This window comes from Rhodoferax sediminis, from assembly GCF_006970865.1.
In the GTDB taxonomy this organism is placed as follows: domain Bacteria; phylum Pseudomonadota; class Gammaproteobacteria; order Burkholderiales; family Burkholderiaceae_C; genus Rhodoferax_A; species Rhodoferax_A sediminis.
In genome coordinates this window covers 2,869,978-2,924,163 of the sequence record NZ_CP035503.1, presented here as the reverse complement: position 1 = coordinate 2,924,163, position 54,186 = coordinate 2,869,978, and the positions used below count along the sequence as shown (strand labels likewise).

At 64.3% G+C, this 54,186-nt stretch carries 58 protein-coding genes, 1 tRNA gene and 1 pseudogene (2 of these 60 cut by a window edge); 28 read left to right on the top strand and 32 right to left on the bottom strand.

The window, feature by feature from the left end; translation table 11 throughout:
* The 9 genes in view from nuoI to EUB48_RS14085 are tightly spaced (at most 28 nt apart) and all read left to right on the top strand, a layout consistent with a single transcriptional unit that may run on beyond the window.
* Positions 1-503: the 3' portion of an NADH-quinone oxidoreductase subunit NuoI gene (nuoI, locus tag EUB48_RS14125; RefSeq protein ID WP_077561380.1), read on the top strand. 19 nt of this gene lie to the left of the window's left edge; the window shows 503 of its 522 coding nt (coding positions 20-522); the start codon falls outside the window, past its left edge; its stop codon occupies positions 501-503.
* 25 nt (positions 504-528) lie between these two features.
* Positions 529-1,200, top strand: a complete 672-nt coding sequence (locus tag EUB48_RS14120) for an NADH-quinone oxidoreductase subunit J (RefSeq protein ID WP_142819711.1) — start codon at positions 529-531, stop codon at positions 1,198-1,200.
* The gene (gene nuoK, locus EUB48_RS14115) at positions 1,197-1,505 is read left to right on the top strand and encodes an NADH-quinone oxidoreductase subunit NuoK (protein WP_142819710.1); all 309 of its coding nucleotides are present in this window, start codon (positions 1,197-1,199) and stop codon (positions 1,503-1,505) included. Before EUB48_RS14120 ends, nuoK begins: the two co-directional genes overlap by 4 nt.
* Positions 1,506-1,533: 28 nt before the next feature.
* Complete coding sequence (nuoL, locus tag EUB48_RS14110) at positions 1,534-3,549, top strand: NADH-quinone oxidoreductase subunit L (RefSeq protein WP_142819709.1); 2,016 nt, start codon at positions 1,534-1,536, stop codon at positions 3,547-3,549.
* A 13-nt stretch (positions 3,550-3,562) separates the two neighbouring features.
* A complete protein-coding gene (locus EUB48_RS14105; protein WP_142819708.1) occupies positions 3,563-5,038 on the top strand; it encodes an NADH-quinone oxidoreductase subunit M in 1,476 nt (491 codons plus the stop codon).
* 24 nt (positions 5,039-5,062) lie between these two features.
* Positions 5,063-6,550, top strand: coding sequence for an NADH-quinone oxidoreductase subunit NuoN (gene nuoN, locus EUB48_RS14100; protein ID WP_142819707.1), 1,488 nt, complete (start codon positions 5,063-5,065; stop codon positions 6,548-6,550).
* Positions 6,551-6,576: 26 nt separating this feature from the next.
* Positions 6,577-6,879, top strand: a complete 303-nt coding sequence (locus tag EUB48_RS14095; protein WP_142819706.1) for a DUF2818 family protein — start codon at positions 6,577-6,579, stop codon at positions 6,877-6,879.
* Between the two features lie 20 nt (positions 6,880-6,899).
* Positions 6,900-7,505: an NUDIX domain-containing protein gene (locus EUB48_RS14090; protein ID WP_142819704.1), complete on the top strand. Its 606-nt coding sequence runs from the start codon at positions 6,900-6,902 to the stop codon at positions 7,503-7,505.
* A 7-nt stretch (positions 7,506-7,512) separates the two neighbouring features.
* The gene (locus EUB48_RS14085; RefSeq protein ID WP_077561535.1) at positions 7,513-7,989 is read left to right on the top strand and encodes a DUF1178 family protein; all 477 of its coding nucleotides are present in this window, start codon (positions 7,513-7,515) and stop codon (positions 7,987-7,989) included.
* 36 nt (positions 7,990-8,025) lie between these two features.
* Here EUB48_RS14085 and EUB48_RS14080 read toward each other — a convergent pair whose 3' ends face one another.
* Positions 8,026-9,342 carry a Glu/Leu/Phe/Val family dehydrogenase gene (locus EUB48_RS14080; protein ID WP_210411636.1) on the bottom strand — a complete coding sequence of 439 codons (1,317 nt, stop codon included), beginning with the start codon at positions 9,340-9,342 and terminating at the stop codon, positions 8,026-8,028.
* Positions 9,343-9,756: 414 nt separating this feature from the next.
* Between EUB48_RS14080 and egtB the strand changes: the two genes are divergently transcribed.
* The 5 genes from egtB (at position 9,757) to EUB48_RS14055 (ending at position 13,603) form a co-directional block, all read left to right on the top strand.
* Positions 9,757-11,019, top strand: coding sequence for an ergothioneine biosynthesis protein EgtB (gene egtB / locus EUB48_RS14075; protein ID WP_142819703.1), 1,263 nt, complete (start codon positions 9,757-9,759; stop codon positions 11,017-11,019).
* A complete protein-coding gene (egtD, locus tag EUB48_RS14070) occupies positions 11,019-11,996 on the top strand; it encodes an L-histidine N(alpha)-methyltransferase (RefSeq protein WP_142819702.1) in 978 nt (325 codons plus the stop codon). Before egtB ends, egtD begins: the two co-directional genes overlap by 1 nt.
* A gap of 14 nt (positions 11,997-12,010) precedes the next feature.
* Positions 12,011-12,292, top strand: a complete 282-nt coding sequence (locus EUB48_RS14065) for a DUF427 domain-containing protein (protein ID WP_142819701.1) — start codon at positions 12,011-12,013, stop codon at positions 12,290-12,292.
* Between the two features lie 26 nt (positions 12,293-12,318).
* Positions 12,319-13,089, top strand: a complete 771-nt coding sequence (locus EUB48_RS14060) for a 2OG-Fe dioxygenase family protein (protein WP_142819700.1) — start codon at positions 12,319-12,321, stop codon at positions 13,087-13,089.
* Between the two features lie 76 nt (positions 13,090-13,165).
* Complete coding sequence (locus EUB48_RS14055) at positions 13,166-13,603, top strand: universal stress protein (RefSeq protein ID WP_142819699.1); 438 nt, start codon at positions 13,166-13,168, stop codon at positions 13,601-13,603.
* 20 nt (positions 13,604-13,623) lie between these two features.
* Here EUB48_RS14055 and EUB48_RS14050 read toward each other — a convergent pair whose 3' ends face one another.
* The 11 genes from EUB48_RS14050 to EUB48_RS14005 form a co-directional block, all read right to left on the bottom strand.
* The gene (locus EUB48_RS14050) at positions 13,624-14,379 is read right to left on the bottom strand and encodes an SDR family NAD(P)-dependent oxidoreductase (RefSeq protein WP_142819698.1); all 756 of its coding nucleotides are present in this window, start codon (positions 14,377-14,379) and stop codon (positions 13,624-13,626) included.
* Between the two features lie 16 nt (positions 14,380-14,395).
* Positions 14,396-15,004, bottom strand: a complete 609-nt coding sequence (locus EUB48_RS14045) for an RluA family pseudouridine synthase (RefSeq protein WP_142821292.1) — start codon at positions 15,002-15,004, stop codon at positions 14,396-14,398.
* Between the two features lie 62 nt (positions 15,005-15,066).
* Entirely contained in the window at positions 15,067-15,303 is a 237-nt protein-coding gene (locus tag EUB48_RS14040; protein WP_142819697.1) for a VF530 family protein, read from the bottom strand.
* Between the two features lie 9 nt (positions 15,304-15,312).
* Positions 15,313-15,453, bottom strand: a complete 141-nt coding sequence (locus tag EUB48_RS21395; protein ID WP_168175012.1) for a hypothetical protein — start codon at positions 15,451-15,453, stop codon at positions 15,313-15,315.
* Positions 15,454-15,540: 87 nt separating this feature from the next.
* Positions 15,541-16,851, bottom strand: coding sequence for an NAD(P)/FAD-dependent oxidoreductase (locus tag EUB48_RS14035; protein WP_142819696.1), 1,311 nt, complete (start codon positions 16,849-16,851; stop codon positions 15,541-15,543).
* Positions 16,852-16,887: 36 nt separating this feature from the next.
* Positions 16,888-17,649, bottom strand: coding sequence for a VOC family protein (locus tag EUB48_RS14030; RefSeq protein WP_142819695.1), 762 nt, complete (start codon positions 17,647-17,649; stop codon positions 16,888-16,890).
* A gap of 15 nt (positions 17,650-17,664) precedes the next feature.
* Complete coding sequence (locus tag EUB48_RS14025) at positions 17,665-18,966, bottom strand: c-type cytochrome (RefSeq protein ID WP_142819694.1); 1,302 nt, start codon at positions 18,964-18,966, stop codon at positions 17,665-17,667.
* Positions 18,963-19,727, bottom strand: coding sequence for a c-type cytochrome (locus EUB48_RS14020; protein ID WP_420821416.1), 765 nt, complete (start codon positions 19,725-19,727; stop codon positions 18,963-18,965). Before EUB48_RS14020 ends, EUB48_RS14025 begins: the two co-directional genes overlap by 4 nt.
* A 138-nt stretch (positions 19,728-19,865) precedes the next feature.
* Complete coding sequence (locus EUB48_RS14015; RefSeq protein ID WP_142819693.1) at positions 19,866-20,165, bottom strand: 2Fe-2S iron-sulfur cluster-binding protein; 300 nt, start codon at positions 20,163-20,165, stop codon at positions 19,866-19,868.
* A gap of 37 nt (positions 20,166-20,202) precedes the next feature.
* The gene (locus tag EUB48_RS14010; RefSeq protein ID WP_142819692.1) at positions 20,203-20,856 is read right to left on the bottom strand and encodes a DUF938 domain-containing protein; all 654 of its coding nucleotides are present in this window, start codon (positions 20,854-20,856) and stop codon (positions 20,203-20,205) included.
* Positions 20,853-21,593 (bottom strand): type 1 glutamine amidotransferase domain-containing protein, encoded by a 741-nt coding sequence (locus EUB48_RS14005; protein ID WP_168226749.1) that lies wholly within the window; start codon positions 21,591-21,593, stop codon positions 20,853-20,855. Before EUB48_RS14005 ends, EUB48_RS14010 begins: the two co-directional genes overlap by 4 nt.
* A gap of 175 nt (positions 21,594-21,768) precedes the next feature.
* On the opposite strand from EUB48_RS14005, the gene EUB48_RS14000 reads away from it, so the two are divergent.
* Positions 21,769-22,296: a GNAT family N-acetyltransferase gene (locus EUB48_RS14000; protein WP_142819691.1), complete on the top strand. Its 528-nt coding sequence runs from the start codon at positions 21,769-21,771 to the stop codon at positions 22,294-22,296.
* A gap of 40 nt (positions 22,297-22,336) precedes the next feature.
* Here the strand turns inward: EUB48_RS14000 and EUB48_RS13995 are convergent, their stop codons facing one another.
* The 4 genes from EUB48_RS13995 to EUB48_RS13980 form a co-directional block, all read right to left on the bottom strand.
* Positions 22,337-23,197, bottom strand: coding sequence for a PA4780 family RIO1-like protein kinase (locus tag EUB48_RS13995; protein WP_142819690.1), 861 nt, complete (start codon positions 23,195-23,197; stop codon positions 22,337-22,339).
* A gap of 23 nt (positions 23,198-23,220) precedes the next feature.
* Positions 23,221-23,781 (bottom strand): VTT domain-containing protein, encoded by a 561-nt coding sequence (locus tag EUB48_RS13990; protein WP_142819689.1) that lies wholly within the window; start codon positions 23,779-23,781, stop codon positions 23,221-23,223.
* A 70-nt stretch (positions 23,782-23,851) separates the two neighbouring features.
* The gene (locus EUB48_RS13985; RefSeq protein WP_142819688.1) at positions 23,852-25,411 is read right to left on the bottom strand and encodes an acyl-CoA synthetase; all 1,560 of its coding nucleotides are present in this window, start codon (positions 25,409-25,411) and stop codon (positions 23,852-23,854) included.
* A gap of 45 nt (positions 25,412-25,456) precedes the next feature.
* Positions 25,457-25,762 (bottom strand): hypothetical protein, encoded by a 306-nt coding sequence (locus EUB48_RS13980; protein ID WP_142819687.1) that lies wholly within the window; start codon positions 25,760-25,762, stop codon positions 25,457-25,459.
* A gap of 234 nt (positions 25,763-25,996) precedes the next feature.
* Here EUB48_RS13980 and EUB48_RS13975 point away from each other — a divergent pair, with 234 nt between their 5' ends.
* The gene (locus tag EUB48_RS13975) at positions 25,997-26,203 is read left to right on the top strand and encodes a dodecin (protein ID WP_142819686.1); all 207 of its coding nucleotides are present in this window, start codon (positions 25,997-25,999) and stop codon (positions 26,201-26,203) included.
* A gap of 22 nt (positions 26,204-26,225) precedes the next feature.
* On the opposite strand, the gene EUB48_RS13970 is transcribed toward EUB48_RS13975, so the two are convergent.
* From EUB48_RS13970 to EUB48_RS13940, 7 genes and pseudogenes are all read right to left on the bottom strand, one after another.
* Positions 26,226-26,313, bottom strand: a tRNA-Ser gene (locus tag EUB48_RS13970).
* Positions 26,314-26,326: 13 nt separating this feature from the next.
* A complete protein-coding gene (gene ureG, locus EUB48_RS13965; protein ID WP_142819685.1) occupies positions 26,327-26,983 on the bottom strand; it encodes an urease accessory protein UreG in 657 nt (218 codons plus the stop codon).
* Positions 26,980-27,684: an urease accessory protein UreF gene (locus EUB48_RS13960; protein ID WP_142819684.1), complete on the bottom strand. Its 705-nt coding sequence runs from the start codon at positions 27,682-27,684 to the stop codon at positions 26,980-26,982. The genes ureG and EUB48_RS13960 overlap by 4 nt, the downstream gene beginning before the upstream one ends.
* Positions 27,685-27,686: 2 nt before the next feature.
* Positions 27,687-28,193, bottom strand: a pseudogene (gene ureE / locus EUB48_RS13955) (urease accessory protein UreE); the annotation flags it as partial.
* Positions 28,193-29,935: an urease subunit alpha gene (gene ureC, locus EUB48_RS13950; RefSeq protein ID WP_142819683.1), complete on the bottom strand. Its 1,743-nt coding sequence runs from the start codon at positions 29,933-29,935 to the stop codon at positions 28,193-28,195. The pseudogene ureE and the gene ureC, both read right to left, overlap by 1 nt.
* Positions 29,935-30,264, bottom strand: a complete 330-nt coding sequence (locus EUB48_RS13945; RefSeq protein WP_142819682.1) for an urease subunit beta — start codon at positions 30,262-30,264, stop codon at positions 29,935-29,937. The genes ureC and EUB48_RS13945 overlap by 1 nt, the downstream gene beginning before the upstream one ends.
* A gap of 12 nt (positions 30,265-30,276) precedes the next feature.
* Positions 30,277-30,579 carry an urease subunit gamma gene (locus EUB48_RS13940; RefSeq protein ID WP_142819681.1) on the bottom strand — a complete coding sequence of 101 codons (303 nt, stop codon included), beginning with the start codon at positions 30,577-30,579 and terminating at the stop codon, positions 30,277-30,279.
* Positions 30,580-30,842: 263 nt separating this feature from the next.
* On the opposite strand from EUB48_RS13940, the gene urtA reads away from it, so the two are divergent.
* The 5 genes from urtA (at position 30,843) to urtE (ending at position 36,552) form a co-directional block, all read left to right on the top strand.
* On the top strand, positions 30,843-32,120 hold the full coding sequence (urtA, locus tag EUB48_RS13935; RefSeq protein WP_142819680.1) for an urea ABC transporter substrate-binding protein: 1,278 nt from the start codon (positions 30,843-30,845) through the stop codon (positions 32,118-32,120).
* Between the two features lie 38 nt (positions 32,121-32,158).
* Positions 32,159-33,739 (top strand): urea ABC transporter permease subunit UrtB, encoded by a 1,581-nt coding sequence (urtB, locus tag EUB48_RS13930; protein WP_142819679.1) that lies wholly within the window; start codon positions 32,159-32,161, stop codon positions 33,737-33,739.
* A 130-nt stretch (positions 33,740-33,869) separates the two neighbouring features.
* Positions 33,870-34,973 carry an urea ABC transporter permease subunit UrtC gene (gene urtC / locus EUB48_RS13925; RefSeq protein ID WP_142819678.1) on the top strand — a complete coding sequence of 368 codons (1,104 nt, stop codon included), beginning with the start codon at positions 33,870-33,872 and terminating at the stop codon, positions 34,971-34,973.
* Positions 34,970-35,845: an urea ABC transporter ATP-binding protein UrtD gene (gene urtD, locus EUB48_RS13920; RefSeq protein WP_142819677.1), complete on the top strand. Its 876-nt coding sequence runs from the start codon at positions 34,970-34,972 to the stop codon at positions 35,843-35,845. Before urtC ends, urtD begins: the two co-directional genes overlap by 4 nt.
* A gap of 2 nt (positions 35,846-35,847) precedes the next feature.
* Positions 35,848-36,552, top strand: a complete 705-nt coding sequence (gene urtE / locus EUB48_RS13915) for an urea ABC transporter ATP-binding subunit UrtE (protein WP_142819676.1) — start codon at positions 35,848-35,850, stop codon at positions 36,550-36,552.
* 69 nt (positions 36,553-36,621) lie between these two features.
* Here urtE and EUB48_RS13910 read toward each other — a convergent pair whose 3' ends face one another.
* Complete coding sequence (locus EUB48_RS13910) at positions 36,622-37,419, bottom strand: glycosyltransferase family 2 protein (protein ID WP_168226748.1); 798 nt, start codon at positions 37,417-37,419, stop codon at positions 36,622-36,624.
* 388 nt (positions 37,420-37,807) lie between these two features.
* Here EUB48_RS13910 and EUB48_RS13905 point away from each other — a divergent pair, with 388 nt between their 5' ends.
* A complete protein-coding gene (locus EUB48_RS13905; RefSeq protein ID WP_168226747.1) occupies positions 37,808-38,515 on the top strand; it encodes a PEP-CTERM sorting domain-containing protein in 708 nt (235 codons plus the stop codon).
* 40 nt (positions 38,516-38,555) lie between these two features.
* Here EUB48_RS13905 and EUB48_RS13900 read toward each other — a convergent pair whose 3' ends face one another.
* Both EUB48_RS13900 and EUB48_RS13895 read right to left on the bottom strand, forming a co-directional pair.
* Positions 38,556-39,386, bottom strand: coding sequence for an urease accessory protein UreD (locus tag EUB48_RS13900; protein ID WP_142819673.1), 831 nt, complete (start codon positions 39,384-39,386; stop codon positions 38,556-38,558).
* Positions 39,387-39,446: 60 nt separating this feature from the next.
* On the bottom strand, positions 39,447-41,228 hold the full coding sequence (locus EUB48_RS13895) for an ABC transporter transmembrane domain-containing protein (RefSeq protein ID WP_142819672.1): 1,782 nt from the start codon (positions 41,226-41,228) through the stop codon (positions 39,447-39,449).
* Between the two features lie 77 nt (positions 41,229-41,305).
* On the opposite strand from EUB48_RS13895, the gene EUB48_RS13890 reads away from it, so the two are divergent.
* From EUB48_RS13890 to EUB48_RS13875, 4 genes are all read left to right on the top strand, one after another.
* On the top strand, positions 41,306-41,833 hold the full coding sequence (locus tag EUB48_RS13890; RefSeq protein WP_142819671.1) for a MarR family winged helix-turn-helix transcriptional regulator: 528 nt from the start codon (positions 41,306-41,308) through the stop codon (positions 41,831-41,833).
* Positions 41,823-43,349, top strand: coding sequence for an efflux transporter outer membrane subunit (locus EUB48_RS13885; RefSeq protein WP_142819670.1), 1,527 nt, complete (start codon positions 41,823-41,825; stop codon positions 43,347-43,349). The genes EUB48_RS13890 and EUB48_RS13885 overlap by 11 nt, the downstream gene beginning before the upstream one ends.
* 36 nt (positions 43,350-43,385) lie before the next feature.
* Positions 43,386-44,711: an HlyD/EmrA/EmrK family protein gene (locus tag EUB48_RS13880; RefSeq protein ID WP_142819669.1), complete on the top strand. Its 1,326-nt coding sequence runs from the start codon at positions 43,386-43,388 to the stop codon at positions 44,709-44,711.
* A 98-nt stretch (positions 44,712-44,809) separates the two neighbouring features.
* On the top strand, positions 44,810-46,369 hold the full coding sequence (locus tag EUB48_RS13875; RefSeq protein ID WP_142819668.1) for a DHA2 family efflux MFS transporter permease subunit: 1,560 nt from the start codon (positions 44,810-44,812) through the stop codon (positions 46,367-46,369).
* 22 nt (positions 46,370-46,391) lie between these two features.
* Here the strand turns inward: EUB48_RS13875 and EUB48_RS13870 are convergent, their stop codons facing one another.
* From EUB48_RS13870 to EUB48_RS13845, 6 genes are all read right to left on the bottom strand, one after another.
* Complete coding sequence (locus EUB48_RS13870; RefSeq protein WP_142821286.1) at positions 46,392-47,378, bottom strand: branched-chain amino acid ABC transporter permease; 987 nt, start codon at positions 47,376-47,378, stop codon at positions 46,392-46,394.
* 18 nt (positions 47,379-47,396) lie between these two features.
* A complete protein-coding gene (locus EUB48_RS13865) occupies positions 47,397-48,281 on the bottom strand; it encodes a branched-chain amino acid ABC transporter permease (protein ID WP_077561428.1) in 885 nt (294 codons plus the stop codon).
* 83 nt (positions 48,282-48,364) lie between these two features.
* A complete protein-coding gene (locus tag EUB48_RS13860; protein ID WP_077561429.1) occupies positions 48,365-49,561 on the bottom strand; it encodes an ABC transporter substrate-binding protein in 1,197 nt (398 codons plus the stop codon).
* A gap of 59 nt (positions 49,562-49,620) precedes the next feature.
* Positions 49,621-50,325, bottom strand: coding sequence for an ABC transporter ATP-binding protein (locus tag EUB48_RS13855; protein WP_142819667.1), 705 nt, complete (start codon positions 50,323-50,325; stop codon positions 49,621-49,623).
* Positions 50,326-50,386: 61 nt separating this feature from the next.
* Complete coding sequence (locus tag EUB48_RS13850; protein WP_077561431.1) at positions 50,387-51,163, bottom strand: ABC transporter ATP-binding protein; 777 nt, start codon at positions 51,161-51,163, stop codon at positions 50,387-50,389.
* A gap of 128 nt (positions 51,164-51,291) precedes the next feature.
* Positions 51,292-52,413 carry a lipocalin-like domain-containing protein gene (locus EUB48_RS13845; protein ID WP_142819666.1) on the bottom strand — a complete coding sequence of 374 codons (1,122 nt, stop codon included), beginning with the start codon at positions 52,411-52,413 and terminating at the stop codon, positions 51,292-51,294.
* 83 nt (positions 52,414-52,496) lie between these two features.
* Between EUB48_RS13845 and EUB48_RS13840 the strand changes: the two genes are divergently transcribed.
* Together EUB48_RS13840 and EUB48_RS13835 are read left to right on the top strand one after the other, a co-directional pair.
* The gene (locus EUB48_RS13840) at positions 52,497-53,288 is read left to right on the top strand and encodes a hydroxyacylglutathione hydrolase (RefSeq protein WP_142819665.1); all 792 of its coding nucleotides are present in this window, start codon (positions 52,497-52,499) and stop codon (positions 53,286-53,288) included.
* Between the two features lie 56 nt (positions 53,289-53,344).
* Positions 53,345-54,186, top strand: partial view of a cytochrome P450 gene (locus EUB48_RS13835; RefSeq protein WP_142819664.1) — the 5' portion only. The gene runs 619 nt beyond the window's last position; only the first 842 of its 1,461 coding nucleotides appear in the window; it begins with the start codon at positions 53,345-53,347; its stop codon lies beyond the right edge, outside the window.

Genomic DNA, 54,186 nt, shown 5'->3' with positions numbered 1-54,186 from the left:
CCCCTTCTGAATCGACTTTTTCGCTGCGCGACTTCCTGTCGAGCTTCATGCTGATTGAACTGTTCAAGGGCCTGGCGGTGACCGGCAAATACATGTTCAAGCGCAAGATCACGGTGCAGTTCCCCGAGGAGAAGACCCCGGCCAGTCCGCGCTTTCGGGGGCTGCACGCGCTGCGCCGCTATGAAAACGGGGAAGAGCGCTGCATTGCCTGCAAACTGTGCGAAGCCGTGTGCCCCGCCGTGGCCATCACCATCGAGTCGGAGTTGCGCGACGATGGTTCGCGGCGCACGACCCGTTATGACATCGATCTGACCAAGTGCATTTTTTGCGGGTTTTGCGAGGAAAGCTGTCCTGTGGACTCGATCGTCGAAACCCATATTTTTGAATACCACGGCGAGAAGCGCGGAGACCTGTACTTCACCAAGGACATGCTGCTGGCTGTGGGCGACCGCTATGAAGCCGAAATTGCGGCCAACCGCGCGGCAGACGCCAAGTACCGCTGACCGATTGCCTGAAAGAAGCTTCGATATGGATGTGAAAGCCGGCCTGTTTTATATTTTTTCGGCGGTGTTGCTGTTCGCCGCGTTCCGGGTGATCACGGCCCGCAATCCGGTCCATGCGGCGCTGTTCCTGGTGCTGGCCTTTTTCCAGGCCGCCATGGTCTGGATGCTGCTCAAGGCAGAGTTCCTCGCCATCGTGCTGGTGCTGGTGTATGTCGGCGCGGTGATGGTGCTGTTCCTGTTTGTCGTGATGATGCTGGACATCAACCTGGACAGCATTCGCCAGGGATTCTGGCGCCACTTTCCTCTGGCGGCGACGGTCGGCGCGCTGATTGCGCTGGAGATGGCGGCCGTCCTGATGGGCGGATTCGGCGGCGGTGAGCCGCCCCGGGTCACCGTGGTGCTGGGGCAAGCCCCCGGCCAGTTTTCCAATACACGGGAACTGGGCACGCTGCTGTACACGCAGTACCTGTACCCGCTGGAGATTGCCTCCGTCCTTTTGCTGGTGGCCATCATCGCGGCGATTGCGCTGACGCTGCGCGAGCGCAAGGACAGCAAGGCCATCAGTTCATCCGAGCAGATACGCGTGCAGGCGCGTGACCGGGTGCAGGTGCTCAAGATGACGGCGACCCAACCGGCCATTGCGGTCGAACAAGGCGCGGATGCCGCCGCGCCTGCCGATACGGAGAAAAAAGCATGACCTTGACCCTTGGGCATTTTCTATCGCTGGGCGCGATGCTGTTTGCGCTCTCCATCATCGGGATCTTTTTGAACCGGAAGAACCTGATCATTCTGCTGATGGCGATCGAGTTGATGCTGCTCGCGGTCAACATGAACTTCGTGGCCTTCTCCTACTACCTGGGCGATATGGCGGGGCAGGTTTTCGTGTTCTTCATTCTCACGGTGGCCGCCGCCGAATCGGCCATCGGCCTGGCGATTCTGGTGCTGGTGTTCCGCAACAAGTCCAGCATCCGGGTGGACGAACTCAATCTGCTCAAGGGCTGAGCCCCAAGGTTCATCAAATTCAAAGAATATGAGTCAAACCCTCTCGGCTTCAACTCTGCTGGCGGTACCGCTGGCACCTCTGGCCGGCGCCTTGCTGGCCGGCATTTTCGGCACCAAGTTTGGCGGCAATCTGATCGGCCGCCGGCTCAGCCACAGCTTCACCATTCTGGGTGTGCTGGTGGCCTTCATCATTTCGGCGATGACGCTCTACAGCGTGGTTGCCGATGGTGCGCGTTTCAACGAAACCATTTACACATGGATGGTGGTCGGCGGTCTCAAGATGGAAATCGGCTTCCTGGTCGATGGCTTGAGCGCGATGATGATGTGCGTGGTGACCTTCGTGTCGCTGATGGTGCACATCTACACCATCGGCTACATGGACGATGACGAAGGCTACGACCGCTTCTTCTCCTACATCGCGCTGTTCACCTTCTCGATGTTGATGCTGGCAATGAGCAACAACATGCTGCAGCTGTTTTTTGGCTGGGAGGCGGTGGGTCTGGTGTCCTATCTGCTGATCGGTTTCTGGTATACCCGGCCGACCGCCATTTTTGCGAGCCTGAAAGCCTTCATGGTGAACAGGGTCGGCGACTTCGGTTTCATCCTCGGGATCGGCCTGGTTGCGGCCTACGCCGGCACACTGGACTATGCCGAGATATTTGCCAAGGCCCCTGCGCTGGCTCAGCTTTCCTTTCCGGGCACCGGATGGATGCTGATCACGGTGATCTGCATTTGCCTGTTCATTGGCGCCATGGGCAAGAGCGCGCAGTTTCCGCTGCATGTCTGGCTGCCTGATTCGATGGAGGGTCCCACCCCCATCTCCGCGCTGATCCACGCGGCAACCATGGTGACGGCCGGCATCTTCATGGTGGCGCGCATGTCGCCGCTGTTCGAGCTCAGCGACGCGGCCCTGAGCTTCGTCATGGTCATCGGCGCCATCACGGCCCTGTTCATGGGTATTTTGGGCATCATCCAGAACGACATCAAACGGGTGATCGCCTATTCCACGCTGTCCCAGCTCGGCTACATGACGGTCGCGCTCGGCGCCTCGGCCTATTCGGTAGGTGTATTTCACTTGATGACGCACGCGTTCTTCAAGGCGCTGTTGTTCCTCGGTGCCGGTTCGGTCATTCTCGCGGTGCATCACAACCAGGACATCCGCTGGATGGGCGGTTTGCGCAAGTACATGCCCATCACCTGTATCACTTTTCTGGTGGGTTCGCTGGCGCTGATTGCTACGCCATTCTTCTCGGGGTTCTATTCGAAGGACAGCATCATTGAAGTTGTGCACGCGAGCCACCTGGCGGGCGCCGGCTTCGCTTCGTTTGCGTTGCTGGCGGGCGTGTTCATCACGGCCTTCTACTCATTTCGCCTGTACTTCCTGGTGTTCCACGGCAAGGAGCGGTTTGATCAGAATCCCGATGCGCACCATGACGCCCACCACGACAATCACCATGGTCATCAGACACCCCATGAGTCTCCCTGGGTGATCACCGTCCCGCTGATCCTGCTGGCGATTCCGTCGGTGGTGATTGGTTTCATGACCATCGAGCCCATGCTGTATGGACCGTTTTTCAAGGATTCCATCTTTGTGGACCTTGCCAGACACCCAGCCATGAAGGAGCTGGCCCAAGAATTCCATGGCCCGCTACAAATGGGTCTGCATGCCTTTATGTCGGCGCCATTCTGGCTGGCGCTGGCAGGGGTCGTCTTGTCCTACTACATGTACCTGGTCAACCCGGCGCTGCCGGCCGCCATCCAGCGCAAATTCCAGCCTCTATACACCTTGCTCGACAACAAGTACTACCTGGACTGGTTCAACGAAAACGTGCTCACGCGCGGCGTGCGCATCATCGGCACCGGTTTGTGGAAAGGGGGCGACCTTGGCCTGATCGATGGCCTGGTGGTCAACGGCTCCTGGAAAGTGGTGCGCAGGGTTTCGGGCGTGGTGCGCTGGATGCAGTCCGGCTACCTCTACCACTACGCGCTGGCCATGATCGTGGGCGTGTTCGTGTTGATGACCTATTTCGTCTGGCTCAAATAAGGAAATAATAAAAATGGGATTGTTGAGCCTTGCCATCTGGATACCGATTTTTTTCGGCGTCGTTTTGCTGGCGTTTGGTCGGGATGAGCACGCCCGGGTGGTGCGCTGGGTGGCGCTGATCGGCGCCACCATCAGTTTCCTGGTCACGTTGCCGTTGTACAGCGGCTTCAAGCTGGGCACCTCGGCCATGCAGTTTGTCGAGAAGAGCAACTGGATGCCGCGCTTCAATATCAATTACCACCTGGGGGTGGATGGCATCTCGCTGTGGTTCGTCCTGCTCACCGCCTTCATCACGCTGGTGGTGATCATCGCCAGCTGGGAGTCCATTACCGAGCGGGTGAACCAGTACATGGCCGCCTTTCTGGTTCTCAGTGGCTTGATGATCGGTGTGTTCTGCGCACTCGACGGCATGCTGTTCTACGTGTTCTTCGAGGCCACACTGATCCCGATGTACCTGATCATCGGTGTCTGGGGCGGGCCCAACAAGATCTACGCGGCCTTCAAGTTCTTCCTCTACACGCTGCTCGGCTCGCTGTTGATGCTGATCGCCATGATCTACCTGTACACCAAGTCGGGGGGCAGCTTCGACCTGGCGGTCTGGTATACCTTGCCGCTGGGCAGTACCGCGCAGACGTTCCTGTTTTTCGCCTTCTTCGCGGCCTTCGCCGTCAAGATCCCGATGTGGCCGGTGCACACCTGGCTGCCCGATGTGCACGTCGAAGCGCCGACGGGAGGCTCCGCCATCCTGGCGGCCATCATGCTCAAGCTCGGGGCTTACGGCTTCGTGCGCTTCGCCATGCCGATCGCGCCCGACGCCGCGCATGAGTGGGCCTGGCTGATGATCACGCTGTCGCTGGTTGCCGTCATCTATGTGGGTGTCGTGGCGCTGGTACAGCCCGACATGAAAAGGCTCGTGGCTTATTCGTCCGTGGCCCATATGGGATTTGTGACGCTGGGCTTCTTCATCTTCAACGAGCTCGGTGCCGCGGGCGGCATCGTGCAGATGCTTTCCCACGGCCTTGTGTCGGCGGCCATGTTCCTGTGCATTGGCGTGCTCTACGACCGGGTGCATTCGCGCCAGATCGCCAGCTATGGCGGGGTCATCAATGTGATGCCCAAATTTGCCGCCTTTGCCCTGGTCTTTGCCATGGCCAACTGCGGCCTGCCGGGCACCTCGGGTTTTGTGGGTGAATGGATGGTGATTCTGGGCGGCGTCAAATTCAACTTCTGGGTCGGTCTGGCGGCGGCGTCGGCGCTGATCTGGGGCGCGGCCTACACCTTGTGGATGTACAAGCGGGTCTACCTGGGGCCTGTCGCCAATGACCACGTCAAGGCCATGCTGGACATCAACAGCCGCGAGTTCTTGATGCTGGCGCTACTGGCCATCGCCGTGCTCTACATGGGTATTTATCCGAAACCCATGACCGATGTCATGAATGCCTCCGTGGTGGACTTGCTCAAGCACCTGGCGACGTCCAAGCTGAATTGATCCCGTTGAATTGAGAACTAGAAGATGATTGACAAACTCAGTTGGATCTCGGTTTACCCCGAAATCGTGCTCCTGATCATGGCCTGCGTGATTGCGCTGGTGGATCTGGCCGTGACCAGCGCGCGCCGCACCGCCACCTACGTGCTGACCCTGCTGGCGCTGGGCGTGGTGGCCTTGCTGGAGGGCCTGTATGCCAGCGGCGGCAACACCCTTTATGGCTTTGGCAACATGGTGGTCAGCGACCCGATGGGGAACTGGCTCGCCTGTTTCGTCAGCGTCGCGATGATGGCCACGCTGGTGTACGGCCGCCCCTACGGCGCCGATCGCGGCATGATGCGCGGCGGGGAGTTGTTCACGCTGAGCATGTTCTCTGTGCTCGGCATGTCGATCATGATTTCGGGCAACAACTTCCTGGTGATCTACCTGGGCCTGGAGCTGCTCACGCTGACCAGCTATGCGCTGGTGGCGTTGCGGCGCGACCACGTGGTGGCCACCGAAGCGGCGATCAAGTATTTCGTTCTCGGCGCGCTGGCCAGCGGCTTTTTGCTGTACGGCCTGTCGATGATTTATGGCGCCACCGGCTCGCTGGACATCAGCGAAGTGTTCAAGGCGGTCAATTCGGGCCATCTCAAGCACCAGGTCCTGGTGTTTGGCGTGGTCTTCATCGTGACCGGTCTCGGCTTCAAGCTCGGCGCCGTGCCGTTCCACATGTGGGTGCCGGACATCTATGAAGGCGCGCCCACCGTGGTGAGCCTGATCATTGCCGGCGCGCCCAAGCTGTCGGCGTTTGCCATCTGCATTCGCCTGCTGGTGGAAGGCCTGCTGCCGCTGGCGGTCGACTGGCAGCAGATGCTGGCGATCCTGGCGATCGGCTCGTTGCTGATCGGCAATGTGGTGGCGATCTCGCAAACCAATTTCAAGCGCATGCTCGGCTACTCCACCATCTCGCAAATGGGTTTTGTGCTGCTCGGCCTGATGTCGGGAGTGGTCAACGGCAACACGCTGTCCGCCGCCAATGCGTACAGCTCGGCGATGTTTTACGCGCTGACCTATGTGCTGACCACGCTGTCGGCTTTCGGCATCATCCTGCTGCTCGCGCGTGAGGGGTTCGAGAGCGAAGAGATTTCCGACCTGGCCGGCCTGAACCAGGTGAGCCCGCTGTATGCAGGGGTCATGGCGGTGTCGATGTTCTCGTTTGCCGGCATCCCGCCGCTCATGGGCTTTTACGCCAAACTGTCGGTGTTGCAGGCGCTGATCTCGTCAGGGCTGCCGTCGTATATTGCACTGGCGGTGTTTGCCGTGATCATGTCGCTGATTGGTGCGTTCTTTTACCTGCGCGTGATCAAGGTCATGTATTTTGATCCCCCCATCACAGCCGCCACGATCTCGGCGCCGGTCGATGTGCGCGTTGTGCTGTCGCTCAACGGTGCGCTGGTGCTGATTCTCGGTGTATTGCCGGGTGGCTTGATGACGCTGTGCGCGCAGGCCATCGTGGCGACCCTGGGAACCTGATCACCCGTCAGACGAGCTTCATCCAAGTGTCCCAATCCCTCTCCGTCTGGCTCGTGATTCTGGTGGCGTTTTGCGCCGCCAACCTGCCCTTTGTCAACCAGCGCCTGCTGGCGGTCATTCCGCTGTCCAGCCCGAAGATTCTTGCCGTGCGGCTGGCCGAACTGGTGGTTTTTTACTTCATTGCGGGCGGTATCGGGCTGGCCCTGGAAAATCGCGCCGGACAGATTGCGCCCCAGGGCTGGGAGTTTTATGCGATTACCGGTGCGCTGTTCGTGACCTTTGCGTTTCCGGGTTTCATTTACCGCTACCTGCTCAAGCATCGGAACTGATCCGATGAGGTGTCGCCGCCATGGATGACCGCCATCTGGTCGAAGAAAAGATGGCCAGCATGGAATTGTTCGAGGGCCGGCTTCTCCATGCCTTTCGCGACACGGTACGTCTGCCCGACGGCAGCACGACGTCGCGCGAGTATGTGGTGCATCCCGGCGCGGTCATGATTATTCCGCTGCTGGAAGACGAGACCGGCTCTTTGAGGGTGGTACTGGAGCGCCAGTACCGTTACCCGGTGCAGCGGGTCATGATTGAATTCCCCGCGGGCAAACTCGACCCCGGAGAAGACGTGCTGGCGTGCGCGAAGCGCGAACTGCTGGAGGAAACCGGCTATTCGGCCCGGCAATGGGCGCGCGCGGGCATGCTGCACCCGGTCATTTCGTACTCGACGGAGTTCATTGAGATCTGGTTTGCCAGGAATTTGAGCCTGGGCCAGCGCCGGCTCGATGCGGGGGAGTTTCTGGACGTTTTCACGGCGACCCCGACCGAGCTGCTCCAATGGTGCCGCGACGGGAGCGTGACCGACGCCAAAACGCTGACGGGTGCGCTCTGGTTGCAAAACGTGTTGTCGGGCGTGTGGCCGCTGCACTGGCAGGATGCCGCAGCGCCGCGCGCTGGCCGATAATCCTGTCATGAAAGTCCTTAACCTCCAGTGCGTACGCCAGCAGCATTCGTTTGAAGGCTGGTTCGCCTCTGAAGATGATTTTCAGGACCAGTTGGCGCGCGGCGTGCTCGAATGTCCGCTGTGCGGCGCCCAGGAAATACAGAAACTGCCCAGTGCGCCCCGGCTCAATCTGGGCGCCGCGCGTGAGCGCGAGGCGACGCCGCCCGATGCCATGCCGGCGCATCCGCCCGCGTCCATGACGGACATGTTCGCACCCGCCGACCCGGCGTATCAGGCCACGGTGCTGCGTGCCCTGCGCGAGCTGGTGGCCCGCACCGAAGACGTGGGCGAGCGTTTTGCCCAGGAAGCCCGGCGCATCCACTACGGTGAAACCGCACACCGCAACATCCGTGGCCGGGCCAGCGCCCGCGAGGCGATGGAGCTGCTGGAAGAGGGCATCGAGGTGATGCCGCTGCCCGCCGCCGCGGGCGACACCCTGCAGTAAGGCCAGGTTCCCCGGCAGCCGCTATTCCGGCTCCGATCAGGGGTACAGTCCGCGCAATTCGCGGGTGTGCAAGATCCGTTTGCAGGCCACGATAAACGTGGCGGTGCGCAGGCTCACCTTGTTGTCCTGCGCGACTTGCCAGATGCCGGCGAACGCCTCCCTCATGATGCGCACCAGCCGGGCATTGATCTCGGCCTCGTCCCAGAAAAAGCTGGAAAAGTCCTGCACCCATTCAAAATAACTGACCGTCACGCCGCCCGCATTGGCGATCACGTCGGGCAGCACCAGCACATTGCGGTCGTGCAGGATGTCATCGGCCTCGGGGGTGGTCGGGCCGTTGGCGCCTTCGATGACCATGCGCGCCTTGATGCGGCCGGCATTCGAGCCGTTGATTTGCTGCTCCAGCGCCGCGGGAATCAGGATGTCGCAGTCGACCTCCCAGAACAGGTCGTTGGCAATCGCCTCGGCCTGCGCAAAGCCGGCCACGCTGCCGGTATGCGCGACGTGCCTGAGCAGGGACGGGACGTCCAGCCCGGCTTCGCGAAAGATCGTGCCAGCATGGTCCTGCACGGCGACGACCCGCGCACCCGCTTCGGCAAACAGCTTGCCCGCAATGCCGCCCACGTTGCCAAAACCCTGTACCGCCACACGCGCGGTGGAAATGTCCATGCCGATGTGCTTGGCGGCTTCGGCGCCGACGGTAAACACGCCGCGGCCGGTGGCTTCGCGCCGCCCCAGCGAGCCGCCCAGATCCACCGGCTTGCCGGTCACGACGCCGGTCGCGGTGGAGCCCTGGTTCATGGAATAGGTGTCCATCATCCAGGCCATGATCTGCTCGTCGGTGTTCACGTCGGGCGCGGGGATGTCCTTGTTCGGGCCGATGATGATGCCGATCTCGCTGGTGTAGCGGCGCGTCATGCGCTCGAGTTCGCCGCGGGACAGCGTTTTCGGGTCCACGCGGATACCGCCCTTGGCGCCGCCGTAGGGCACATTCACCGCGGCGTTCTTGATCGACATCCAGGCCGACAGCGCCATCACCTCCGACAGTGTCACGTCCTGGTGAAAGCGCACGCCGCCCTTGCCGGGACCGCGCGAGACGTTGTGCTGCACCCGGTAGCCTTCAAAGTGAGCCACCGTGCCGTTGTCCAGATGGATCGGGACATCGACGATCAATGCGCGCTTGGGGCGCTTGAGTGTCTCGACCCAGCGCGACAGATTGCCCAGATAAGGCGTCACGCGATCGACCTGCTGCAGGTAAACCCCCCAAGGCCCGAGGTTGTTGGCCTGCAGGTAGGAGGGAAGGGGATGAGACGCAGGCGCTGCGGACATCGGGGTGCTGGGTGCTTGGGACATGAACAAACTCCTGGTGGGAACGATCAAGCCCCCGAGCTTAAAAGCCTGCGGCCCAACTGTCCAAGACATTGTTCAAGCCACTTCATGCATAAGTTGCATAACTACACCAGACTGCATGACGTCGTAAAAATTTGAGAGAAAAGTGTCTGATGTCCATACTCCACCTTCGCATTCAGCTACTATTTTGATAGTGAGCACGAAATTTTTTCATCGACCCCACTGCTTTCGGGCGAGCGTGTAACGGGCTGCCATGGGGTGCTACCGGGTTCGCCGGGCGCTGATTCGGGCCGCCCGCCGGGGACAACCGTCGTGGTCCTGTGCTGTAATGAATCCGGCGTCGGTGCGACTCATTTGTGTTGATGTCCTGCACAGGCTCACTCAGACGGAGTCCTGCAGTCTCTGGAGGTTTTCCGCATGTCCCCATTTCCGTCGGCCGCCGATTCATGCCTTGAGGCCCAGGGCCCGCGTGAAGCCATGGCGCGGCGGTTTGCCCAGGTACGGGCGCACAGCCTGGCGCTGGCTGAACCCCTGTCGGCCGAAGACCAGTGCATCCAGTCCATGCCCGACGCGAGCCCGACCAAATGGCATCTGGCGCACGGCAGCTGGTTCTTCGAGGCCGTGGTGCTGCGCGCGCATGTGCCCGACTACAGGCCGTTCGACGAGCGTTTTTTCTATCTCTTCAATTCCTATTACGAAGCCCTGGGGCCGCGCCATCCGCGGCCGCTGCGCGGCTTGCTGACCCGCCCGCCCCTGGCGCAGGTGCTGGCCTACCGCGCGCATGTCGACGCCGCCGTGCAAAGCTTCATCACCCGGGGCGGCGAGCCCATGTGGCAGCAGGCGCTGCCCTTGCTCACGCTGGGCCTGCAGCACGAGCAGCAGCACCAGGAGCTGATGCTGACCGACATCCTGCATGCCCTGTCGTGCAATCCGATACTGCCTGCGTATGCACAACCCGCACTGGCGTCCGCCCTGCGGCTTGCGCCCACCGTCGTGCCACCGCTGCGCTGGCTCGCCGGGCCGGCCGGCACCGTGCAGATCGGGCACGATGGCGGCGGTTTTGCGTTCGACAACGAAACCCCGCGCCACAGCGTGCTCTTGTCGCCGTACTGCATGGCGGACCGGCTGGTCAACTGCGGCGAATACCTGCAATTCATCGAGGATGGGGGCTACCGTCGCCCCGAGTTGTGGCTGTCGGACGGCTGGGCGGCAGTGCAGGCGAATGGCTGGAGCTGCCCGCCCTATTGGCTGGCACCCGATGACGTCAGGGCGCCTGCGCGGCACTGGCAGGTGTTCGGCCTGCAGGGCGTGCGTGCGCTCGATGCTTCGGCGCCGGTCAGCCAGGTGAGCTTTTACGAAGCCGCTGCTTATGCCGAATGGGCCGGCGCGCGCTTGCCCACCGAGTTCGAGTGGGAGGCGGCCTGCGCAGTGCCCGGCATCGCGCAAATGACGGGGCATCTCTGGCAATGGACGCGTTCGTCCTACGATCCCTATCCCGGTTTTCGTCCGCTGGCCGGTGCGGTGGGCGAATACAACGGCAAATTCATGGTGGGACAACTGGTGCTGCGCGGCAGCAGCAGCGCGACTCCGGCGGGGCACGCGCGACCCAGCTACCGCAACTTTTTTCCGCCCGGGGCGCGCTGGCAGTTTTCGGGCATTCGTCTGGCGAAGGACGCTTGATGCAGACCGGCACATTGAGCAAAATCCAGACGCGATTGGCGGGCGGCGAAGCGGCAGAGGCGTTCGCCCGCGACTTGCTGGCGGGGCTGTCGAGCACGCCGCGCAGCATTTCCCCCAAGTACTTCTACGATGCGCCGGGCTCCCTCTTGTTCGACCGCATCTGCGAGCTGCCCGAGTATTACCCCACGCGCGTCGAGCTGGGCCTGCTGTCTGGCCATGCGCGCGAAATTGCGCGGCAGGTGGGACCCCGCGCCGAGATCGTCGAGTTCGGGGCCGGGTCCCTGCGCAAGGTCCGCTTGCTGCTCGACGCCATGGACCGCCCCGTGCGCTATCTGCCCATCGACATATCGGGTGAGCATCTGGGAGCTGCGGCTCAAGTGCTGCGGCGCGACTACCCGGGCCTGCACGTGCAGCCGCTGGTGGCGGATTACACGCGCCACATGCTGTTGCCGGCGCTGGGCGAGGACGCCGGGCAGCGCGTGGGATTTTTCCCGGGCTCCACGATCGGCAATTTCACGCCTGCCGAAGCCCTGCATTTTCTGCAGATGGCGGCGCAGGTGCTGCGCGGCGGCGCCTTGCTGCTGGGGGCCGACCTGGTGAAGGACCCCGCCGTGCTGCATGCCGCCTATAACGATACACAGGGCGTCACCGCCGCGTTCAACCTGAACCTGCTGGTGCGCGCGAACCGCGAGTTGGGGTGCAACTTCGATCTGGCCCAGTTTGCGCACAGTGCCTTTTACAATGCGCCGCTGCAGCGCATCGAGATGCACCTGGTGAGCCGCCGCCGGCAGCAGGTTCGTGTCTGTGGCCGGTGTTTCGAGTTCGCCGAAGGCGAAACACTGCACACCGAAAACTCGTATAAATTTACGCTTGACGGCCTGCAGGCGCTGGCGCGGCAGGCGGGGTTCACACCCGGCCCCGCATGGACCGATCCGCAAAAGCTCTTCAGCCTGCACTGGCTGAACGCACCCACTTAAAAAAAGGAATTCCGATGAAAGCAACCTGGAACGGCGCCGTGATAGCGCAGAGCGACGACACGGTCGTGGTGGAAGGCAATCACTATTTCCCGGCGGACTCGCTGAATCGCGACTATGTGACCTTCAGCAACCACAAGACCACCTGCGCCTGGAAAGGCCAGGCGAGCTACTACTCGCTCATAGTGGATGGCGAATTGAACACCGATGCCGCCTGGTACTACCTTGACCCCAAGCCCGAGGCCGAGATGGTGCGTGGCCGGGTCGCGTTCTGGAAGGGTGTGCAGGTCACAGCCTGAGTGACGCCAGCGCCGAGCTTGCCCCCATGTCCATTGCCACACTCTCCCCTTTATTTTCGTCGGCCGGCGAACTCGTTGCCGATCTGCGCCGGCAAGGTTATGCCGTGCTCAGCCCCGCGGGCGTGAGCGAGCTTACGCACTGCAGCCTTGCTTCGCTCGATGCGCTCCGCCCGAGCTGGGACAGGCTGCTGCCCGACACCTACCTCAAGGACGGGGGTCGCTACCGGCGCCGGCGCCACTCGTGCTTTCTCGTCGAGGGCGAACGGGTCACCCAGGTGCCGCATCGCGCGCACTGGCAGCCGCTCGAGTACAACGCCTTGCACGGCGGCATGCGGCGCTGGTTCGAACCGATGGAGCCGCAGGTTGTTGCGCAGGTGTGCTGGGACCGGTTGTTGTGCACGTTGAGCCAGGTGTTCTCCCGCCTGCGCCCCGAGCAGCCTGGCGATGCCCAAGCCGGCGTGCGGCCCTGGTATGTGGAGGCGCACCAGTTCCGCATCGACACCACCGACGGTATCGGTCGCCCGACGCCCGAGGGGGCGCACCGCGACGGAGTGGATTATGTGGCGGTGTTTCTGGTGGATCGCAGCGGCGTCAAGGGCGGTGAGACACGGGTCTTCGAGGCTGCCGGCCCGCACGGCCAGCGCTTCACGCTGACCTTGCCGTGGTCGCTGCTACTGCTCGATGACGCCCGGGTGATCCACGAGTCCACGCCGATCCAGCCTTTGACCGATGAAGGGCACCGGGACACACTGGTCTTGACCTGGCGCTCTGGCGGCTTCCAGGGTGACGGCGTATAACTTGATCGTCATCAACCCATTGACGACGTTCCGGCTCTAAACTGGATGCTCTGTCGCGACTCAAGGAGTTCCTCGCATGTTCAAACACATTCTGGTTCCGGTAGATGGATCGCCGACCGCGGCGCTGGCGATCGACAAGGCGGTCGGGCTGGCCAAGGCGTTTGGCAGCACGGTCACGGCCATTTATGTGATTGACCCCTATCCATTTACAGGTGTGGGGACTGATTACGCGTATGGCCAGGCGCAGTATTTGACGGCGGCCACGGCCGAGGCCAACGAGGCGATCAAGGGGGCCAAGCAGACTTTTGAAGCCGCGGGCATCACGGTCAAGACGACGCTGGTCGAGGGACACGCGGTTTACAAGGGCATCCTGCAAACGGCCGAGTCCGGCGGCGTAGACCTCATCGTCATGGGCTCCCATGGCCGGCGCGGCATTGAAAAGCTGATGCTCGGCAGCGTCGCGCAGCGCGTCGTGTCACACGCGCACGTGCCGGTGCTCGTGGTGCGCAGCTGAGCCCGCGCCAGTCAAAAAAATCAGTCGCGCACGTCGCCCACCGGGTCGGCGCCAAAGTTGGGGCGGGCAAGATAGCCGAGCACGCGCGCCGCGGCCTCGGCCGGCGACGTCAACTGGCCGTTGGCCTTCAGGGTGGCGAAATTGTGTTGATCCGGAAACGCCGTTGCATCGGCGCCGCGCAACTGCACCTGCATGTCGGTGTCGATCACGCCGGGGGCCAGCGCGCAGACGGCCGCACCATGGGGCTTGAGTGCTTCATCCAGGGCCACGCAGCGGGTGAAGTGATCCATGCCCGCCTTGGCCGCGCAATAGGCTGCCTGCGAGGCCATGGCACGGCGCCCCAGTCCCGACGAAATGTTCAGCACCTTGCGGGCGGCCGTCCAATGCTCCGTGGCATGCAGGAAGGCCGCGGTGAGCTGCATGGGCGCCTCCAGCCCAACGCGCAAGGCATGTGCCAGATCGGCGGCGTCTGCGTCGCTCAGCGGCCCGATACGCGGCACGACTCCGGCATTGTTGATCAGGGTGGCACTGGTGAAGGAGGCGCCGTCTTGTTGATGCAGCCACTGCTGGAGCCGTGTGCTGGCCTCGAAGCCGAGGGCCAGGTCCTGAGACCACTGCACCAGAGTGGCGCCCGCGGCCCTGGCCTGGACGGCCAGCGCCTCGTTGGTGGCGCGGGCGATGCACAGCAAGGTGTGGCCCGGCTGGAGCAGTTGCTCTGCGATGGCCAGGCCCATGCCGCGCGAGGCCCCGGTGATGATGTAAAGATGTCGGTTCATGTCCTGCACTTTAGCGCTAGAAAGGCGCGGGGCTTTCGAATGCCAGGGTTTCCCCGGTGACGGGGTGTGCCAGCGTCAGCGCGCAGGCGTGCAGCAGCAGGCGGCTGGCCCTGGCTTGCACCGGGGCGCCGGCGTAGAGCGTATCGCCGATGATCGGATGTCCCAGCGCCTGCAAATGGACGCGCAACTGGTGTGAGCGGCCTGTGATGGGCGCCAGCTCCAGGCGCGTCGTGTTGGCTGGCGCGTCATGCGCCATCACACGCCAGCGTGTGATGCTCGGCTTGCCCTGCAGGGCATCGATCATGCGCAATGGGCGCCTCGGCCAATCCACGATGATCGGCAGGTCGATCACGCCCCAGCCATCGGGCGCATCGGCCGGTGGCGGCAAACGCCCGTCAACCACCGCCTCGTAACGCTTGCAAACCTCGCGATCGGCGAACGCCTTGCTCAAGCTGCGCTGCGCGTGAGGCCCCCGCGCCATCAGCATCAGGCCCGACGTCGCCATGTCCAGCCGGTGCACGACGAGTGCATCCGGATACAAGCGCTGTACCCGGGTGCTCAGTGCGTCCTGTTTGTCGGCGCCGCGCCCGGGGACCGCGAGCAGGCCAGCGGGCTTGTCCAGCATCAGCAGGGCATCGTCAAAATACAACGGCTCCACCAGCGGCGAGGTTGCAGGAGGTGGGGCGTTCACGCCTGCTGCCGTTTGCTATCGCGCAGCATGAAAAGGTACAAGCCCTCGACTTTTTCCCGCGCCCAGGGCGTCTTGCGCAGAAACTTCAGACTGGAGGCGATGCTGGGGTCGCTGGTGAAACAGCGGATGTTGATGCGCTCGCCCAAACCGGCCCAGCCGTACTGGGCCACCAGCGCGCCCAGCAGCGTCTCCAGCGTGAGGCCATGCAGCGGATTGCGCGGCTGCGCGGTCATGGCGGGCGACTATTTCTTCAGTTTGCCGCGCACCGGCACCACGGTGGTGATGGTGGGCCGCACGGCATCGGGCGAGACGGGTTTGGGGGGCGACAAGTCCTTCTTGGGCTTCTTCACTTGCTTGTTGCTCTTTTGTTCGCCTTTGGGCATGGTGTTTCTCCAGTAGTGATGCGGCTATTGTGCCGCCGATCCAGGCTGTTTTGCGGGCCGTGCCCGATTGCGCTGCGAGCCCGCCCTTCAGTGCAGCTTGATGCGCGGCCGGTAGGTGTGGTCGAGCAATTCCGACAAGGTGATCAGCAAGGTTTTTCGCAGGCCCCCGAGTGCAAACTGATGCTGCTTGTGCAGGCCCCAGTACATCAGCTTGGCCAACTGTCCTTCGATGAAAAAACTGCCCTTGGTCAGGCTCCCCATCAGGCTGCCGACCGACGAATACTCGGCCAGCGACACCAGCGAGCCCTGGTCCGTGTACACGAAGGCAGGCACCGCCTTGCCGGCCGTCAACCGGGGCAGCGCGCGCACCAGGTACATGGCCTGCTGGTAGGCCGCCTGTGCGCGTGGCGGCACCCAGGTGCCATCGGGCTGCTGGTACGCGGCGCAATCGCCAAAGGCGTAGATGCTGGCGTCAAAGGTGCTTTGCAGATTGCCATTGACGAGCAGTTGATTGAGTTTGTTGGTCTCCAGCGGCTGTTCGCCGCCCAGGGTCTTGAGGAAATCCGCCGCCTTGACGCCGGCGGCCCAGACCGTGATGGTGGAAGGAATCATCTTGCCGCTGGCCATCTTCAGGCCGTCGGCCGTCACCTCGACGACTTTTTCGTTGGTATGCACCTCCACCGACAGCTTGCGCAACTCGCGCAGCGCGGCCTCACCCAGCCGCTGCGGCAGTTGTGACAACAGGCGCGGCGCAGCCTCCACCAGCACCAGCTGCAGGTCCTTTTCGGGGTGGATGTAGTCAAACCCGAAGTTGGCCAGCAGGCGCGCCGAGGCATGCAGCTCCGCCGCCAGCTCGACGCCGGTCGCACCCCCGCCCACGATGGTCACCGTCAGGCGCCCGCTGCCTGCCGTACGCGGAACGGTCTGGGCGCGGATGCAGGCATTGATCAGCCGGTCGTTAAAGCGCTTGGCGGCCTGCGGCGTGTCGAGTTTGATCGTGTACCGGGCGGCCCCTGGTGTGCCGAAGTCGTTGGTCTGGCTGCCGATCGCAATCACCAGTGTGTCGTAAGCTACCTGTTGCGCAGGCGTGATCTCGGCGCCGGCATCGTCATGGCTGGCCGCCAGCTGCACCGTCTTGCCGGCACGGTCGATTCCAACCAGAGTGCCGAGCCGGAACTTGAAGTGGTTCCAGCGTGCCTGCGCCAGGTATTCGATTTCTTCCGCGTGGGTGTCGTAGCTGCCGGCCGCGAGTTGATGCAGCAGCGGCTTCCAGACGTGGGTGCGGGCCGAATCGACCAGGGTGATTTCGGCCAGCCCCTTGCGGCCCAGACGTTTGCCCAGTTGCGTCGCGAGGGCCAGTCCTCCAGCGCCCCCGCCCACGATGACGATGCGTTGCATATGCGGCTCTTTTTGTAGTGGCCCGTCAGCTTGACGTCATTTTGACGGCTGACTTTGCATCACCGCGATCGCCGCGCCGAGCGGATCGACCAGCACGCTGAAGCGGCCGATGCCCGCAATGTCGCGCGGCGGCATCGCGATCCGTGCACCCAGCGATTGTGCTTTCGCGGTCAAGGCGTCGCAGTCGGCCACGCGCACATAAGGCAGCCAGTTCGAACCGTCATTGGGCTGCGGGGCCTTCATCAGGCCGGCCCGTGGTATGCCGTCCTTTTTGAGCAGGTAATAGGTGCCCATTGGCCCCATGTCCATACCTTCGCTGGTGAAGCCGAAGGCACTCTCGTAGTAGGTCAGGGCCTTCTTTTCGTCGGTCGTCACCAGCTCGCTCCAGTACCAGTCGCCCACGGCGATTTCGGCGATATCGGGCGGGTCGCCTCGCGTGCTTTTCCAGATGACGAATTCGGCTCCGCTCGGGTCGGCCAGCAAGGCGGCACAGCCGACAGCACCGTACTCGATGGGCGGCATGAGGGGTTTGCCACCGGCGGCAATCGCGTCCCTGAACGAGGCATCGATATCCGGTACGGACAGGTAGGGGATCCATCGCACGGGGGTGCCCACCGGCGCTTCCCGAAAGCCGCCGATGCCGTGCCCGCCGTGATGAATCATCGGATAGGGAACGCTGTCCGCTATCTCGACCGTATCGGTGCGCCAGCCGAACAGCGCGTCGTAGAAGGTGCGTGCCTTGGGAATGTCGCGCGACAGGTGCTCAAACCAGACGAATTTGCCGTGATGGTAGTCCATGGGGTGCTCCTCGATTCAAGGCGTTGCGTTGCTGCGCAAGCGGTTGACTTCCACTTCGGTGACCTGCTCGGCCTGGTTCCCCCAAGACGTGCGGATGTGGGTCAGCACGGCGGCAATATCGGCGTCGCTCAAGACCAGCACGTAGGGCGGCATGCCGAACGGGCGTGGGTTGCCTCCAGTGGCCGGCGGGAAGCCGCCATACAAAACCATTTGCACCAGGTTGGCAGGGGAGTCCATCGTCACGGCGCGGTTGCCGGCCAGCGTCGGGTACGCATGCGGAACCCCCTGGCCCGCATCGCCGTGGCATTGGGCGCAGTTGTCCTTGTACAGCCTGGCGCCCAGCAGGGCCACGGCGGGATTGATCGGGGTGTGCGCGCGTGCTGCAGGCAATACGTCCGCATGTCCGGCGGGCAAGTTCTTCAGATACTGGGCCATGGCGACCAGATCTTCCTGCGACAAATACTGGGTGCCACGCAGCACCGCCTCGGCCATCGGGCCGGTGACCCAGCCGTGGCGGGTCGCCCCGGTTTTGAAGAGCTCGACGATGTGCGGTATGTCCCAGTCGGCCACGCCCGCCTCAAGCGGCGATTCCAGCGACGGTGCGTACCAGTTTTGCAGTGGAATCAGCCCGCCGGCCAGGTCCAGCGAGCTGGAGGTGGCCCCCAGCGCGTTGCGCGTGGCGTGGCAGGCACTGCAATGGCCCAGGCCCTGCACCAGATAGGCGCCGCGGTTCCATTCGGCCGTACGGGTGGGGTCGGACACATAGGCCCCGGGCTTGAAAAACAGGGCACGCCATACCGCCAGTGCCGCCTGCGTGCTGTAGGGCCAGCGCAGCGCATGCGGGCGGTTGGCCTGGTGCACCGGCGCCAGCGTGCGCAGCCAGGCGTAGATCGCATCGGAGTCTTCGCGCGTGACCTGCGTGTAATTGGTGTACGGGAACGCAGGGTAGAGCAGGCGGCCGTCCTTGGCGCGGCCATTGTGCAGGGCGCGCCAGAAATACGCGGACGACCAGCTGCCAATGCCGGTCTCGTTATCGGGTGTGAGGTTGGATGTGTACACGGTGCCGAAGGGCGTGGGCAAACCCAGCCCCCCCGCGAAAGCCGCGCCGCCACGCGCGGTGTGGCAGGCCATGCAGTCGCCGGCCCGCGCCAGGTATTCGCCGCGCGCCACGGTGGCGGCCGCCGGCGCACCGGCCGATGCCGCTGTCATGGGAGCCGACACATCGGGCTCGTCCCGCACATTCAGGTGCCACACCAGGGCTGCCAGGCCGGCCAGCACGACCACGCCACCGAGAAGGGTGATGCCGAGCTTTTTCATGGTTTGGCCCCCTCAGGCGGGGGCGCGCTGCCGCAAGGCAACGGCAAGGGAGCCGGTAGCGACGTTGCCGGATGCGTGTCGGCCGGCAGCGCCTGCGTCGCCAGCCAGCTGGACGCGGCATTCACTTCGGCCAGGCTGAGCCGCTGCGCCACCTTGGCCATGCAGTCGGGCGCGTGGGCGCGGCGCTGCCCGGTCCGAAACGAGCCCATCTGGCCGTTGATGTAGTCGCGCGGCAGCCCGAGCAGACCCGGAATGTTGGGTGCCACGCCCGTGAGTGCCTGGCCGTGGCACTGCACGCAGGCCGGAATCTGGCGCGCCGGGTCGCCCTGAGTGACCAGCAGCTGCCCCATGCGCAGCACCTCGGGCGTGGCGGCCAGCTGCGCCGCGGAGGAGGGCGCTGGGTAGGGCACGTCGATCGAGGAAAAGTATTGCGCGATCTCCATCAGGTAGGTGTCCGACAGCAGGTCCACCATGCCGGTCATCAGGCCGTAGTGGCGGCGCCCTTCGCGAAAGTTGATCAGCTGGTTGTACAGGTAGCCCGCCGGTTTGCCCGCGATGCGCGGGTAGTAACCGTCCGGCCCGGCCCGGCCCTGCTGGCCGTGGCAGGCCGTGCAAGCCTGTGTGCGCTGGGCAATGGTGTCCTCAAAAGGCGCGGCCGCCAGGGCGGTGCGGGTGGTGCAACCGAACGCGAGCAAGGCCAGTGTGGCGAAAAAGAGGTTCGAAAAAAGAGGGTGTTGGAGTTTCACGATGGACGAAATCATGCCTCATCAAAGGCGGCTTTGAAAGTTCTGTGCCATTGGCCCGGTGGGGCTGGCGTGCGCGACCGATGGATTTCAACAAAAACGGTCCGCAGCCTATTATCGACTTCGATGGTTAGCTATCAAAAATATAGTGATCTATCAGCCAGGCCACTCGATGACCACGCTCGATGCGGGATGCGCCACGCAAGGCAGGATGAAACCTTCCTGCTTTTCCTCAAGGCTCAGCCCCGGCCATTCGATCCGGTAAACCACACGCCCCTGGCGCAGGCGGCAGATGCAGGTGCGGCAGGTGCCGTTGCGGCAGGAACTGGCCAGCTCGATGCCGGCGCGCAGCGCGGCTTGCAGCAGCGGCAGGTCGGCCGGCGCATCGAAGCGCAAGCCCGCGGGCTCCAGGCGCGCGTCAAAAATTTCGACCGGCTGGTCCTCGCCCACGCTCATCAGGCAAGCTCCGCACCACGGGGCGCGGCCCTGCGGCTCATGCCGGCCCGCCGTGCGTTTGCGGATGGCCCTGCTCCGCCCTCCCGAATACCAGCAGCAGGTTGTTGGCCGGCATCGCGATCTGCTCGCGCAGCCGCAGGCCGGCCTGGGCCGCCTCGTGCGCCACGTCGGCCAGATGCCGGATGCCCCAATCCGGGTTGCGCGCGCGCAGGCTCTGGTCAAAGGCCAGGTTGCCGGGCGCGGTGGCGACGCCGTCCACCAGATACGGGCCGTAGGTCAGCAGCACGCCGCGCGGTGCCAGGTGCCGCGCGGCGCCACGCATCAGCGCCGCGCAGGTCGGCCACGGCGCAATGTGCAGCATGTTGGCGCAGAAGATGGCGTCCACCACACCGACGCCGGGCCAGTCCCCGTCCATCACATCCAGACGAACCGGCGGGCGCACGTTGACCAGCAGACCACCGGAGCCATCTCGCACACACCAGGCGGCGATCGACGCCAGCGCATCCGCCTGCGGATCGCTCGGCTGCCAGGTCCAGCCCGGCAGACCAGAGGCGAAGTAGGCCACATGCTGCCCCGTGCCGCTGGCAATCTCCAGTGCCGCGCCGCGCTTGGGCAGCAGGCGCTGCAGGACTTCCAGAATCGGCTGCCGGTTGCGTTCGGCGGCGGGGCTGTGCTGGCGCAAATCGCTCATGTGAGCCCCCACGCCCGCCACTGCGCGTGCTGCGCTGCCCCCCGAGGGAACGCAACTTGCTCGGGGCGGCCCGTCGCTGCGTTCATGAGCGTGGCGCGCTGGAGCCCAGCAGTTTCCCGAACTCGGTGCCAAACCGGTGCGCAGCGACGGGCTGGCGCGCGCTTGACCTCGTCTTCAACGCACTCGTCGTAGGTGCGGTAGTAGCGCCCGAGCCAGGCGCAGGTGGCCGCCCAGGCGCTCATCTCCAGCAGCTTGGTCAGCGCCGTGGTGGTTTTGCCCGACAGCACCGACAGACCGGCCTTCTCGCGCGAGCGCGCGGCCAGCAGCACGCCGTGGCAAATGGCGCCCACGGGCTTGCCCCACGCAAAAAATTCCGCCACGTGCGTCTGCAGCAAATTCGATTCCAGATAGGGCCGCATGCCGGGCGCATGGCCGCGCGCCAGCAGCAGGGCATCGAAGTCACCGCTCTTGATGTCCTCATAGCGCAGCGGCTGGCGGAAGGCCTCGCTGCGCGCCATTGCCTCGTAGGCGCGCCGGCCGTTGGCATCGGCCATCAGGATCGGGGCCAGCAGGCCCAGTCCCTGGCCCGTGAGCATGCGCGGATCGGCGTGGCCGGTCGTGCCGTCCGGCGTGGCAAACACCAGGCGATGGCCGAGCGAGGCGAGGATTTGCCACGGCACGGCAGTCTCGGTCGGGTCGAAGTCGGTGGCCGGGATCGGGACAAGGATGGTCGCCATAAGGTCTTTGCGTTGCAAAGCCGATTATCCCTTTCGCGCAGCGGCGCCCCAGGCGGTAAAAGCCAATGCCTGGCCTGGCACTGCCATCGTGTGATCAAAATGACGAGGGCGGCTTTTGCGGCGACAATTCTGCTCCCTTTGAATTTTCAATCCCCAATTTCACAAGTCACCCGTCATGTCCAGCACGCCCATTTACGAGGTTCGCCCCGCCACCCTGAATGACGCCCAGGCCGTCGCCGATATCCACGCCAGCGCGTCGCAGGCCGCCTACAAGGGGCTGGTGCCCGACGAGCATCTGGGCAGTCTGCCCGCGATCAAGCGCCTGTCACTGTGGCGCGAGGCCATCGAGTACGGCGATCCCCAAGTGGTGGTGGCGCTGGAAGGTGACAAGGTGGTCGGCTTCGCCGGCTTTGACCGCTCGCGCGACAAGGGCACGCCGGCCACCACCGGAGAAATCTGGGCGATCTACGCGGCGCCCGCGCATTGGAGCCAGGGCGTCGGCCTGGCGCTGTGGGACGGTGCGCGCGAGGGGCTGCTGGAAGAAGGCTGCACCAACGTGACGGCCTGGGTTCCGCTGCGCAACGAGCGTGCCTTGCGCTTTTTTGAGCTTGCCGGTTTCAAGCGCGAACTGTCCACGGCCAAGACGGTGCCCATGGGCGCCATCAAGGTGGAAGAGATCCGCCTCAAGCGCGCGCTGGCCTGACGACGGCCAAAGGCCATGTCAAAGGGCGGGCCTGCCCATGTCAAGCGGTTTGCAGGCGCAGCAGCCGGGCCGCTTCTTCGGCCCGTGCATCGCCAATCTCGCGCAGCACGCCATCCAGATCCACCGCCTTGCGGCTGCGCTCGAAACGGCCGGTGAGCGCCACCTCGGGGTGCAGCGCGCTGGCGGCATACAGGGCCCAGATTTCGCGGCCATAGTCGGTGGCCAGCAGCTCGGGCGCAAACTGGCCGAAATAGTTTCGCAGGTTGGCCACGTCGCGCTCCAGCATGGCGGGCGCATGGTTGTTGCCCGCCGCGTCGATGGCTTGCGGCAGGTCGATGATCACCGGGCACGCCTGGCCATCGGCGTCCACGCCCATCAGGATGTTGAATTCGCTCAGGTCGCCATGCACCACGCCGGCACACAGCATGCGCACCACTTCCTGGATCAGCGTGTGGTGGTGCTGGCGCGCCTGCTCGGGCGTGAAGGCGAGGTCGTTCAGGCGCGGGGCCGCGTCGCCGTCGGCATTGGTCACCAGCTCCATGAGCAGCACGCCCTCGTGAAAGTGGTAGGGCCTGGGCACGCGCACGCCGGCCGCGGCCAGCCGGTACAGCGCATCGACCTCGGCGTTTTGCCAGGCCTGCTCCTGCACCTCGCGCCCGTAGCGCGTGCCCTTGGCCATGGCGCGCGCCTGCCGGCTGTTTTTGGTCTTGCGGTTTTCGGTGTAGTCCACCGCCTGGCGAAAGGCCCGCTTGTTGGCTTCCTTGTAGACCTTGGCGCAGCGCGTCTCGGCGCCGCAGCGCACCACGAACACCATGGCTTCCTTGCCGCTCATGAGCTGGCGCACGACGCTGTCGATCAGGCCGTCTTCCATCAGCGGCACCAGTCTGGAGGGTATTTTCATGGCGCCATTTTGCGCTGTGTGCGTCAGTGCAGGTGCAGCAGGATCGCCAGGTAGTCAAAAAACAGGCAGTACAGCGCGATTGGCAAGGGCAGCCCCAGCGTCGTGCCGGCCAGGTACTGGCGAAACTTGACGCCCGACAGGGCCAGCGCCGCGTTCAGCGCGGGCAGGGTCTGGAACATCGTGCGCAGCAAGGCAATGCTGGTGACTGGGTGCGCGTGCAGGCGGCCGAGAATCCTGCGGGCCCAGCGGCTTTTGAGCTGCAGCAGCGCGTCGCCGCCCATGAAGCGAATGATCAAAAACGTGATGGCGCACGACATGACGGCCGCGATGTAGGTCACCATGCCGCCCCACGCCCGGCCCAGCGCGAGCACAGCCGCGGCCAGGAAGATCCAGCCCGGTATCTGGATCAGGTTGCCGAGCGAAAACATGGCGACAAAGATCAGCACGCCGCCCAGCTTGTGCGCGAGAAAGGCGTCACGCAAAAACGCGAGGCTGAAGTTGTCGCGCAGGCCAGTGAACCGGAACACCGCGAGCAGTACGCCGAAAAAAACGACCACACCGAGCAGTCGCTTGTACGGGTTCATGGCCGATTTCTTAAGGAAAATAGACCGCTAACCCTTTCAGGGAATGGACAGATAGCTATCAAAATCATAGTCACCCGATGAGCGCGGCATACATCTGGCGCAACTCGCGCTTGAGCAGCTTGCCGCTGGGGTTCTTCGGCAGCGCCTGCGCAAACACCACGTGCTTGGGACTCTTGAAGCTGGCCATGCCGGCCGCGCAATGCGCCATCACCTCGTCCGCGCTGAGCGACTGGCCGGCCTTGACCACGACCACGGCGGTGACTGCCTCGACCCAGCGCGGATGCGGCAGGCCGATCACCGCGACCTCGGACACCTGGGGCAGGCGGTAGATCATTTCTTCCACCTCGCGGCTGGCGACGTTTTCGCCGCCGGTCTTGATCATGTCCTTCTTGCGGTCCACCACCGTGATGTAGCCCTCGTCGTCGATGGTGGCCAGGTCGCCCGAGTGAAACCAGCCGCCCTCGAACGCCGCCCGGGTGCGCTCGTCGTCGTGGAAGTAGCCCAGCATCAGGTGCGGCGAGCGGTGCACGATCTCGCCCACCGCGCCGGGGGCCACGTCGCGCATCTGGTCGTCCACCACGCGGGTTTCCACATTCAGCACGGCGCGCCCGCACGAGCCCGGTTTGCGCAACTGGTCGTCGGGGCCCAGCATGGTGGCCAGCGGCGCGATCTCGGTCTGGCCATACAGGTTCCACAGCCGCACCCGGGGCAGTCGCGCCGCCAATTCGCGCAGCACCTCCACCGGCATGATGGAGGCGCCGTAGTAGCCCTTGGCCAGCGACGAAAGATCGGTCTGGTCGAACAGCGGCGAGCGCAGCAACGCGATCCACACCGTGGGCGGCGCAAAGAAACTGGTGATGCGATGCTTTGCGATCAGCGGCAGCAGGTTGTCGGGAACCGGTTTGGAGGTGATCACGTTGGTTCCGCCCACATAAATGGCCGGGCCAAAAAACACATCGAGCTGCGCGCAGTGGTACAGCGGCAGCGCGTGCAGAGTCCGGTCGTCGCTGGCAATGCCGGCGTCCACCACGCAGCTGACGTATTGCCACAGCACGGCATCGTGCGTCAGCATGGCGCCCTTGGGGCTCGACTCGGTGCCGCTGGTGTAGACGATCTGCGCCAGGTCGGTGCCGTCCAGCGCGACTTCGGGCACCGCGCCGGTGCTAGCGGCCAGCGCGTCGAACGGGGTCATGCCGGGCGCCGGTTCGCTCGGATCTTCTGACGGCAGCCAGACCAATTCGCGCACCGGGGTGTCCAGCGCGGCCCCCGCGCGGGCCAGCTCGGCCAGTCCGCTGTCGGTGGCCAGCATCTGCGCGCCCGCATGGCGCAGGATGTAGGCCACCTCGTCGGCCTTGAGCATGAAGTTGATCGGCACCAGCACCGCGCCGAGCCGCGCCAGCGCAAAACGCAGCGCCGCAAAGGCATGCGAGTTGCGCGCGAGGATGGCAACCCGATCTCCCTTGCCGACACCGCGCCCGGCCAGACCCGCCGCCACGCGTTCGGTGATGCGCTCGAACTCGGCATAGCTCCAGGTCGTGCTGCCGCAGATGACGGCGGTCTTGGCGGGGGTGCGGCGCGCGCTGCGGCGCAGGATATCGGCCAGCGTCTGGCGTCGAATCATCGGGTTCATGGCGTCTCCTTTGTCCGGGCCTGCGGCCAGGCCCCAAGGCGCACTTTACCCGCCGTCCGTGGTTCCGGCTCTTTGCATCCGGGTCAAGGAAACGACTGCATCGGGGCCGCGTTTGCCCGGATCGGCCTGAACGGGCTCGAAAACCTGCTGCCCGGATGAGACGTAGGGCATCAGCGAGTCGGCGATTTGCTGTTGCAGCCGGGCGATTCGCTGCGTGTACATCGTTGCCAGCGCGGCATGATGTTCCGCGGCGGCCTCATGCTCGATGCGCGCGAGATTGGCTTCTTCCAGGTATTCCTGGGCCTTGCGGATGTGAGCCTCAGGGCGTGTGTGGAAAAGATCGAGTCGCATATCAACCTCCTGTGGCAAAGAGCCGACTGAATGTACTGACCGAAACCAGACCCATTGAAGCAGAAATAACATTTTGTGCAAGCCCGTGAGCACTGGAGGGTGTTGCCCGGCGCCGACACCTGTTGGTGCGGCGGGGAGCGCCCATTGACACACTCCGGCGTTAGGGAACAACATGACCAGTTGCTTGCAAAACGCAAGCTTTCGATGTCTGGCCTTCACCCTATGGGAAACATCATGTCCGCACACACCTACAAGATCCTCGAACTGGTCGGCTCCTCCACCGAGGGGACCGATCACGCGATACGCGATGCGATCGCCAAGGCCGCGCTGACGGTCAAGAACATGGATTGGTATGAAGTGACCGAGTCGCGAGGGCATATCGCGAACGGGAAGGTTTCGCACTACCAGGTCACGATCAAGGTGGGCTTTCGGCTGGAGTAGCGCCGCGTGAATGCCTGGTAACTGGCGGAAGAGGTGAGATTCGAACTCACGGACGGTTTCCCGTCGCCGGTTTTCAAGACCGGTGCAATCGACCACTCTGCCACTCTTCCCAAGCCGGCCATTTTACCCGGCGTGGAGCATGCCTTTGGTTTCGATGAACGAGATCACTTCATTCAAGCCGCTGCGGGTCTTCAGGTTGGTCATCACAAAGGGCTTGAGCCCACTGGCCGTGGTGCGCATGCGCCGGGTGTCGGCTTCCATGATGCCGAGGTCCGCGCCCACATAGGGCGCCAGGTCGGTCTTGTTGATCACGAACAGATCGCTCTTGGTGATGCCGGGGCCGCCCTTGCGCGGGATTTTTTCGCCGCCGGCCACGTCGATCACATAAATCGTCAGGTCGCTCAACTCGGGGCTGAAGGTGGCGGCCAGATTGTCGCCGCCGCTTTCCACGAACACGATGTCGGCATCGGGGAAATCGATCAGCATGTGGTCGATCGCCGCGAGGTTGATGGAGGCATCTTCGCGGATGGCGGTGTGTGGACAGCCGCCGGTTTCGACACCCATGATGCGCTCGGCCGGCAGCGCACCGCTCACCGTCAGCAGGCGCTGATCTTCCTTGGTGTAGATGTCGTTGGTGATGACGACCAGGTCGTAGCGGTCGCGCATGGCCTTGCACAGCATCTCCAGCAGCGTCGTCTTGCCGGAGCCGACCGGCCCGCCAATGCCTACGCGCAGCGGCGGCAGCGTCTTGGTGCGATGGGGAATGCTATGCAGACTCATGATCGAAACAACCTCGAATATTGGGTTTCGTGCTGGCTGGAGAGGATCGCCAGCATCGGGGCGAAGGCCTGGCGTTCGCTGTCCATCAGCCCCATGGCGTGATCCACGGCGGACGGGATTTCATCGGCCAGCCGGGCCAGTATGCGCTGCCCCGCATTCTGGCCGAGTGGCACAGACTTGACGGCGGCCTGCACCATATTTTCGGCCCAGCCAAACGCGAACGCGAGCAGGCAGTCGCGAACGCTGGCCTGTGTGGCCGAGGCCGCCAATGCGAATATGACCGGGTAGGTCGGCGGCATTTGCGCGCAGGCTTCGAACTGGGGCTGGCTTGCCGTGGCCTGGTTGCGCAGCCACAGCAACAGTGACTGGCCCATTTGCCCGGTCTGCAGGCGCAGTTCGCTGCTCTCCCGGGTTTGCAGCACCCAGGCGGTGAGTTCACCCAGATGCTCCAGATCGCCGCGCCGCCAGGCTGCAATCGCCTTGGCCACAACGGCCAAATCGCCGCGTGCCAGTGTCAAGTGAAGTTGATCCACCAGCCAGTTGGATGCTATCGTTTCGGTAGTTATTCCCGCCCTGTCCACGCCGGCTTCCAGCCCTTCGGAGTATGAAAACCCGCCGACCGGCAACGCCGGGGAGGCGAGCCAGATCAACTGCAGCAGGCTCGGTGCTGGCAGGCGCTCGGTATCTTTGGGTGCACGCATCAGTGGCTGTGGTGTTCGTGGCCGTGATCGTGCCCGTGCGCATGGTCGTGCGCGCCGGCGGCGTAGGCGCCGCCCTCGGGCTCAAACGCTTCATGCGCCGGGTTCACAACCAGATGCATGGAACGCAGCAGATCGGCCAGCACGTGATCGGGCTCGATTTTGAGGTGATCGGGTTGAAGCTCGATCGGCACATGGCGGTTGCCCAGGTGATAGGCCGCGCGCGTGAGGTCGAACGCGGTCCCGTGCTCCGCACACTGGGTGATGCGCAGCACGGCCTGCGGGGCGGCAATCATGCGGATCAACGAGCCATCCTGGGCCACCAGCACGTCGCCGCCACGCACCACCGTGCCACGCGGCAGGAAGACGCCCAACGCGCGGCCGAGCGAGTCGGTTGCATAGAAACGGCTTTTCTGGCGCACATCCCAGTCGAGCTCGACGGTGGCCGCGCGCTTGACCAGGGCGCCGGCCAGGCCGGCCCCCTTGGCGATGAGTCTGGATACCTGTAGCATCAAAACAGAAAGTAGCGTTGTGTCATGGGCAGGCTGGCGGCAGGCTCGCACGTGAGCAAGCGGCCGTCGGCGCGCACTTCGTAAGTCTGCGCGTCCACCTCCATCCGGGGAGCGTAGTCGTTGTGGATCATGTGACGCTTGCCGAGGCCGCGAATGCCCCGCACGGCACTCAGGGGTTTGGCCAGCCCGAAACGCTCCTTGATGCCGGCCCGCAAACCGGCCTGCGACACAAAGGTGAGCGAGGATTTGGCCAGCGCGCCGCCAAAGGCGCCGAACATCGGGCGGTAGTGCACGGGCTGCGGCGTCGGAATGGAGCCGTTGGGGTCGCCCATGGCCGCCATGGCGATGAAGCCGCCCTTGAGGATCAGGGCGGGCTTGACGCCAAAAAACGCCGGCGACCAGAGTACCAGGTCGGCCCATTTGCCGACCTCAATCGAGCCCACCTCGTGCGCAACGCCGTGCGCGATCGCCGGATTGATGGTGAACTTGGCGGCATAGCGCTTGACCCGGAAGTTGTCGTTGCGCTGCTGGACCTGGACAGGCTCCGCCTGGCCGGGAGGAGCCAGCCAGCCGCGCTGCTGCTTCATCTTGTGCGCGGTTTGCCAGCAGCGGATGATGACCTCGCCGACCCGTCCCATGGCCTGCGAATCGCTGGAGAACATGCTGATGGCACCGAGGTCGTGCAGCACGTCTTCGGCCGCGATCGTTTCCTTGCGGATGCGGCTCTCGGCAAACGCCAGATCCTCGGCAATGGCCGGATTCAGGTGGTGGCACACCATCAGCATGTCCACATGCTCGTCCAGCGTGTTGACCGTGTAGGGGCGCGTCGGATTGGTGGAGGAGGGCAGCACATTGGCCTCGCCCACGACCTTGAGAATGTCCGGTGCATGGCCGCCGCCCGCGCCCTCGGTGTGGAAGGTGTGGATGGTGCGGCCCTTGAAGGCGGCGATGGTGTCTTCCACAAAGCCGGACTCGTTCAGGGTATCGGTGTGGATGGCGACCTGGATGTCGGTGGCTTCGGCTACGCAGAGGCAGTTGTCGATGGCGGCCGGCGTGCTGCCCCAGTCCTCATGCAGCTTCAATCCCATGACCCCGGCGTTGACCTGCTCGTGCAGGGCGCCCGGCAGGCTGGTGTTGCCCTTGCCCAGGAAACCCAGGTTCATCGGAAAGGCATCGGCCGCCTGCAGCATGCGCTCGATGTTCCACGGGCCCGGCGTGCACGTGGTGGCCAGGGTGCCGGTGGCCGGGCCGGTGCCGCCACCGATCATGGTGGTCACGCCCGAGCTCAGCGCCTCCTCGATCTGCTGCGGCGAAATGAAATGAATATGGGTATCGACGCCGCCGGCAGTGACGATGCGGCCCTCGCAACTGATGATCTCGGTACCGGGGCCGATGACCATGTCCACACCGGGCTGGGTGTCCGGATTGCCCGCGTTGCCGATGGCGGCAATGCGTCCACCTTGAAGGCCGATGTCGGCCTTGACGATGCCCCAGTGATCGATGATCAGCGCGTTCGTCAGGACCGTGTCCATCGCGCCTTCGGCGCGCGTGCGCTGGCTCTGCGCCATACCGTCGCGGATGGTCTTGCCGCCGCCGAACTTCACTTCCTCGCCGTAGCCGCCGCCGCGCAGGGTGAGGTCCTGCTCCACTTCAACGATCAGGTCCGTGTCCGCGAGCCGGATCCGGTCGCCCACTGTGGGGCCGAAGATTTCGGCATAGGCGCGCCGCCCGATGCTGGCCATCACGCGGCTCCTGGGGACGGCGCATCGAGCGCCCCCATGACGTCGCCGTGAAAGCCGAACACGCGGCGCTCCCCGGCGTAGTCCACCAGCTCCACCGTGCGCTGCTGGCCCGGCTCGAAACGCACGGCGGTGCCGGACGTGATGTTCAGGCGCATGCCGCGCGCCGCGGCACGATCGAAGCGCAGCGCGGCGTTGGTTTCCGCGAAGTGGTAGTGCGAGCCGACCTGAATGGGCCGGTCGCCCGTGTTTTGCACCGCCATGGGGAGCGTGCGGCGCCCCGCGTTCAGCAGGTGCTCGCCATCGTCGGTGAAGAGTTCTCCGGGGATCATGAAGTCATCCTTTCAGATGATGGGCTGGTGCACCGTGACCAGTTTGGTGCCGTCGGGAAAGGTGGCTTCCACCTGGATGTCGGCGATCATCTCGGCGATGCCGTCCATCACGTCGGCACGGGTCAGGATGGTGCGGCCTTCGCTCATGAGCTGTGCCACCGTCCTGCCGTCGCGCGCGCCCTCCATGACCGCGGCGGAGATCAGTGCCACGGCTTCGGGGTAGTTGAGCTTGAGCCCGCGCGCACGCCGGCGCTCGGCCAGCAGGGCGGCCGTGAAGATCAGGAGCTTGTCTTTTTCGCGCGGCGTCAGTTCCATGGGGTGCAGATCAGGTCAGGCGGAATGGGCGATTCATTGTGCAGCAACTTGCGTTCCAGGCACACCCCCGGCGCATTTTTCAGGTGCGGCCCCGCCGTCTGGCATCCAACGCACCTTGCAGGTGCCGCGCGATGCCCGAAACGGTGCGTTCGTGAGCGATTTCGATGGCTGTGCGCTCGCGAGCGGGACGCACGGGCCTGGCATGGAGCTTGCTGATACCGGCTCGATCTGATTGTGGATCGCAACTTTCTTGGAGAAGAGAAATGAACCGACGAGGGAATCTCAAGGCGGTCGCCGTGGCGGCTGCCGTTGCCAGCGGCGCGTTTGCCTTTGCGCCTCAGGCGTTCGCGCAGGACACCATCAAGGTTGGCATCCTGCATTCGCTGTCGGGCACGATGGCGATTTCAGAGACGGCGCTGAAAGACATGGCGTTGATGACCATCGAGGACATCAACAAGCACGGCGGTGTCATGGGCAAACAGCTCGAACCCGTGGTCGTCGACCCGGCGTCCAACTGGCCGCTGTTCGCCGAGAAGACCAAGCAGTTGCTGGGGCAGGACAAGGTGGCCGTGATCTTCGGCTGCTGGACCTCGGTATCGCGCAAGTCGGTGCTGCCGGTGGTCGAAGAAATGAACGGCCTGCTGTTCTATCCGGTGCAATACGAAGGCGAGGAGCTGTCGAAGAACGTGTTCTACACCGGTGCCGCGCCCAACCAGCAGGCCATTCCCGCCGTGGATTACCTCATGAGCAGGGAAGGCGGGGGCGCCCGCCGCTTCGTGCTGCTGGGCACCGACTACGTGTACCCGCGCACCACGAACAAGATCCTGCGCGCCTTTTTGCATAGCAAGGGTGTGAAGGACTCGGACATTGATGAAAAATACACCCCATTCGGTCACAGCGATTACCAGACCATCGTGGCCGACATCAAGAAGTTCTCGCAGGGCGGCAAGACGGCCGTGATCTCCACCATCAACGGCGACTCCAATGTGCCGTTCTACAAGGAACTCGGCAACGCTGGCCTGAAAGCCAAGGACGTGCCGGTGGTGGCTTTCTCGGTGGGCGAGGAAGAGCTGCGCGGCGTCGATGCGAAGCCGCTGGTGGGGCACCTGGCTGCGTGGAATTACTTCATGTCGCTCAAAAATCCGACCAACGCCGCCTTTATCCAGCAGTGGAGCGAGTACGCCAAAGCCAAGAAGCTGCCGGGTCAGGCGGACAAGCCGCTGACCAATGACCCGATGGAAGCGACATGGATCGGCATCCACATGTGGAAGCAGGCGGTGGAGAAGGCGAAATCCACCGGCACCGACAAGGTGATCGCGGCGATGGCCGGTCAGACCTTCAAGGCGCCGGACGGATTCACCGTCGAGATGGACCCGAAGAACCACCATCTGCACAAGCCGGTGTTCATCGGCGAGATTCGTGGCGACGGCCAGTTCAGCGTGGTGTGGAGGACGCCGGCACCGATCAAGGCCCAGCCCTGGAGTCCCTTCATCGAAGGCGACGACAAGAAGCCCGACTATCCGGCCGGCAAGTCGTCCTGAGCAAGTGGGCACCGGCCCATTCCCTGGCGAGATTCTTCATGCTTCGGCGATCGATCCAGGCGGTGTTGGCGGCACTGCTGATGGCAGGTGCCGCTCACGCGCTGACACCGGATGAGGCCGTGGTCATGGCGACGGGCGACGCCAGCGACCGCGTGGCTGCCATCAACAAGGCGGTCTTGAGCGCCGATGCGAAAACAGCCGACTTTCTCCAGGCCCTGGCCGATGACGCGGTCAAGACCACGCCCGCCCATGTCTATGTCATGAGGAACGGGAAGGGCTACGATCCCGTCACTGGCAGCCCGCTGAAGGTGCCTGACGATGCCGAGGATGTGGTCAACAGCAACCTGCTGCGCGGCACGCTCGACTCCGCGATGGCAGCGCTCAAGCTGTCCAGCCCTGATGAGAAGGTGCGTGCGGACGCGGTGCAGACGCTGCTGAACGAGCCCGACGAATCGCACCTGCCGCTGGTGGAGAAGGCGCTGGCGGCCGAAAGCAATCCGCAGATCAAGGCCAGGCTCGAGCGCGTGCGCGCCGCCAGCATGCTCGACAGCCCCGATCTGACGCACCGGCTCGAAGCGGCCGCGACGCTGGCGACCGGCCGCAGCCCCGAGGTCAAACTGCTGCTCAACGAGCGCCTGGGCAAGGAAGACAATGCCGCAGTCAAGGCAGCACTGCGGGCGGCGGTGCGCAGCATCGACAGCCGGCTGGTCTGGGGCGACCGCATCAACGCGATTTTCAGCGGCGTCAGCCTGGGCTCGGTACTGCTGCTCGCGGCGCTCGGCCTGGCCATCACCTACGGCCTGATGGGCGTCATCAACATGGCGCACGGCGAGCTGATCATGATCGGCGCCTACGCCACCTATGTGATGCAGGGCCTGTTTCAGAAATACCTGCCGGCAGGGGCCTTCGGCTGGTACCTGCCGGCGGCGATCCCGGTTGCGTTCCTGGCGTCGGCGCTGGTTGGTGCGGTGCTGGAACGCGGCGTGATCCGTTTCCTGTATGGCCGGCCGCTCGAAACGCTGCTCGCCACCTGGGGCATCAGCCTGGTGCTGCAGCAAGGGGTGCGCTCGCTGTTCGGTGCCCAGAACGTGGGCGTTGAAAACCCCCGCTGGATGAGCGGCGGCTTCACCATGCTCGGCAATGTCACGCTGCCGTGGAACCGCATCGGCATCATCATCTTCGCGGCGCTGGTGCTGCTGGCGATGGGCTGGCTGATCGGCCGCACGCGGCTGGGACTGTTCGTGCGCGGCGTCACGCAAAACCGGCCGATCGCCTCCTGCATGGGCGTGAACACGGCGCGCGTCGATACTTACGCGTTCGCGCTGGGCTCCGGCATCGCCGGGCTCGCGGGCTGTGCGCTCTCGCAGATCGGCAATGTCGGGCCCGACCTCGGCCAGAGCTACATCGTCGACTCGTTCATGGTCGTGGTGATGGGTGGCGTCGGCCAGCTCGCCGGCACCGTGTATGCGGCCATGGGCCTGGGCATTCTCAACAAGTTCATCGAAGGCTGGGCCGGCGCCGTGCTCGCAAAGATCGCGGTGCTTGTCTTCATCATCATCTTCATCCAGAAGCGCCCCCAGGGCATCTTCGCCATGCGGGGCCGCAGCGCGGAAGTATGACCCACCCCCGTTGCCTGCTCACTTCGTGTAGCCGCCTCCCTCCTCAAGGGGGCGACACCAGCGGCCCGGCCAAGCCGGTTCCGCGGTGTCACTGGATGGGGCTTCGCTTCGCTTGCCTTGGTCTGCCGCCATGACCCGGATCTCACTTCCTCCACAGACGCAGCTCTTCAGTGCCGGGGGCTGGGTTGCATTCTGCGTGGCGTTGATCGCGGTGTGCGCCGTCGCGCCGCTGCTGAACCTGGTGGTGCCCCGGGGCAGCCTGTTCCACCTCAGCGACTACGCGGTGGCACTGGTCGGCAAGATCATGTGCTACGCCATCTGCGCGCTCGCGATGGACCTGGTCTGGGGCTATACCGGCATCCTGAGCCTGGGGCATGGGGTGTTCTTTGCGCTCGGCGGCTATGCGATGGGCATGTACCTCATGCGCCAGATCGGCCGCGACGGCAACTACAAGAGCGATCTGCCGGACTTCATGGTGTTCCTTGACTGGAAGACGCTGCCCTGGCACTGGACCTTCAGTGGCAGCTTCATCGCCACCCTGTTCCTGATTGTCGCGGTGCCCGGCCTCGTGGCCTTCGTGTTCGGCTACTTCGCGTTTCGCTCGCGCATCAAGGGCGTGTATTTTTCCATCATCACGCAGGCCATGACCTACGCCGCGATGCTGCTGTTCTTCCGCAACGAAACGGGTTTTGGCGGCAACAACGGGTTTACCGATTTCAAGCGCATCCTGGGCACGCCGATCGCGACCCCCGCCATGCGCATGACGCTCTTTGTGCTGACCGGCTTGACGCTGCTCGCCTTCTTCCTGTTCGCGCGCTGGCTGGTGCGCAGCAAATTCGGCCGCGTGCTGCAGGCCATCCGCGACGCCGAGACGCGCGTCATGTTCTCGGGCTACAACCCCATCGGCTACAAGCTCACCATCTGGGTCATCTCGGCCATCATGTGCGGCGTCGCGGGCGCGCTGTACGTGCCGCAGGTGGGCATCATCAATCCCGGCGAGATGAGCCCGGCCAACTCGATCGAGATCGCGATCTGGGCGGCCGTTGGAGGACGCGCCACCTTGATCGGCCCGATCATTGGGGCCTTCATCGTGAACGGCGCCAAGAGCTGGCTGACCGAGGCGTATCCCGAATTCTGGCTGTATTTCCTCGGCGCCCTGTTCATCGCGGTGACGCTGTTCTTGCCGAATGGCGTGGTCGGCCTGGTCAGGAAGCTCAAGGGAGGTTTGAGATGACGCCCGACCTTCTGGAGGAGGGCGCGCGCCGCGTCGAGGTGCATGCACAGCTGGAGCAGCAGGGCCGCACTGCCTCTGGCGGGCGTGCGGCCGGCTTCGGCCGGGTCGCGACGCCGGGCGAGATTGACGTCACGCATGGCCGCATCCTCTACCTTGAAGATGTGAGCGTGAGCTTCGACGGCTTCAAGGCCATCAACAAATTGTCTTTGGATATCGCACCGGGCGAGCTGCGCTGCATCATCGGCCCCAATGGGGCCGGCAAGACGACGATGATGGACATCATCACCGGCAAGACCCGGCCCGACGAAGGTACGGTGTTCTTTGGCAGCACCATCGACCTGCTGCGCTACAAGGAGGCCGAGATTGCCCAGCTCGGCATCGGCCGCAAGTTCCAGAAGCCCACCGTGTTCGAGCAGTTGACCGTGCTTGAAAACCTGGAGCTGGCGCTCAAGACGGGCAAGGACGTGGCGTCATCCATGTTCTTCAAGCTCGACTCGGCGCAAAGCGACCGGCTCGCCGAGGTGCTGCGCACCATTCACCTGGCCGACAGCGTGGCGCGCAGGGCGGGCAATTTGAGCCACGGCCAGAAGCAGTGGCTGGAGATCGGCATGCTGCTGATGCAGGCCCCCAGGCTGTTGCTGCTCGACGAGCCCGTGGCCGGCATGACCGACGAGGAGACCGTGCGCACGGCCGAGCTGTTCCTCTCGCTCAAAGGCAAGCACTCGCTGATGGTGGTGGAGCATGACATGAGCTTCATCAAATCCATCTCCGAAATCGTGACCGTGCTGTGCGATGGATCGGTGCTGGCGCAGGGCACGCTGGATCAGGTGCAGGCGGATGAGCGCGTCATCGAAGTTTATTTGGGGCGTTGAATATGTTGAACGTCAAGAACATCAACCAGTACTACGGCGGCTCGCACATCCTGCGCGACGTAAGCCTGCAGGTCCACCTGGGCCAGGTCACCGTGCTGCTGGGTCGCAACGGCGTGGGCAAGACCACGCTGCTCAAGAGTCTGATGGGGCTGGTTCCGATCAAGACTGGCAGCATCGAATTCGACGGCAAGGCGATCCACCATGCCGCGCCCTGCGAGCGCGCGCGCGCCGGCATCGGCTTCGTGCCGCAGGGGCGCGAAATCTTCGCGCGGCTCACGGTGCAGGACAACCTGCGCATGGGGCTGGCGTACAAGAGCGCCAGCACCCCGATCCCTGCCGAGCTCTACGAACTGTTCCCCGTGCTCAAACAGATGCTGGGCCGGCGCGGTGGCGATCTCTCGGGCGGGCAGCAGCAGCAGCTGGCGATCGCACGCGCGCTGGCAGCCAAGCCGAAGCTGCTGATCCTGGATGAGCCCACCGAAGGCATCCAGCCCAGCATCATCAAGGACATCGCCCGTGTGATCCGCGGCCTGGCCGACCGTGGCCTGAACGGGGAAAAGGTGGCCATCCTGCTGGTAGAGCAGTACTACGACTTCGCGCAGGACCTGGCCGACGACTACCTGGTCATGGAGCGCGGTGAGTTCGTTGCGCGCGGGCGGGGCAGGGATATGGAAGCTGATGGCGTGCGGCGCCTGGTGGCCATCTGAGCGCCGGCGATGCCGCGCCGCGCGGGCTGACCAGGGGCGGCTCATCACCCCCGGCAAGTCAACGGCGGGTCAAACCTGGCTGTGCGCCTTCACAAATCGATGGTACCCAAAGCCGCCGCCGTGGCGAGAGAACGCTTCATTCATCCTGATACGCCGGCGCAGCAGCTCGCGGGTCTGCATCGCCCCTGCGTCGGACATTTCATAAGGGAGACTTGCTGCCAGATCCCTGTAGCACTTCGAGATGTACTGGCCGTCCGCCACTGCACACATGCTGTCGGGGTGGAGTCTCAGCATGTAGCTGGCATCAGGCAGGACGGCGATCTTTCCGCCCGCCAGATCAATGCACTTGGACGTGTGCATGACATCTTCGGCAAACCCGGGCTTCCACGGCGGGTAGGTCTCGCGCCGGCCAATGGCGTGCATGGTTCCGAACTGGAGGCCGAACCGGTCGATGTCCATGGCGGGAAACTGCCCGATGTGGCGCACGACGCAACCGCTGTGGTTGCGGAAATATTGGGTGGGCGCCGTGGCGAAACTGGCTTCGTGGGATTTGAAATACGAGACGGCCTGGGCCGCGAAGGCGGGCTCCACACAGTCATCGTCATCAAGAACCGCAACCAGCGCGCCGGATGCGATCGTCAAGGCGCGGTTGCGGGCATGGGCCGGGCCGGTCTGCACCGCGTCGGACTGAACCACCTTGACGCGGGAATCCGAATGCACCAGAGGGCTGTAGTCCTCGCCGTCATCTGGAGAGACAACCAACTCCCAGTCCTGCATCGTCTGGCGCTTCAGGGACTCCAGCGCCATCATCGCGAATCGAGGTCGCCTGCAGGCGGCCATCAGGAAAGAGATTGCAGGCTTGTTCATTGCGTCTCGACCTTCTCCCGACCCTTCCATTCGCCAGCAGAAGTGGCGCGGATGAAAGGCGGGCAAGACTTCGGCGGCTTCAGAGGCTTCGGGTCTGGCACAAAGTGTAACGAGATCGGAGAAACGTTGTCGCGAAGCGGGCACTTCGCACCAGCAGCTTCCGTGGCACTCCAGCCGCCGGGCGTGCCATCGACACCCAAAGTTTGATCCGTGGAGCGTGCCCCGTGCGTCGATACTTTTTACATTTCGATCTTCGCGCGTCTTCGTGTATTCGAAAGATATGTATACAAATCAATTGCTTTCTGAGTCGCGTTCATTTTGGCGTGAGTTATGCATATCGGGCCCGGAGCCGGTAGCGGCTCGCAGACTCTGAAAGGTGGACATGAACATGATGATGAAATCGGCGCGACTAATTCCGGCCGCCGCGGCCCTGATGGCTGTAATGGCATTCACAGGACCGCAAGCACGTGCCGACGTGATTCCGTTTGCATTTGACGGTGGTGGGTTCAGCGGCAGCGGCTTTCTGACGGTCGCGCCGAATGTGGCGCCGGCGGATCCGAATCCGATCTGCGGAACCGCTGGCAACAATCCCTGCCGCACCGATCCCGCCGGAGCTTACGCGATCACCGCGGTCAGCGGGACTTTCTCCAACGCGGCGAACGGCATCGTCAACGCCGCGATCACCGGACTGGTGCCGATCAACCCGGCGAACGAGAGGGACCCGACGTTCGACCCTCTGGTTCCTTCCAGCCTCAGCTTCATTGATTACACGGGTGGTGCCCTGACCTACAACAACCTGCTTTTCCCCGATGGGTCGCCGATAGACTGCGCCTACCCCTTCAGCGGAACCTTCCTGGACGTCTTCGGCATGGCGTTCACGGTCGCCGGGGGATATACGGTGGATCTGTGGGGCGACGGGGCCGAGCCGGATCTCGGTCTGACGTATGGTGTCGGCGTGACCGATGGGACCAAGCTGCTCGCCTATCAGTTTGATGGCGTGAATGCGACGGTTCCGGAGCCAGCCACCCTGGCATTGTTCGGCATCGGCCTGCTTGGCATGATGCTCGCTTCGCGCAAGCGGAAGACCGTCTTGTAGCGCCGCGGCGGGCGCGCGTCGCGCTATTGGATTGATAGCGTTAGGTGGACCAGATGCGCGGGCTCCGGGCCGGTTTGGCCCATAAACGCGCGCGCCATGCGGCCCAGACCTGGCGCAGCAGCCCCATGGCGGGCTCGACCAGCGGTGCCAGCGCGCGCACCACCACCACCCGGCCGTCGGGGCTGGTAGCGCCGGCGCTGCCCTGCAGCTCATGCGCTTCGATCACGGCGCGCGCGGCGTCCAGCGCCTGCTGGCGGCGCGCGCGCGCCAAAGGGTTGCCGGTCACGAAAAAGATCGAGGCCATACAGCGCCGGCCCGCGAGGCCCAGCGGACTGTCCAGCAGCCGCGCGTCCGTGGCGTCGATGCGTCCGCGCTCCAGCCAGACGCCGGCCAGCTCGATGTGCTGGCAAAAGCTGCCATGCACGAAAGGGCGCCCGGCCTGGGGCAGTCCGAGCGCGGTCACGTCCCAGCCGATCAGTTCGGCCTGCGGCGCCAGCGCCAGGCTCAGGTGATTGGTGGCAAGGCAGCCGTCGTGGCAAATGGTTTCCAGTGGCAGCCACTCCAGTCGCGCGCCTGCTTCAAGCGCGAGGTGGGTGCGCTGCACGGCCGCCTCGCCCAGGGTTTTGTAAAAGCGCGTGGCCCCGGGTGTGGTGATGAGGCCGTGCGCGCCGGCGCCGACCGTGATGCCGATGTCCAGTGTGTCGCCGCCGACCAGGCCGCCGGGCGGATGCACCAGCACGTTGTGGCAAGTCGCGTCGCCTTCGGGGTACAGGGTCTGCAGAATACGCAGAGGGCCATCGTGCTGAAAGCGGGCTACGCTCCTGCCCGATTCAAGGCGGTAGTCGAGCTGCAGTCGGGCGTGCCAGGGCATGAAGGTAGTTTAAGCGGCCGCTTCGGCCTGCCCGCCACGCGTCATGTGTGAGGCAGCTTGTCAGCTCACAAACTGCAGCGCAGCCAGCTTGGCATAGATGCCACCCAGCGCCACCAGCGTCTCGTGCGTGCCCTGTTCCACGATGCGGCCATGGTCGATCACCACGATGCGGCTGGCCTGCTGCACGGTGGCCAGGCGGTGCGCAATCACCAGCGTGGTGCGGCCCTGCATGGCCGACTCCAGTGCCGCCTGCACCATGCGCTCGCTCTCGGCGTCGAGTGCGCTGGTGGCCTCGTCCAGCAGCAGCAGCGGCGGGTTTTTCAGCATGGCGCGCGCAATCGCGATGCGCTGGCGCTGGCCGCCCGACAGGCGCACACCGCGCTCGCCCAGGAAGGTGTCGTAGCCCTCGGGCAGCGCCGTGATGAATTCGTGCGCGAAGGCGGCCAGCGCGGCGGCTTTGACCTCGTCATCACTGGCGTCAGGTTTGCCGTAGCGGATGTTCTCCAGCGCGCTGGTCGAGAAAATCACCGCGTCCTGCGGCACGATGCCGATGCGCTGGCGCAGGTCGTGCAGGGCCATGTCGCGCGTGGCCACGCCGTCGAGCCGGATCGTGCCCGCCAGCGGATCGTAGTAGCGCAGCAGCAGCTGGAACACCGTGCTCTTGCCCGCGCCGCTGGGGCCGACCAGCGCCACCGTTTCGCCGGGCGCCACGCTCAGGCTGAAATCCGTCAACGCGGCCTGCGTCGGGCGCGAGGGGTAATGGAATGTGATTGCTTCGAAACTGATAGCGCTACCCGAAGATGTGGCGGGGACTTCAACGGGTTTTAAGGGTGAAACGATGGGTGAACGCGATCCCAGCAGTTCCATCAAGCGCTCGGTCGCGCCGGCCGCGCGCAGCAAGTCGCCGTAGACCTCGCCCAGCACCGCAAACGCGCTGGCCAGGATGATGACGTAGAGCACCGTCTGGCCCAGATGCCCGGCCGACATGCTGCCCGCCATCACGGCCTGCGTGCCCTGGTACAGGCCCCACAGCAGCGCCGCACTGGTGGCAATGATGATGAAGGCGACCAGCACGGCGCGTGCCTTGGAGCGATGCACCGCGGTGGCGAAGGCGTTCTGGGTCGAGGTGTCGAAGCGCGCCGATTCACGCGCTTCGGCGGTATAGCTTTGCACCACGGGGATCGCGTTGAGCACTTCGGCGGCGATGGCGCTGGAATCGGCGATGCGGTCCTGGCTGGCGCGCGAGAGCTTGCGCACGCGCCGGCCAAACCACAGGCTGGGCAGCACGATCAGCACCAGGATCACGAACACCGTGAACATGACATACGGGTTGGTCCAGACCAGGATGCCGAGCGCGCCGACGCCCATCACCGTGTTGCGCAGCCCCATGCTCAGCGATGAGCCGACCACGGTTTGCACCAGCGTCGTGTCACCCGTCAGGCGCGAGAGCACTTCGCCGGTCTGCGTGGTCTCGAAGAACTCGGGGCTCTGGCGCAGCACGTGGGCATAGACCGCGTTGCGAATGTCGGCGGTGACGCGCTCGCCGAGCCAGCTCACCATGTAAAAGCGCCCGGCGGAAAACAGGCCCAGCGCCACGGCCACCGCAAACAGCGCGAAGAAATGCTCGCGCAGGGCCATCACCTGCGCGCCCTTGTCGGTGCTCACCAGGCCGCCGTCGATCAGGCTGCGCAGCGCCAGCGGAAAGAGCAGGGTGGCCACGGCGGCCATGACCAGGAACATCAGTGCCAGAGCGATGCGGCCGCGATAAGGCCGCAAAAAAGGCAGCAGACCGGACAGTGAACGGGGCGAGCCCTTGGGGGCGTTGGAGGTGGTGGTAGCCATGGCGACAGTGTAGCCAACAACTTGCCTTTGCAGAAATAGCCTTGACAATGGTTGCTTAGACAATTATTATTTCGGGCATGGATGAAAAACACATGGCCGCACCGCCCGATGCCAAAGGGGCACCGGTGACCGAGTTCTATCGTGCGGAGAACTACTTTGCCGAGAACAGCATCGGTCACCTGATGCGCAAGACCGTGACCCGCGTGACGCAGGCGGTGGACCGTGAGATGGAGCCCAATGGCCTGACGAATGCGCAGTGGGTGCCGCTCGTGAAGCTGTACGTGGGCGACGCCGACACGGCGGCCGGGCTGGCGCGCGAATGCGAACTGGACGCCGGCGCCATGACGCGGCTGCTGGACCGGGTCGAGGCCAAGGGCCTGTGCAGCCGCCAGCGCTCGTCGCAGGACCGCCGCGTGGTCAAACTGCAACTGACTGACGAGGGCCGCGCCGCTGCGCTGAAGATCCCTGAGGTGCTCGCTCGCATCCAGAATGCTTGTCTGGCAGGTTTCACGTATGAAGAATGGCAGACCCTCAAGGGTTATTTGCGCCGCATCCTGGACAACGCCCAGGCTCTCGCCGCAACTGGAGAATCGAATGAAAAATAACAAGACCCGTGAGGCGGAACCTCTGCGTCGGCTCAAGCTTGGCGTCCTCGTGCTGGCGCTGGGCTTGAGTGCCTGTGCCGACATGTCGGGCGTTGCGCCGGCACAGTCAAGCATGCGCGATCCGGCCTCGCTCGGCCTGAGCACCGGCAGCGCTGCGGCGCCCGCCGTGTCTGCACAATGGTGGCTGGAATTCGGTGATGCGCAGCTCGACCAGCTGATCGCGCAGGCGCTCGCCAGCAACCCGAGCCTGAAGCTGGCCCAGGCCCGCCTCGCCCGGGCCCAGGCCATGGCAGGAGTGGTCCGGGCCGCGACGCTGCCGCAAGTAGGCGGCGCAATGAATCTGAACCGGCAGAAGTTCAGTGGCAATTACATCTACCCGCCGCCGTTGGGCGGCGCGATTTACAACTCGGGCGACGCCCAGCTGAACGCGAGCTGGGAGCTTGATTTCTTCGGCAAGAACCGCGCCGCTCTTGACGCCGCGATCGGCACGGCCAAGGCGGCCGAGGCCGATGCCCAAGCCGCGCGTGTGCTGCTGGCCAGCCAGGTCACGCGCAGCTATTTCCAGCTGGCGCGCCTGAATGACCAACTGGCCGTGGGGCGGCGCACGCTGGCCCAGCGCGAAGAAACACTGGCCATCGTGCACGATCGCTTCAGCGCCGGGCTCGATACCAAACTGGAACTGCGCGAGAGCGAAGGCGGCCTGCCCGACGCGCGCCAGCAGATCGAGGCGCTGCAGGAACAGATCGCACTGACCCGCAATGCGCTGGGTGCACTGGTTGGGCAACCAAATGCGGCGCAAGCCCATACTGCACCTTCACTTTCAGCTATTAAAGGCATAGCATCCGCGCCAGTGATCCCGGCCGATCTGCTGGGCCGTCGCGCCGACATTGTGGCGGCCCGCTGGCGCGTCGAAGCGTCCACGAAGGACGTGGCCAGTGCCAAGGCGCAGTTTTATCCCAACATCAATCTGGCGGCCTTTGCCGGCTTCTCCAGTCTCGGCTTCGGGCAACTGTTCAGGAGCGGCAGTGAGCAATGGAACGTCGGCCCGGCGCTGACGCTGCCGATTTTCGAGGGAGGGCGCCTGCGCGCCAACCTGCGCGGCAAAGCCGCGGACCAGGACGCCGCTGTCGAGAGTTACAACGCCGCCGTGATCGACGCCGTGCGCGATGTGGCCGACCAGGTCGCCTCCTCGCAATCCATCGTGCGCCAGCAGACCGAGCAGCGCGCTGCGCAAGCCGCGGCCGAGGGCGCCTACGAGATCGCCGTGCAACGCTACAAGGCCGGGCTGGGCAACTACCTCAACGTATTGACCGCCGAGACCAGTGTGCTCGGCCAGCGCCGCCTCGCCGTGGACCTGAGCGCGCGTGCGCTGGACACGCAAGTCGCGCTGATCCGCGCCCTCGGCGGCGGCTACCAGGCCGACGCCGTTGCTCAATCTAGCGCCGGCTATCAGACCGGGGCCGTGACCCAGCCCGGTGCCGGCCAGGTGGCTGGCACCACCACCGCACAAAAATAATTCACTCCCCCGATTCACACCCGCAAATCAAGCATCATGAACGACGCAACGCAAACCTCCGCAGATCAAAGCATTCCCGCCGGCAACCCCAGGCGCAAAAAGGCGCTGATGACGCTGGCGACCGTGGTCGTGCTGGCCGGCCTGGGCTGGGCCGCCTACGAATGGGTCGTCGCGAGCCATTTTGAGGACACTGACAACGCCTATGTGCAGGGCAACGTGATCCAGATCACGCCGCAGATCAGCGGCACGGTGATGGCCATCATGGCCGACGACACCGACTTCGTGCGCGCCGGCCAGCCGCTGGTCAAGTTCGATCCCGCCGATGCCAGGGTCGCGCTGGAGCAGGCCGAAGCCAACCTCGGGCAGGCCGTGCGCCAGGTGCGCACGCTGTACGCCAACAATGGCACGCTTGCCGCGCAGATCACGCTGCGCGAAGCCGATGTGGTGAAGGCGCAGAGCGACATCAGTCGCGCCAGGGACGATCTGAACCGGCGCCAGTCGCTGGCGGGCAATGGGGCCGTGTCCAAAGAAGAACTTGAGCATGCGCGCACCCAGCTGGCGGTTGCCCAAAGCGCCGAGGCTGCCGCCCAGGCCGCTGTCGTGGCGGCCCGGGAGCAACTCGCAAGCAACCAGTCCATGACCGAAGGCACGACCGTCGAACAGCACCCGAGCGTGCAGGCGGCCGCGGCCAAGGTGCGCGAGGCCTACCTGGCCACGCAGCGCGCCACCATGCCTGCGCCTGTGGATGGTTACGTGGCGCGGCGTTCGGTGCAGTTGGGCCAGCGTGTGGCTGCCGGCACGCCCCTGATGTCCATCGTGCCTTTGAATCAGGTCTGGGTCGATGCCAACTTCAAGGAAGTGCAGCTGCGCAATATCCGTATTGACCAGCCCGCCACACTGACGGCCGACGTGTATGGCAGCAAGGTCGAATACAAGGGACACGTGGTGGGGCTCGGTGCCGGAACCGGTGCCGCCTTCGCATTGCTGCCGGCGCAAAACGCCACCGGCAACTGGATCAAGGTGGTGCAGCGCGTGCCGGTGCGCATCGCGCTCGATCCCCAGCAGCTGGCAGCGCATCCGCTGCGTGTGGGGCTGTCGATGGATGCCACGGTGGACGTGACCCACAAGGGCGGCAAGACCCTGGCCGACGCGCCGAGCGCCACCGCGGCGACGCAGACGCAGGTCTATGCGGCGCTGGACGAAGGTGCCAACGCCGAGGTGCGCCGCGTGATTGCCGCCAACTCGGGTGCCGCCAAAGCGGCGCCGGCCGCGGCGTCCGGGAAGTCGCCGGCGGTGGATGCGGGCAAAGCACTGGCAGCGTCGCGAGCGGTCGCCCCGGCGTCGGCCACCGTGCTGAATTGACCCCGTAAACGTTCAAGCCGGGCCGCACAGTTCCTTCCGAAACGGCTCGCGTCGCGCGCATTTACCCTCCGTCGTGTTTCCTTCAAGGCACTTCCGTCATGGCCTCCACTTCTAACTTTATCGAGCAACCGCCGCTGGAAGGCTCGATGCGCATGTGGGGCACGCTGGCAGTTTCAGCGGCCACCTTCATGAACGTGCTCGACTCGTCGATCGCCAACGTCTCGCTGCCCGCCATCGCGGGTGATCTCGGCGTGAGTGCGAACCAGGGTACCTGGGTCATCACGAGTTTTGCGGTGGCCAACGCCATTTCCGTGCCGCTCACAGGCTGGCTGTCGCAGCGCTTTGGCCAGGTGCGGGTGTTTGTCACGAGCGTGCTGCTGTTCGTGTTGAGTTCGTGGCTGTGCGGCCTGGCACCCAACATGACGGTATTGATCGCCTTTCGCGTCCTGCAGGGTTTTGTCGCGGGTCCGATGATTCCGCTGTCGCAGTCACTGCTGCTGGCGAGTTATCCGAAGGCGCTCGCAGGCCTGGCCATGGCGATGTGGTCCATGACGGTGCTGATCGCGCCGGTGGTGGGGCCTTTACTGGGTGGATGGATCACCGACAACATTTCGTGGCCCTGGATCTTCTACATCAATATACCGGTCGGCATCATGGCTGCCATTGCCATCTGGAGCATTTTCCGCAAGCGCGAAAACGTGACCCAGAAGCTGCCGATCGATACGGTCGGGTTGATCGCGCTCGTGATCTGGGTCGGCGCCATGCAAATCATGCTCGATAACGGCAAGGATCTCGACTGGTTTCATTCGAACGTCATCATCACACTGGCGGTGACGGCCGTACTGGGTTTTGTTTTCTTCCTGATCTGGGAGCTGACCGAAAAACATCCCGTGGTGGACCTGTCGCTCTTCATGGGGCGCAATTTCTGGGCCGGAACGGTGGCGATTTCCGTCGGCTATGGCGTCTTTTTTGGCAACGTGGTGCTGCTGCCGCTGTGGCTGCAGCAATATATGGGCTACACCGCGACCGAGGCGGGCATGGTGCTCGCACCAGTCGGCATCTTTGCGCTGATCCTGTCGCCCATCGTGGGCAAGGGCCTGGGCCGATTCGATGCGCGCCCCTTTGCGACATTTTCGTTTCTGATTTTTGCGCTGGTGCTGTGGATGCGCTCGCTCTTTAACACCCAGGCCGATTTCGGCACCATCATGGTGCCCACCATCATCCAGGGCGTTGCGATGGCGTTCTTCTTCATTCCGCTCACGACCGTCACGCTATCGGGCCTGCCGCAGCAACGCATTCCGGCCGCTACGGGGTTATTCAATTTCGTGCGCATCACGGCGGGCGGCTTCGGCACCTCGATCACGACCACGCTGTGGGAAAACCGCGCTGCCATGCACCATGCACATCTGGCCGAGGCGGTGACCAACGGGAGCCAGGCCGCGAGAAGCACACTGGCGGGTCTGCAGGCTGCCGGTATGAGCCCCGCGCAGGCGCTGGCGCAGATCAACCGGCTGGTGGATCAGCAGTCCTTCATGCTGGCGGCGAATGACCTGTTCTACGTCTCTGCGGTGATTTTCGTGGTGCTGATCCCGCTGATCTGGCTGACGCACCCGAAGCACGGGACCGGTGGCGCCAGTGCGGCGGCCGGCGCCCACTGACCGGGCGCGACCAGCGGCGACATCACGCCACGTCGGTGTCAGTGGCCTGAGCGGTCGTTGCGGCGCCAGGCCGGCGCCGGCGCTCGAAGTAGGCCAGGGCTTCGCCCACAATGCCGCGGCGGAACGCCAGCACGCAGACCACGAAAATCACGCCGATGATCACGGTGACCCAGGCGCCCACCTTGTCGGCCAGCTGGTCCTGCAGCGAACTCACGATGCCGGCGCCCAGGGCGGGTCCGAAGAAGGTGCCCACGCCCCCCACCAGGGTCATCAGGATCACCTCGCCCGACATCGACCAGTGCACGTCCGTCAGCGAGGCAAAACCCATCACCAGCGTCTTGAGCGAGCCGGCCAGCCCGGCCAGCGCGGCCGACAGCACAAAAGCCAATAGCTTGTAGCGGTCCACCTGGTAGCCCAGCGAGATGGCGCGTGGTTCGTTCTCGCGGATCATTTTGAGCACCTGGCCGTAAGGCGAATGAACAATGCGCGAGATCACCAGAAAGGCCAGCACAAAGACCGCGACCACGAAGTAGTACATGGTGGTGTCGGAATCCAGTCGCAGCAGTCCGAACAGCGCGCCGCGCGGCACGCCCTGCAAACCATCCTCACCCCCCGTGAACGGGGCTTGCAGGCAGACGAAATACACCATCTGTGCCATAGCCAGCGTGATCATGGCGAAGTAGATGCCCTGGCGCCGGATCGCCACCAGGCCGATGGCCAGGCCGATCAGCGCCGCCACCACCACACCGGCGAGCAGGCCCAGCTCGGGCGACCAGTGCTGCGCCTTGATGAACCAGCCACAGACGTAGGCGGCTCCACCAAAAAAGGCGGCGTGCCCGAACGAGAGCAGACCGGTGAAGCCCAGCAAAAGATTCAGGGCACAGGCAAACAGCGCGAAGCACAGCAGCTTCATCACAAACACCGGGTACAGGCCGAGCAGGGGTGCGACGAGCAGCAGTACCAGCATGCCGATGTAGGCGATGCGGGTCAGTCTGGCGGCTCGGGTCATGCGGGTCGGGGTCATGGCTCAGGCCTCCTTGCCGAACAGGCCGGCTGGGCGCAGCACCAGCACGATGACCATCACGACGAACACGATGACATTCGATGCCTCGGGGTAGAACACGCGTGTGAATCCTTCAATCACGCCCAACCCTAGGCCGCTGATGATGGATCCCAGGATCGAGCCCATGCCGCCAATCACCACCACGGCAAACACCACGATGATCAGGTTCGAGCCCATCAGCGGGGTGACCTGGATGATGGGCGACGCCAGCACACCGGCCAGTGCGGCCAATGCCGAGCCACCGCCAAAGGTCAGCAGCACCATCAGCGGAACATTCACACCAAAGGCCTGCACCAGCGGCGCGTTTTCCGTGCCGGCGCGCAGGTAGGCGCCGAGCCGCGTGCGCTCGATCAGGAACCAGGTGCCCAGGCAAACCACCAGCGACGCCAGCACCACCCACGCGCGATAGTTGGGCAGCACCATGAAGCCGAGGTTGGTGGCCCCCGCCAGTGCATCGGGAACCGGGTAGGACTCGCCCGATACACCGAACTGGTAGCGGAAAATGCCTTCCATGATCTGTGCCAGGCCAAACGTCAGTAGCAGGCCGTACAGCGGGTCGAGCTTGTACAGGTGCCGCAAGAAAAGCCGTTCAATCACGATGCCGAGTATTCCCACGGCCAACGGGGCGAGCACCAGCGCAAACCAGTAGTTGACGCCGAACGAGTTGAGCAGGATCCAGCCCGCGTAGGCGCCCACCATATAGAGCGCGCCGTGGGCGAAGTTGATGATGCCGAGCAGGCCGAAGATGACGGCCAGCCCCAAGCTGAGCATGGCATAGAACGCGCCATTGACCAGCCCCAGCAACAGCTGGCCGAGGAAGGCTTGCAGGGGAATGCCAAAAATTTCCATGAATACCCGTCAAATGACCATGAGCCCAACAAGCTGCCGGCCATCCCGTTGATGGCCGGCAGAAAGGAGCTTTGATTTGTGTTTTACTTCTTCAGCAGTGAGCACTTGGACTCGGCCACGGTCGTGAATGCCTGGTCTCCGGGAACCGTGGCGACCAACTTGTAGTAGTCCCAGGGTGTCGTGGATTCCTTGGCGGTCTTGACCTGGAACAGGTACATGTCGTGGATCATGCGGCCGTCGGCGCGGATATGGCCCTTGTTGTAGAAGTCGTCGATCTTCATGCTCTTGAGGGTGGCCATCACCTTGTCGCCTTCGGTGGTGCCGGCCTTCTGCACCGCCTTCAGCCAGGTCGTCGTCACCGAATAGTCGGCAGCCTGCAGGCTGCTGGGCATGCGTTTGTATTTGTCGAAGAAGCGGTGCGCAAACTTGCGTGAGGCGTCGTCCTGGTTCCAGTACCAGCTGTCGGCCAGTTGCAGGCCGGCCGTCGCGTTCAGGCCCAGGCTGTGCACGTCGTTGATGAACACCAGCAGGCCGGCGATTTTCATGGTCTTGTCAATGCCGAATTCCTTGGCTGCTTTCATGGCATTGATGAAGTCGCCGCCAGCGTTGGCCATCGCCAGGATCTGCGCCTTGGAGGACTGCGCCTGCAACAGGAAGGATGAGAAATCGGATGCACCCAGCGGCGCCAGCACCGAGCCCGCCACCGTGCCGCCGTTGGCCTTGATCACGGTCGTCGCATCGGCCTGCAGCGACTTGCCGAAGGCGTAGTCAGCCGTCAGGAAAAACCAGTTCTTGTAACCCTGCTTGACCAGTGCCGAGCCCGCAACCTTGGCCAGCGCCACGGTGTCGTAGGCGTAATGGACGGTGTAAGGCGTGCAATCCTCGTTGGTTAGGCGCGCAGAGCCGGGGCCGATGGCGAGGAGCGGGATTTTTTTCTCGGCGGCGACCTTGGCCATGGCCAAGTTCACGCCCGAATTGGTGCCGCCCACCAGCATCGCCAGATGATCCTTGTCGGCCCACTCGCGCGCCGTAGAGCTGCCGATGTCCGGCTTGTTCTGGTGATCCGCAGACAATACTTCGATTGGGCGGCCCAGCACCTTGCCGCCAAAGTCCTGCACGGCCCACTTGACCATTTCGACACCCGCGGGACCGTCGATGTCGGCATAGATGCCCGACATGTCCGTGATCATGCCGATCTTGATCGGACCGGTGCCCTGCGCCTGCACGGCCATGCTGCCGAGCCCGATGGCGATCGCTGCGACGAGAGTTTTAAGTTTCATGGTTGACTCCTGGTTGACGTGGAAATAAAACGCGAAATTGAGGCGATTGAGCAGGGCGCCTAGACCCCGAGGTACTCCTGCAGCATTCCCATGTTCTGCTCGAGTTCGGCCTGCCTGAACTGGCGCACGATGCGCCCGTGTTCCATGATGTAGAAGCGGTCGGCCAGCGGCGCCGCGAAGCGAAAGTTCTGCTCGACCAGCACGATGGTGTAACCCTTGGCCTTGAGGGTCAGAATCATCTCGGCGAGCTTTTGCACGATCACCGGGGCCAGGCCTTCCGAGATCTCGTCCAGCAGCAGCAGGCGTGCGCCGGTGCGCAGAATTCGCGCTACCGCCAGCATTTGCTGTTCGCCGCCCGACAGGCGCGTGCCCGGGCTGCTGGCGCGTTCTTTCAGATTCGGAAACATGGCGTAGATCTCGTCCACGCTCATGCCGCCGGGGGCCACCGCGGGCGGCAGCATCAGGTTTTCTTCGGCGGACAGGCTGGCGAAGATGCCGCGCTCTTCCGGGCAATAGCCGACACCCAGCCGGGCAATGCGGTGCGGCGCCAGCTTGATGGTTTCCTGGCCGGCCACCTGGATGGAGCCGGTGCGCGAGCCCGTGAGGCCGACGATGGCGCGCATCGTCGTGGTGCGCCCGGCGCCATTGCGTCCGAGCAGCGTCACGACTTCGCCCTGGCTCACCGCGAGGTCCACGCCGTGCAGGATGTGCGATTCGCCATACCAGGCGTTCAGGCCCGCGATGCGCAGCAGCTCGGTGGTCATTGAGTAACCTCCATGCTGCGCATTGCGGTGCGAGCTTGCTTGGGGCGGCCCGGCGCGGCGCTCATGCGTGCGCTCCCTGCAGGGCCGTGTCGGTGGTGCCCATGTAGGCCTCAATCACCAGCGGATTTTTCGATACCTCGGCGTAGGGGCCGTCGGCAATGATGGCGCCGCGTTGCAGCACCGTGATGCGGTTCGCGATCGACGACACCACGTTCATGTTGTGCTCGACCATCAGGATGGTGCGGCCTGCGGACACTTTCTTGATCAGCTGCGTCACCCGGTCGACGTCTTCGTGGCCCATGCCCTGGGTGGGCTCGTCCAGCAGCATGAGTTCGGGCTCCAGTGCCAGCGTGGTGGCCAGCTCCAGAGCGCGCTTGCGCCCATAGGGGAGCTCCACCGTCATGGTGTCGGCGAAGCTTTCCAGGTCGACCTCTGCCAGCAGCTGGCGTGCCCGCTCATGCAGCGGGAACAGGGTTTTCTCGGCCTTCCAGAAATGGAACGACGTGCCCAGGCTGCGCTGCAATGCCGCACGTACGTTCTCCAGCACCGTCATGTGCGGAAACACCGCCGAGATCTGGAACGAGCGCACGATGCCACGGCGTGCCGTTTGCGCGGGCTGCTCGGCAGTGATGTCGATGTCGTTGTAGACGATGCGGCCCGAGGTGGGATTGAGAAACTTGGTCAGCAGGTTGAAGAAAGTGGTCTTGCCGGCGCCGTTCGGGCCGATCAGCGCATGGATATGACCTCGCTGCACCTTGAGATCGACGTCGCTGACGGCAACGAAACCCTTGAATTCCTTGGTCAACCCCTGTGTCTCGAGAATGAACTCCGCTGACAAATAATTCTCCGGCTGCTCTGCAATGATGGGGAGTGGGCATACTCCTGCGTACGCGCCACCCTGACAAGACTTGCAATCCTAGTGATCTATGGTGCACTGCGGAATAGGGTAAAACGCTTAGGGCAGATTCACAGTCGCAGGGGCTGCGTGTAGCCCGTCATCTCCAGATAGCCGCGCCCGACGCGCCGCCCGCCGCTGTCGAACAAATCGCTCAGGCCTTCCCAGTAAATGGCGCCGGTGGAGGCGCGGCTGTCGAGCTCCTGGTTGTCGATGATGGCGCCTACCATGTAGGCCCCGGCCGGTGTGAGCACGCTCCATCGCACCGGATAGACAGTTTGGGTCGAAGGGCTTTTCCAGCGGCGCTGTGGGCTGAAAGTGACCTCACCGCGGCGGAAGTTGCGCAGATCGCCCGCGGCGGAGCGATACGAGCCGCCATCCCATAGCGCGTTGCCGGCCTTGTCGCGCACGCGGAAAGCGGTGAGCGCGCCGCCGTCATCCAGATTCATGCCGATCCAGTCCCAGCCGGTGGCCTGCGGGTCCAGCAGCTCGTCGCTCCACTCATGATCGAGCCAGGCGCCGCCGCTGGCAATGGTGAACGACTGCTTGTCCAGGCGCAGGGCTCCGCGCACGGCCAGGTGCGGCTGACTGTAGTAGTGGCTGACCTGCGCAGGCTGCGGCCCCTTGCGCGACAGACCCCGGTCCCCCTGCAACAGCACGGTCTGGGTCTCGCTGAACTGCAGGTCGAGGCCGAAGCCGGCGGCGGGCAGGGTGGCGCTGTAGCGGCGCCCCTCATGCACCAGAGACCAGTCGCGCAGGGTGATCGCGGTGTCGCTTTCGCTGGCCGAGGCCAGGTCGAACCCGGCGGCACCCGACGACCTGGCGATGCGTTGGTCGTGTACGAGTTTCTTGCCGCGCACATCGGTCAGCGCCGCATGGGCAAAGATCAGCTGTTTGGCGGCGAATGCCGACTTCATGTCCTGTGTTGCCGCAACGCGCGAGCGAAAGAAGGTGAGCTGAAAGCCGAATTCGCGCGGGCCTGCCGGATCTGCCGCGTTGGCATAGCCCGTGATGTACCACCACTCGGTGCGGAAGTCCGGGTGGCTGCCGTAGTCGCGCGGGAAGACCATGGGCAGGGGCAGGGCCCTCACCTGCCGCGCACCCGACAGGCCGGCCAGCCCTGCCAGCCCCGTGGCCAGCAAGCGGCGCCGCAACGGGTTGAAGGGCAGGCCGGCGCGCAATGGAGCGATCATGTCCGGATTCTCGCAGGAAGGGCTCGTGGGGCCGCCATTTCCTACAATGAGATGTTTTCCAGCAGCAAGCCTCAGGAGCCCACATGATCGTCGAACGCATCTGGACCGGTAACGCCTACCGCAACTTCAATTATCTGATCGCCTGTCCGGAAACCGGCGAGGCGCTGGCGATCGACCCGCTCGATCATGAAAAGACGCTGGCCACCGCCAAGGTGCGGGGCTGGCAGATCACCCAGGTCCTGAACACCCACGAGCACCACGACCACACCGGCGGCAACGCGGCCGTGATCGCGGCCACCGGCGCCAAGCTGATCGCGCACTACAAGGCTGGCGCGCGTATTGCGGGCGTGGACCGGGGCGTGCAGGCCGGCGACGTGATCAAGGTCGGCAAGACCGTCGAGCTCGAATGCCTGGACACGCCCGGCCACACCATGTGCCACATCTGCCTGCGCTCGCACACCGACCAGCCTGCGCTGTTCTCGGGCGACACGCTGTTCAACGCCGGCGCCGGCAATGTGCACAACGGCGGCGACGTGGGCGCGCTGTATGCGACCTTCGTGGAGCAACTGGCCCGGCTGCCCGACAACACGCAGATCTATCCGGGGCACGACTACATCGAGAACAACCTGAAATTCACCCTCGCGCGCGAGCCCGACAACGCCGCGGCCCAAGCCCTGCTGCCCAGCGTGACCGACCACGACCCGGCGCAATCTGCGGTGACGACGCTCAAGGACGAAAAGCAGTTCAACACCTTCCTGCGCCTCGCCAGCCCCAGCCTGATCGCCCGGCTGCGCGAAAGCTATCCGGACCTGTCCGAACAGCCGGACGCGAAAACAGTGTTCACGAAGCTGCGCGAGTTGCGCAACAGCTGGTGAGCGGGCACCGGCGCCTGTTCAATTGCGAATCCCCCTCTTCACCCGCGGGAAGCCGCATGGAACCTGATACCCGCCGGACGCCGGCGTCCGGCGCGCCGCCTCCCGCCTTGCGCCGGCTCGACGAATTACCGGGCCCGCGCGGCCTGCCGGTGCTTGGCAATGCCTTGCAGATCCGTCCCGCCCGCATGCACCAGCAGTTCGAGGCCTGGAGCAAAACCTACGGGCCGCTTTTCCGCGTCCAGCTGGGCCGGCGAAAGTTCCTCGTCATGGCCGATCACGAACTCATGGGCGCCGCCTTGCGCGAGCGTCCCGAGCGCTTCAGGCGGCCGCTGCTCGGGGGCCGCATCACCCGTGAAATGGGTTTTGACGAAGGACTTTTCTTCGCCAACGACGATGTCTGGCGGCGCCAGCGGCGCATGGTCATGGCCGGCCTGGACCCGGGGCATATCAAGGCGTATTTCCCGTCCCTGCTGAAGGTGACGCGGCGCCTGCAAGCGCGATGGCAAACAGCGGCCCGCTCGGGCGCCACCATCGACCTGCAGGCGGACCTCATGCGCTTCACGGTGGACGCCATTGCCGGACTGGCCTTCGGCGCCGACGTGAATACCCTGTCCAGCGACGAGGACGTGATTCAGCAGCACCTGAACAAGATCTTCCCGGCCCTGTTCAAACGCACCTTGTCGATGCTGCCGTACTGGCGTTACCTGCGGCTGCCGGCCGACCGTGCGCTGGACCGCAGCGTGGCCGAAGTTAAAGCGGCCATTCGCGGCTTCATCGCCCAGGCACGAGATCGTATCCGGGCCGACCCCTCGCTGCGCGAGCATCCCGGCAATCTGCTCGAGGCGATGATCAACGCCGCCGACGCGGGCGGCAGCAGCATGAACGATCACGACGTGGC

What these genes read in the sequence shown, in the direction of transcription:
- EUB48_RS13980 (WP_142819687.1), bottom strand. Translation starts at nt 25,762, where the DNA reads ATGCGACTCGATCTTTTCCACACACGCCCTGAGGCTCACATCCGCAAG.
- EUB48_RS13910 (WP_168226748.1), bottom strand. Translation starts at nt 37,419, where the DNA reads ATGAACAAGCCTGCAATCTCTTTCCTGATGGCCGCCTGCAGGCGACCT.
- EUB48_RS14080 (WP_210411636.1), bottom strand. Translation starts at nt 9,342, where the DNA reads ATGTCCCAAGCACCCAGCACCCCGATGTCCGCAGCGCCTGCGTCTCAT.
- EUB48_RS14090 (WP_142819704.1), top strand. Translation starts at nt 6,900, where the DNA reads ATGGATGACCGCCATCTGGTCGAAGAAAAGATGGCCAGCATGGAATTG.
- EUB48_RS13890 (WP_142819671.1), top strand. Translation starts at nt 41,306, where the DNA reads ATGGATGAAAAACACATGGCCGCACCGCCCGATGCCAAAGGGGCACCG.
- EUB48_RS13960 (WP_142819684.1), bottom strand. Translation starts at nt 27,684, where the DNA reads ATGCGTGCACCCAAAGATACCGAGCGCCTGCCAGCACCGAGCCTGCTG.
- EUB48_RS13855 (WP_142819667.1), bottom strand. Translation starts at nt 50,325, where the DNA reads ATGACCACCGAGCTGCTGCGCATCGCGGGCCTGAACGCCTGGTATGGC.
- EUB48_RS14065 (WP_142819701.1), top strand. Translation starts at nt 12,011, where the DNA reads ATGAAAGCAACCTGGAACGGCGCCGTGATAGCGCAGAGCGACGACACG.
- EUB48_RS21395 (WP_168175012.1), bottom strand. Translation starts at nt 15,453, where the DNA reads ATGCCCAAAGGCGAACAAAAGAGCAACAAGCAAGTGAAGAAGCCCAAG.
- EUB48_RS14105 (WP_142819708.1), top strand. Translation starts at nt 3,563, where the DNA reads ATGGGATTGTTGAGCCTTGCCATCTGGATACCGATTTTTTTCGGCGTC.
- urtC (WP_142819678.1), top strand. Translation starts at nt 33,870, where the DNA reads ATGACCCGGATCTCACTTCCTCCACAGACGCAGCTCTTCAGTGCCGGG.
- EUB48_RS13845 (WP_142819666.1), bottom strand. Translation starts at nt 52,413, where the DNA reads ATGATCGCTCCATTGCGCGCCGGCCTGCCCTTCAACCCGTTGCGGCGC.
- EUB48_RS13840 (WP_142819665.1), top strand. Translation starts at nt 52,497, where the DNA reads ATGATCGTCGAACGCATCTGGACCGGTAACGCCTACCGCAACTTCAAT.
- ureC (WP_142819683.1), bottom strand. Translation starts at nt 29,935, where the DNA reads ATGGCCAGCATCGGGCGGCGCGCCTATGCCGAAATCTTCGGCCCCACA.
- egtB (WP_142819703.1), top strand. Translation starts at nt 9,757, where the DNA reads ATGTCCCCATTTCCGTCGGCCGCCGATTCATGCCTTGAGGCCCAGGGC.
- EUB48_RS13895 (WP_142819672.1), bottom strand. Translation starts at nt 41,228, where the DNA reads ATGGCTACCACCACCTCCAACGCCCCCAAGGGCTCGCCCCGTTCACTG.
- nuoK (WP_142819710.1), top strand. Translation starts at nt 1,197, where the DNA reads ATGACCTTGACCCTTGGGCATTTTCTATCGCTGGGCGCGATGCTGTTT.
- EUB48_RS14020 (WP_420821416.1), bottom strand. Translation starts at nt 19,727, where the DNA reads ATGATTTCGTCCATCGTGAAACTCCAACACCCTCTTTTTTCGAACCTC.
- EUB48_RS14040 (WP_142819697.1), bottom strand. Translation starts at nt 15,303, where the DNA reads ATGACCGCGCAGCCGCGCAATCCGCTGCATGGCCTCACGCTGGAGACG.
- EUB48_RS14030 (WP_142819695.1), bottom strand. Translation starts at nt 17,649, where the DNA reads ATGGACTACCATCACGGCAAATTCGTCTGGTTTGAGCACCTGTCGCGC.
- EUB48_RS14010 (WP_142819692.1), bottom strand. Translation starts at nt 20,856, where the DNA reads ATGAGCGATTTGCGCCAGCACAGCCCCGCCGCCGAACGCAACCGGCAG.
- EUB48_RS13940 (WP_142819681.1), bottom strand. Translation starts at nt 30,579, where the DNA reads ATGGAACTGACGCCGCGCGAAAAAGACAAGCTCCTGATCTTCACGGCC.
- EUB48_RS14000 (WP_142819691.1), top strand. Translation starts at nt 21,769, where the DNA reads ATGTCCAGCACGCCCATTTACGAGGTTCGCCCCGCCACCCTGAATGAC.
- EUB48_RS13900 (WP_142819673.1), bottom strand. Translation starts at nt 39,386, where the DNA reads ATGCCCTGGCACGCCCGACTGCAGCTCGACTACCGCCTTGAATCGGGC.
- EUB48_RS13865 (WP_077561428.1), bottom strand. Translation starts at nt 48,281, where the DNA reads ATGGAAATTTTTGGCATTCCCCTGCAAGCCTTCCTCGGCCAGCTGTTG.
- EUB48_RS13985 (WP_142819688.1), bottom strand. Translation starts at nt 25,411, where the DNA reads ATGAACCCGATGATTCGACGCCAGACGCTGGCCGATATCCTGCGCCGC.
- EUB48_RS14060 (WP_142819700.1), top strand. Translation starts at nt 12,319, where the DNA reads ATGTCCATTGCCACACTCTCCCCTTTATTTTCGTCGGCCGGCGAACTC.
- EUB48_RS14035 (WP_142819696.1), bottom strand. Translation starts at nt 16,851, where the DNA reads ATGCAACGCATCGTCATCGTGGGCGGGGGCGCTGGAGGACTGGCCCTC.
- EUB48_RS13905 (WP_168226747.1), top strand. Translation starts at nt 37,808, where the DNA reads ATGATGATGAAATCGGCGCGACTAATTCCGGCCGCCGCGGCCCTGATG.
- EUB48_RS13995 (WP_142819690.1), bottom strand. Translation starts at nt 23,197, where the DNA reads ATGAAAATACCCTCCAGACTGGTGCCGCTGATGGAAGACGGCCTGATC.
- EUB48_RS14015 (WP_142819693.1), bottom strand. Translation starts at nt 20,165, where the DNA reads ATGAGCGTGGGCGAGGACCAGCCGGTCGAAATTTTTGACGCGCGCCTG.
- EUB48_RS13880 (WP_142819669.1), top strand. Translation starts at nt 43,386, where the DNA reads ATGAACGACGCAACGCAAACCTCCGCAGATCAAAGCATTCCCGCCGGC.
- egtD (WP_142819702.1), top strand. Translation starts at nt 11,019, where the DNA reads ATGCAGACCGGCACATTGAGCAAAATCCAGACGCGATTGGCGGGCGGC.
- EUB48_RS14025 (WP_142819694.1), bottom strand. Translation starts at nt 18,966, where the DNA reads ATGAAAAAGCTCGGCATCACCCTTCTCGGTGGCGTGGTCGTGCTGGCC.
- ureG (WP_142819685.1), bottom strand. Translation starts at nt 26,983, where the DNA reads ATGAGTCTGCATAGCATTCCCCATCGCACCAAGACGCTGCCGCCGCTG.
- nuoL (WP_142819709.1), top strand. Translation starts at nt 1,534, where the DNA reads ATGAGTCAAACCCTCTCGGCTTCAACTCTGCTGGCGGTACCGCTGGCA.
- urtD (WP_142819677.1), top strand. Translation starts at nt 34,970, where the DNA reads ATGACGCCCGACCTTCTGGAGGAGGGCGCGCGCCGCGTCGAGGTGCAT.
- EUB48_RS14120 (WP_142819711.1), top strand. Translation starts at nt 529, where the DNA reads ATGGATGTGAAAGCCGGCCTGTTTTATATTTTTTCGGCGGTGTTGCTG.
- urtE (WP_142819676.1), top strand. Translation starts at nt 35,848, where the DNA reads ATGTTGAACGTCAAGAACATCAACCAGTACTACGGCGGCTCGCACATC.
- EUB48_RS14045 (WP_142821292.1), bottom strand. Translation starts at nt 15,004, where the DNA reads ATGCTGGACAAGCCCGCTGGCCTGCTCGCGGTCCCCGGGCGCGGCGCC.
- EUB48_RS13870 (WP_142821286.1), bottom strand. Translation starts at nt 47,378, where the DNA reads ATGACCCGAGCCGCCAGACTGACCCGCATCGCCTACATCGGCATGCTG.
- EUB48_RS13860 (WP_077561429.1), bottom strand. Translation starts at nt 49,561, where the DNA reads ATGAAACTTAAAACTCTCGTCGCAGCGATCGCCATCGGGCTCGGCAGC.
- EUB48_RS14085 (WP_077561535.1), top strand. Translation starts at nt 7,513, where the DNA reads ATGAAAGTCCTTAACCTCCAGTGCGTACGCCAGCAGCATTCGTTTGAA.
- urtB (WP_142819679.1), top strand. Translation starts at nt 32,159, where the DNA reads ATGCTTCGGCGATCGATCCAGGCGGTGTTGGCGGCACTGCTGATGGCA.
- EUB48_RS13885 (WP_142819670.1), top strand. Translation starts at nt 41,823, where the DNA reads ATGAAAAATAACAAGACCCGTGAGGCGGAACCTCTGCGTCGGCTCAAG.
- EUB48_RS14055 (WP_142819699.1), top strand. Translation starts at nt 13,166, where the DNA reads ATGTTCAAACACATTCTGGTTCCGGTAGATGGATCGCCGACCGCGGCG.
- EUB48_RS13990 (WP_142819689.1), bottom strand. Translation starts at nt 23,781, where the DNA reads ATGAACCCGTACAAGCGACTGCTCGGTGTGGTCGTTTTTTTCGGCGTA.
- EUB48_RS13875 (WP_142819668.1), top strand. Translation starts at nt 44,810, where the DNA reads ATGGCCTCCACTTCTAACTTTATCGAGCAACCGCCGCTGGAAGGCTCG.
- urtA (WP_142819680.1), top strand. Translation starts at nt 30,843, where the DNA reads ATGAACCGACGAGGGAATCTCAAGGCGGTCGCCGTGGCGGCTGCCGTT.
- nuoN (WP_142819707.1), top strand. Translation starts at nt 5,063, where the DNA reads ATGATTGACAAACTCAGTTGGATCTCGGTTTACCCCGAAATCGTGCTC.
- EUB48_RS13975 (WP_142819686.1), top strand. Translation starts at nt 25,997, where the DNA reads ATGTCCGCACACACCTACAAGATCCTCGAACTGGTCGGCTCCTCCACC.
- EUB48_RS13945 (WP_142819682.1), bottom strand. Translation starts at nt 30,264, where the DNA reads ATGATCCCCGGAGAACTCTTCACCGACGATGGCGAGCACCTGCTGAAC.
- EUB48_RS14050 (WP_142819698.1), bottom strand. Translation starts at nt 14,379, where the DNA reads ATGAACCGACATCTTTACATCATCACCGGGGCCTCGCGCGGCATGGGC.
- EUB48_RS14005 (WP_168226749.1), bottom strand. Translation starts at nt 21,593, where the DNA reads ATGGCGACCATCCTTGTCCCGATCCCGGCCACCGACTTCGACCCGACC.